This window comes from Arcticibacter svalbardensis MN12-7, assembly GCF_000403135.1.
GTDB lineage: Bacteria > Bacteroidota > Bacteroidia > Sphingobacteriales > Sphingobacteriaceae > Arcticibacter > Arcticibacter svalbardensis.
This window is the reverse complement of sequence record NZ_AQPN01000044.1, coordinates 1-57,671: the sequence shown is the minus strand read 5'-3', so window position 1 is coordinate 57,671 and position 57,671 is coordinate 1. Positions and strand designations below refer to the sequence as shown.

Sequence of the window (57,671 nt, the reverse complement as noted above, 5' to 3'; positions counted from 1 at the left end):
ATGGGTTGGAGGGATCAATCACCAGGTTTTCAAATATGATCATGTGCTTTCCCGGCGACAAGTAGGCTCTACCTTTAAGCCTATTTTATATGCGGCAGCAATAGAAAAAGGAATCAATCCCTGCACTTTATTTGACAATAAGCGGGTTACTTATCCTGAATTTGAGAACTGGTCACCACAAAATGCCGATGGTCAATATACAGGTCAGTATTCCATGAAAGGCGCTCTTGCTTTTTCGGTTAATACGGTTTCCGCACAACTGATTATGCAAACGGGGGTAAAAAGGACGATCGAAATGGCCAGACGTATGGGGATTACGAGTACCATTCCAGAGGTGCCATCCATATCGCTGGGCACAGCCAGCATTTCGTTAATGGAATTAGTGGGTGCTTATACAGTATTCGCAAACAGTGGTATTCTTGTTAAACCTGTGTATATCAGCACCATTAAAAATAGTTCAGGAGATGTCATTTTTAACAACAAAGCTTCTTCGGGAAAGCGAGTGCTATCTGAAGAAAATGCTTCCATTATGATTGAGTTAATGAAAGGTGTGGTGGAAGAAGGGAGTGCATCGAAGCTTAAAAGTGAATTTGGATTAAAAATGGACATTGCCGGAAAAACGGGTACGACACAAAACCAAGCTGATGGCTGGTTTGTAGGAATCACACCTAACCTGGTAACAGGAGTTTGGGTGGGTGCAGAGAATCCTTTGGTGAGCTTTAGATCCTTGCAACTAGGACAAGGAGCCCACACCGCTTTACCTATTTGGGGTACTTTTATGAACAGGTTAATAGAAAATCCGTCATTTGCGAGTTACCGAAGTAAGAAATTCAGGGTAGTGAGTGATGAAATAAAGTTGCGATTGAACTGCCCTTCATTTGTTGAAGAGATCCAGGTAGTGGAACCAGCACATAAGGAGAACTTTATTATAAAGCTGTTTAAAAAGGGCCTTAATATTTTCAAGAAGAAGAAAAAGAATAAAGAGAAAGATTAGTTTAGTAATTTTCTATATGTGATCAATAATTTTCAATCCTATCTTATTTAAGATTCATTCTAATTACGTAAATAGAACTGCCTAGTGTGTTGCATTCCTCCTCATTATCTTTTTGCTTTAAATGAGGTCAATAGAATAAGAGTAAAATTGATAACCTTTCATACCTGCTTTTCCGTCAAGTGTTTCCAGTATCGCTTCGGTACATGCCTTAAATGAAGGGCTGTATTCTTTCGGGAATCAATGGAAACATGCTTGAAATAATTCTTCCATAAAGTCTGATACTGCTCTTCGTTTTCGGCAAAGATGTTAGTATCCGTAGGTTTTTCTGGATTCTCTGCAAAGTCAAGTTGGATCTCTTCTGTGGTATGCAGGTCGTAGTAAACTCCATAACTTCGCTTGGTATCATAGATCAGCCATTTTTGATCGGCATATCTATTTTTAAAATGAGATACAATTAAGGGTAGTACGTTGAAATCAGGTTCTATAGTGGCATAGTAAATATCATCCTGAGTCAGGCGGAACCGAATAAAGGCCTTCATGCGGTGTCGCTCTCGACCCACCTTTTTAGCTACTTGAGCGATTTTAAGCACATCAGGGTTACCATACGCTTTTTCAGAGATTCCCGAAGAAAAAAGAAGGCGGGCATAACGAATAATAACCGAGGCCATTTCAGGGAGTTCGGAGAGATGACAAGAGTAAATAGAAGCCATTCCTGTAGGCGACAGTTTCTTCGAGAGGCCCTTTAGAACGCGTTCGGCATTTGCGGGGGAAGTAAATACCTCATGCGTTTTACTAAAGGCATCCGGTTGAAATAGCTCTTTTGTGGTAACTGAAATCTTTTTGAGTTTATATTCATAAACGTCGAAGATGCAGGAAAGTAAACCATACCAGGTTCCATCATAGATTAGGATGGTCATTGGATCAAACGGAGATGAAATCATTGGACCCAATTTAAAAAAGTTGCAGTTGCGCTACATTACTTTTCAAATACTTACTGCTTGATGAGGCTAAAATATACTGTTTGATCTGCATAGATGACAAATTGCGGCGTTCGAATTCTGTGCTGTTACAGGTAATGAAATATTTAGCCCGGTTTAAGGCAACACCAAGCTTTTTGAGGTTTTCCCAGTTGAGGCGCTGAAACCTTCTTGCGGATACAATCTTTTGCGCAGATTGAACGCCAATACCTGGAATCCGAAGGATCATCTGCAAGTCGGCTTTATTAATATCGATAGGAAACTGATTTGGGTTCCGTAGTGCCCAGCTTAGCTTAGGATCAATATCAAGGTCCAGATGAGGTGTTTCCGTATTTAAAAGTTCCTTTACATGGAAGCCGTAAAACCTCATCAGCCAATCTGCCTGATACAACCTGTTTTCCCGAAGCATGGGAACGGCACTGTCAAATGAGGGAAGACGGGAATCGTGACTTACCGGAACATACCCTGAGTAATACACCCTTTTAAGATTGAAGTTTTTATACAAACTATTAGCAGTATACATGATATCCTGGTCGGTTTCCTTGGTAGCACCAATAATCATCTGCGAACTTTGTCCCGCTGGAACAAACAATGGGGCTTTTTTGAACAGCTTAATTTCGTTCTTATTCTGAATGATTTCCTGCTTGATAAAATTCATTGGCTGGATCATATCCTTCCTGTCCTTATCCGGTGCTAATAATTTTAGTCCGCTCTCTGTAGGGATTTCAATATTGACACTAAGGCGGTCTGCATAAAGGCCTGCTTCTTTCATCAGTTCATCACTTGCTCCAGGGATCGTTTTTAGATGGATATAGCCATTGAATTTATGTTCGAGACGAAGCTCTTTGGCAACCCGCACCAGGCGTTCCATTGTATAATCGGCATTTTTAAAGATTCCGGAGCTCAGGAACAGTCCTTCGATATAATTACGCCTGTAAAAACTAATGGTTAGGTCCACTACTTCCTTGACTGTGAAAGCGGTGCGCTGGATATCATTACTTTTCCGGGTTACACAATAGGCACAATCATAGATACAAAAGTTAGTCAATAAGATCTTTAATAAGGATACACAGCGCCCATCGGAAGTATAGGTATGACAGATGCCATTACCAGTATTACCCAAACCTTTATTATCATTCTTTCGTTTACTTCCACTTGAGGCACAGGACACATCGTATTTCGCCGCATCCGCTAGTATCGCTAGCTTCTCTCTTATCCGTTCTGACATGTTATAAAAATACTAATTTATTTAGCATCACAAAAAAAGAATTACATTTTTATTCACACCTATTTATTAATTCTGAGTTTTTAATTTATTGACAATTGATAATTTTTATAACTTAGCTATAAGCACAGGTACTCCAATATGAAGCAAACACGTGAAATTAAAAATTTCATTTACAGTCAATATCTTGCAGATGGTCTTCGTATTACTTTTGGAGTGTTACTACCTCCTCTCCTGCTTTCGCAATCGGGACATTTAGAAGCGGGCATAGCGGTTTCTATGGGTGCAATAACTACCAGTATTCCCGACTACCCGGGGGCTGTTGTTCATAAAAGAAATGCCATGCTTTTCAGCATTTTATTTATGATGATTGTCTCGCTTTTAACCGGGCTAATTAACGACTATCCTTTATTGATCGTAGCAGAAATATTTTCACTCTGTTTCTTCTTTTCGATGTTTAACACCTTTGGCAACAGAGCAGCGTCTATCGGTACCGGTGTATTGATCATCATGATCATCAACATTGACCAGAATTTTACAGTCAAGTCTATTTTCGAATACACAGGACTTCTGGTAGTAGGTGGAATCTGGTATATGGGTCTCAGTCTGGCGGTATCTCAATTTCGGCCTTATCGGATTGCACAGCATGCTTTGGGCGATTGTATCCATCAGGTTGCCGTATATCTCAATCTGAAAGCGGTCTTTTATGAGGCTGATTTCCATTTCGATGATACCTATAAGAAACTGATTGACCAGCAGATAATTGTACATCAACAGCAGGACGTAGTAAGGGAAATTCTATTTAAGAATAGGTTAATCACGAAGTCACCATCCAATACGGCAAGACTACTGATTCTAATTTTCGTGGATGTGATTGACTTGTTTGAAAGGACCATGGCATCTCATTATGATTACCGTACGATACAAAAGAACTATGCAGCATCAGGAATTTTAAGTGAGTTCCATAAGATCCTATCCAATATCGGTAAAGAGCTGGAGAATTTGGGTTTTGATATCAATGCAAATGAAAGACCAAGGCCTACACAGGATTTCCAGGTGCAACTTGAAGATCTTAAATCTAAAATCGACTTGGTTGATAACAACTTGGTGCTTAAGAAGATCCTTGTCAATATTAGAAATATCGTCAACAGGATCAATACGATGTACGACTATTTTAGCGATAAAAAGCTGGAAAATGTGGACTTAAACGATGAAAAGGATTTAGGACGATTTGTATCTGCACAGGTTCTTGATCCGAAGCAGTTTATTGAAAACTTAAGTCTGAAGTCCGGGATCTTCAGACATGCGCTAAGGGTTGCTATCGTTGCGGTTATTGGTTACAGCGTATCCAAACTACTTCCTTTAGGCCATCATAGTTACTGGATCTTGCTTACCATTCTGGTTATCCTTAAACCGGGATTTAGCTTAACCAAGCAGCGGAATTACCAGCGGCTTATAGGTACCGTTGCAGGAGGAATTGCTGGAGCACTGATCGTTTATTATATTCATGACACGACTATTCGTTTTATGTTTTTGATGGTATTTATGATATTAGCCTATAGTTTCCAAAGGCTGAACTATGTGGTTAGCGTGTTATTTATGACACCTTACGTTTTGATCATGTTTAGTTTTATAGGATTGGGAAACCTGAGCCTGGTACAGGAACGCATATTGGACACTTTCATTGGATCTTTTATCGCACTAATTGCTAGTTATTTCCTTTTCCCATCTTGGGAGTATCCTCAATTAAAGAGCTTTATGAGGAAGTTGCTGATCGCCAATTATCAGTATTTAACTAAGGTAGCAGAGGGACTTGCCGGCAAAGAGTTAAATATCACCGAATATAAGTTGATCAGGAAAGAGTTGTATGTAAGTTCCGCCAATTTAGCATCCGCCTATCAACGCATGTTATCGGAGCCTAAGAGCAAACAGATTAAAGTAAGGGAGGCTAGTAAATTCATTGTTTTGAATCACATGTTATCTTCGTATAATGCTACATTGGTAGCAACTATGCGGAGTGATCGTCCGGTGAAGATTAATAATGGACATGTCAAGTTAATAAAACGGGCCTTGTATCAGTTATGCGAAGGGATTTCTCAACTGAAAGACAAGGAAGAGGATTTCATGGAAACGGATGTTTCTATCCAAGAGCCTACTATTCAGCCTGATGTGGAAAATAGGGATAGCAAATTGATTACGGAACAGCTTGGGTTTATTGAAAAGTCTGCGGGTGATATTCTAAAAACAACAAAACGCATTACAGAGGATCAGGCATTTTCAGAGAGAGGTTGATTTGTAAATTATATTCTATCTTTTTTTGACGACAACAGACTTATAAATCAACCTCTTATATGGTTTAAAAACGCTTATTTCAAAAATATGAAACGGTATTATTACCAAGCAATTATTTAGATCTTAACTAGTTTAAACATTTTTAATTTATACCTGATACACTAGAACTTCCTGGTAATCATTTTGTTCTGTAGGCGTTGAACCGATATGAGTACAACAGTAGTTTACGTAAATAATTTAATTGGAAACCATTTTTAATCTAAATGATTGGTGCTATAATTTCTTTTTGTTCAGTATTTGCAGGTCTTCCCTTTTTAAATGCCTCACGAGGTTTTAGTCCCAGTATTTCAAACATCTTCATGTCTTCGTTAAACTCAGGATTAGGGGTAGTCAACAATTTATCACCTGCAAAAATAGAATTGGCACCGGCCATAAAACACAATGCCTGATCAGTCATACTCATTTCATTTCTACCGGCTGACAAACGTACCACACTCTTAGGCATAATAATCCGCGCTGTTGCAATCATACGAACCATATCCCAGATAGGCACGGGCTTTTGATCTTCAAGCGGTGTGCCCTTGATTGCTACAAGTGCATTAATGGGAACAGATTCAGGATGTTTAGCCATATTGGAAAGTGTTTGAAGCATAGAGATCCGATCATTGTCTGTTTCACCTAAACCTATGATTCCACCACTGCAAACGGTAATTTTAGCCTTTCTTACGTTATCAATAGTTTTAAGACGATCGTCAAATGTACGTGTAGTGATGATGCGTTTGTAATCGTCTTCTGAAGTATCAATGTTATGATTATAAGCATAAAGCCCTGCATCGGCTAGTTTTTGAGCCTGACTTTCGGTTAACATGCCAAGGGTAGCGCATACTTCCATATCCAGTTCGTTCACGGCTTTAACCATCTCAATTACCCTGTCGAAGTCACGGTTATCACGTACTTCTCTCCAGGCGGCACCCATACATAAGCGCGATGCACCACCTTCTTTGGCTATGACTGCCGCATTAGTAACCTGGTCTACGGTAAGCATAGCATGAACCTGAACACCTGTTTGGTATCGGGCAGATTGTGGACAGTATGAGCAGTCTTCGGAACATCCTCCTGTTTTAATTGATATCAGACTACTGATTTGAACTTCAGCATAATCTTCATTCAAGCGATGTATAGTACCTGCACGGTATATTAAATCCAATAAAGGACTATGATATATGTCTGCAATTTCTTCCTTGGTCCAATCGTTTCTGATCTCAATCATAAAACAAAAGTATAATTAATTATAGAAATTAAAAGCCTTTAGAGAAGAAGTCTGGTTGCTAATCCTAATAATAATAAAAAGCCAAATACATCCGTAAACGTGGTAATGATGATCGAGGAGGCTATTGCAGGGTCAATTCCGATGCGCTTGAGCACTAGTGGAATCGACGCTCCAGCTATTCCTGCTAAAACCAGGTTACCTGTCATGGAGATAAAAATAACCAATCCCATTAATGGGTTTTTATCATAAAATATAGCAAAGAGTAATACGATTAATCCAATACATGCACCGTTAATTAATCCTACAGTAAATTCTTTTAATATAGTACGATAGGCTTGATTATCGGTCAGGTCAGTTAAAGAGATACGTCTGATAGTCACCGCAAGTGCCTGAGTAGCAGTATTACCACCCATACCAGCAATCATGGTCATATATCCGGAAAGCAATACTAGCTTACTGATTGTGGGTTCAAAATAACGAATTACAGAGGCGGCAAGAAAGGCAGTACCCAGGTTAATGACTAACCAGGGAAGGCGACTTTTAACAGCTTCTTTCCAATTACCAGAAAGCTCTTCATCTTCGGAAACCCCGGAGATCTTTAAGATATCTTCGGTGTTTTCTTCTTCCATTACGTCGATCACATCATCAAAAGTGATCCGCCCAAGAAGATGCATTTCGTCATCAACGACTGGAATACTGGTCAGATTATATTGGGAAATAAGTCTCGCTACCTCCTCCTGATCCGTATTGGCTTTCACATATACGAATTCCTCTTTTATAAGGTCATGAACAATTACGGTATTTTTTGATTTGATGATATCCTTGAGCGAAACGATTCCCTGAAGATGATTATGATCATCAACCACATTGATGGTATAGAATTCCTCCATCTCTTCAGATTGGCGGATTACCTCTTCTAATGCCTCTGTCTTTGCCAGTCTGCTATTAATCTTGAGCACCTGGGTATTCATCAGTCCCCCGGCAGTATCCTCATCATAAGTTAACAGATTACGGATATGCCTGGCATTTTCATCATCCAGATCACTCAGGATCTCATTCTGCCTGTCTTCTGAGAGCTGACTTAGAATATCAGTAGCATCATCATAATCAAGCTCTTCCATAATTTCAGAGAGCCGCTCAGGATGAAGATTCTCCAGAATACGTTCTGGATGGATCTCTGCATCCATTTCTGAAATAACTTCAGAGGCAAGCTCAGAAGGAAGCATACTGATAATACGATCACGCGATTCCTGAGACAGACTAGAAAAGAGGATGGCAATTTCTGTGGCATGATATTCCAAAAGCAAGGCCCTTAGGTCTTCATCATCACCCTCCAACGCTTGTTTCAGGCGTAGAATATCTGTTTTGTTCAGTTCAAATGATTGCATTGCCTGCTAAAATAACAAATGTATCGCTTAATGTATCCTTAAACTTAAAGATAAGAGGAACTTTGTGGTCCCTGATTAAACAACAGATCAACGACAGTTAAGTTGGGTATAAAACCATTTCTATCATCAAATACTTGAAAATAGGGTTTAAATGCACTTATCGGAGTTCTTTTAGGATGGATGGAATCTCTATAATCATCCAGATCCACGTATTGCTCTTCGTATGATGTGGAAAAGGTATAGGGTAAATCTAGCTTCAGGTTACGGATTAAAAAATCAAGTAATTCCATATTATAATCAAAGAGAAACTCCCATTTTTGGGTATAGAAAACTTTAAAGTCGTCTTCGTAATATTCGAAATAAGCGGAACGCCGATAGGCTGTCTGGATACTTTGCCAGTGAAGCCGTTGCCAATCAAAGTCGTAACTAATTTTTACGTCTTTGATATCCGTTTGAAGATTTGCACCCTTAAGTACAGGAATGATAAGATCAAGTTTGCCTTGGGGCGAATGAATAGTAGCCCGGCTACGAAAGGTTTGCTTTTTATAATGTTCGCATCCTTCCACTATGATTTGGTCATTATGGGCTTTCATCTGGGAAAAGTATTCTACTGGTGGAAGGTAAAATGAAGGAAATATTGCGCCTTTGTGCATGCTATATACTATGTTTGTACTCAATCGCACGAAATTAACTATAATTATACAGATGAAGAAGGGTCTTAAGAACCTTGCCAAATATCCTTTATATATTCTTTCTTTACTTCCTTTCAGGGTGTTGTATGTTATTGCTGACCTGCTTTATTTTGTATTGTATTACATTGTTAAATACAGAAGAAACGTAGTACATGATAATTTAAAGAATTCCTTTCCTGAAAAGAACGAACAGGAGCTGCTTGATATTACAAAAAAGTTTTACGTAAACCTGGTGGATACCATGGTGGAAAGTCTGAAAATGGCCTCCATGACAAGAGCCTGTGTTTTAAAGCGACTCGTGATCACAAACACCAGTGAAATCAGACAATTTTATGATCAGGGGCGCGCTGTGATTATTGTAACCGCACATTATGGCAATTGGGAATGGGGAACGCCTATAATTGCATCTGTATACCCTGAGCCGGTGATGGTGGTATATAAACCTGTAGCGAATAAAAACTTTGAGGCTATACTGAATGGCTGGCGCTCTCGTTTTGGTGGTATAATGGTACCCATGAAACAAACCTTACGCGCTATATTATCTTGTAAATCGAAAACATTTGCCATTGCTTTAGTGGGGGATCAAACTCCTGTGAGGCATGAAGCGCATTATTTTACCGATTTTCTGAATCAAAGAACAGCCATATTTTTAGGAGTGGAAAAAATTGCCGTAAAAACAAATATGCCGGTTATTTATGCTCATCTGAACCGTCTGAAAAGGGGTTATTACGATTGCACCCTCACCACTTTATTCGAGAACCCAAAGGATACCAAACTTTATGAAATCACAGAAGGTCATACCCAATTTCTGGAACAAATAATAAGGAAAAGACCGGAGATGTGGCTATGGTCGCACAGGCGTTGGAAATTTAAGGAGGAAGATGTATAATGTCTGATTTTCCAAGTGTAGCTGTTGTTATATTGAACTGGAATGGAAAAGATTACATGGAGAAATTTCTTCCTGAAGTAGTTCGTTCTTCTTACCCGAACTTAAGGGTTATCGTAGCCGATAATGCCTCTACTGATCAATCTGTACCGTTTTTAAGAACTTCTTTTCCAAACGTTGAAATCCTGATCAATAATAGCAACGAAGGCTTTGCCGCAGGGTACAATACAGCACTTGCTCAAATTCAATCTGATTATTTCGTACTCCTGAATTCTGATGTAGAAGTAACTTCCGGATGGATAGAGCCAGTTATTACATTGATGGAGCGTGATCCTATGGTTGCAGCAGCACAGCCTAAAATTAAATCTTATCTTAATAAAGACAGATTTGAACATGCCGGTGCGGCTGGTGGATATTTAGATAGGTTTGGATATACATTTTGTAGAGGCCGGATTTTTGACACCGTTGAAGACGACCAAGGTCAGTATGAAAGTGCATCAGAGATATTTTGGGCAAGTGGAGCTGCATTCTTTATTAAAAGCAGTTACTGGAACTTATTGGGAGGCTTTGATGCCGATTTTTATGCACACATGGAAGAAATTGATCTGTGCTGGAGATTAAAAAATAAGGGATATAAGATCATGTATTGTCCGCAATCTACCGTTTATCATATCGGGGGTGGAACTCTACAAACGGAAAGCCCATTTAAAACATACCTGAACTTTCGTAACAACCTGGTTTTACTAACCAAGAATCTGGATCCTCAGAAACGATTATATATCCTATTTATCCGTTTTGGGCTTGATTTTATCTCCTTATTAAAGTTTGTTGCTAATGGGAAGTTTCAACATGCACTGGCCATAAGCAAGGCACACCGCTCCTTTTTTAAAAACCTGCAAAGGAACTGGTCGAAAGGAACTCAGGATGTATCTTCTTTTAATAAAACCGGATTTTATACAGGAAGTATTGTCTGGCAGTACTTTGTTAAAGGTCGAAAATACTTTAAAGATTTAATGCAGTATCCTTAAGAGCAACCACACCTCCTATAATAATGATTGAGGGATGCGTAAGATGGTTCATCTCGGCAATAGCCGAAAGATCTTTCACTAGTCCACTTCCCGATTTTTGTTTGACATGAGTAGCATGCTGAATGATTGCAGCTGGGGTATCTCCTTTTCCTTCCTGAATATAGGTATCCGCTATCTCATGCACTTTTTTCATCCCCATATAGATCACTACGGTTGCATTGCTCCGCATGGCTAAACGAAGATCAGAAGATAGTCCGCCATCTTTTTTTGTTCCGGTAAGCACCCAGATACCTTCACTTATAGTGCGGTGTGTAAGTGGAATATGACTAAACCCAGAGGCCTGCATACTGGTGATCCCTGGTATATAAAAGGTTTTAATGCCTAATTTATTAGCAAAGAGTACTTCTTCAAAGCCTCGTCCAAATATAAAGGGGTCGCCTCCTTTTAACCGGACCACCATACCTTTTTCAAAAGCTTTCTCTTTGATCAATTCATGAATAGCTTCCTGAGAGGTGTATTCACCGTAAGGTGTTTTACCTACGTATATTTTTTCGCAGCTGTCCTGCGCATAATCAAGCAACTCTTTATTCGCTAAATTATCATACAGGATAATGGGTGTGCGCTGTAAAACTTTGAGCCCCTTAAGGGTAATAAGTTCCGGATCACCTGGCCCTGCTCCTACTACATACAATTCCGGTGTAAACTTCATCTCCCCCATAGTTATTCTTCAATATAGGGGAAAATTAGTAACACTTTTTGGAATTAACACATTAAATTCTCAATAGATAAAATAAACATTATTTTAGAGCATAGATTTAGAGCTAGAATGAAGTATAATCAAATCGGTCAATCGGATATTCAAGTAAGTGAAATAGGGTTCGGTTGTATGTCGTTAGGAATTGATGAACGAAACAACAAGTTTATCATTGATCAGGCACTGGAATATGGAATCAACTTTTTTGATACGGCTGATTTGTATGAAAAAGGATTGAATGAGGAGCAGGTTGGAAAAATACTAAAAGATAAAAGATCTGATTGTATACTGGCGACCAAAGTGGGGAACCAATGGAGAGCAGATGGAAGTGGATGGGACTGGAACCCGCGTAAAGAATATATTATGAAAGCGGTTGAAAGTAGTTTAAAGCGCTTAGGCACCGATTATATAGATCTCTACCAATTGCATGGGGGAACTCTCGAAGATCCCATTGATGAGGTTATAGAAGCATTCTCGACCTTAACAGACCAGGGAAAGATCAGACAATACGGCATTTCATCTATCCGTCCTGAAGTTATAAAAAAATATGTAGAACGTTCAGCCATTGTGAGTGTCATGATGCAATTTAGCTTACTCGATCGCAGGCCGGAAGAAAGCATGATGAAGCTGCTCGAAGAAAACGAGATACCAATTCTTGCCCGTGGAGGAATTGCTCAGGGATTATTAGTGAATAAACCAGCAAAAGAATACCTCAACTATACCGTTAAAGATGTAGAAGTGGCAGCAAAAGCGGTCAACTTTGTTGCAGGTACAAAAAGAAGTCCATCGCAAACTGCACTTCTTTATGTATTGAAAAAGCCACCGGTAGCATCTGCTATAGTAGGAATTCGCACCATTGAACAGTTAAATGATGTGGCTAAAATAGCAAGTGCTCCTGAGTTAACTGCTGCTGAATATGCTTTTTTAAGTGAATCTGTTAAGCCTAAACTTTACGAAAAATTCAGATAATCTTCAGTTAGTTAAAATACGTTTAATTCACAATGATTTAAGCGACATATACAGATTTGATATTTACAAACTCCTTAATTCCATAAACACCAAGCTCCCTTCCATATCCTGATTGTTTAATGCCACCGAATGGAAGATCAGGACTAGAGCGAACATAATCATTGATGAAACAGCAACCGGCCTCAATCTGCATGGAGGCTATACGGTTTGCCCGGTTTAAATCAGTTGTAAACAAGGCAGAGCCTAATCCAAAGGAAGAATCATTGGCTACACAAATAGCTTCATCCTCATCTTTCACCACAATAACAGAGGCTACCGGCCCAAAGAGTTCTTCATCATAAGCAGGCATTCCTTTGGTTACACCGGTTAGAATTGTAGGTGGATAAAAAGCATGTTCACCCGGTTCCACTGTACCACCGAGAATACATTTGGCCCCCATTTCGATACACTTCACTACTTGTTGATGAAGCTCATCACGAAGAGCAACTTTTGCCATAGGCCCCATTGTAGTATCCGGTTGCATTGGATCACCTGGGTGTTGACTTGCCATTTTATCTTTAAATAAAGCAATAAATTGTGCTGCAACTTCTTCCAATACGATAAAGCGCTTAGCAGCGATACAGCTTTGTCCGCTATTGATCAACCTGCTTTCTGCACATTTCGAAGCAGCTAATTCAAGATCCGCATCCTCAAATATGATATAAGGGTCACTCCCCCCTAATTCTAATACTGCTTTTTTAATTAGTGAAGCAGCTTGTCCTGCTACTTTCATCCCAGCCTCAGTACTTCCTGTTAAGGTTACGGCTTTGACTAATGGGTTTGCAATAATGGATTCAACAGAATCACTTGAAATGAGTAAAGTTTGAAATACATGCTCAGGAAAACCTGCTTGCTTAAGCAGTTCTTCAATAATTAAAGCACAACCTGGAACATTTGAAGCGTGCTTTAAAAGAGCAACATTTCCAGCCATTAGTCCGGGGCCTAAGAACCGGAACGTCTGCCAAAAGGGAAAATTCCAGGGCATCACAGCAAGTACAACTCCCAGAGGTTGAAAAGTAATATAGCTATTACTGGCATCCGTTGTCACTATTTCGTCTTTTAAGAATTCAGCTCCATGCTCAGCATAATAGATACAAACCTTTGCACATTTTTCAATCTCAGCACTACCTGCTGTTATTGGCTTCCCCATTTCTTCTGCCATCAAATGAGCGAGCTCTGTTTTTCTTGTTGTTAACACTTCTGCTAGCTTTTTCAGTAGATCTGCCCGTTGATTATAGCCTACTGTTCGCCATGTTTCAAAAGCCTGATGAGCTTTATGAATTTTATCACTGACTTCTTCAGCAGTATGCAGTTTATATTCTTTAACTAATTTTCCGTTATATGGATTCGTAGTGTGCATTCGTATTTAAATTAAAAAGAGGCTGATATCTTTTTCGATTCAGCCTCTTTAGATGTAATTTAATTTGCATAGCCAGCGTTTTTTATACCTTTAATCGTTTTACGATACAGTAAAGGTTGTGGGAGAGCTAATTAAAATAGTTTCGTTTTCTTCATCTATATCTTCTTCCAATGCTGCTTTTAAAGGACAGTAGCCTGTAAGCCCTCTTTGCATCAGAGATCCCCCTACAACTACTTTTCCTAAAGCAAATACAGGATGTGAAAAAATACTGGTTATACCACTAAATAAAATGAAAGCACCAGTAGCTAAAGAAATGATTCGCTCTGATTTACTTACGTTAGCATTTGGATTATCCTGTAGTAAGGGGCCTTTTAAAGAATCTTTTAAGTTGTCAATTATTTCGTTATTCATAACTGTTTATTTTATTTTTTCTAAGTCTTTATTCAATAACACGATTAATGAGACAGTGTTTCCACGAATATCAATTCATTTTAACGGCTCAATTATGCTTCTACACCCCGTATTTTATTAAAATATTTATAAAGCATTGAAAAAGGGGACCTAACACCTGTTTTCTTCAAAATTTAACACTTTATAATGATGACAAAGTATTAACCAAATTATCATTAATTCAACTGATAAATCATCGCTTTCCTTAAGGATATTGCAGACAATCAGCACTTCTATTGAAACTCTAAAATGCCTTAATTTGAGACTTATTTCTATTCAAAAATATATTTTCATTTTAGCACAATAAAGATTTATTGATATGAAATTTTACATATATTTGATGGAGCTCATCTGGCGAAATTATAAACCAAGCCCTTATCTTAACCAAGATAAGGGTTTTTCTTTTATCTCATTTCTTGGAAATTTACAAACTTAATTGTATCAGGATCAGGACATGAAATTTTTCCATTTACTCCATATCTTCCCTATTTAATGCCTTCTGGTTTTTGAGGATATAATACGTTAAACCCAGCTGTTCTGCATCTTTGGTCCATTGTTCAATTTTATAATTGGCATTCTTAGATCCAATGATCAGATAGTTGAATTTATAATTTTTCATTAATTCAGTCATCTCTACAGATGGATTATCATGCAGTAATATTGCATTTACAACCACCGGTAACTGCGATACTCCCTGTTGATAAGACCGATCATAAATAAGGAGCTTCCAACTTTTAAACTGACAGCAATGACCTCTAAAAAAAAGGTCAGCAGTTCTATAAGTTGTCGGGTAAGGAGTAAAACTTTCTAAATTCAGGTTTTGATTATTTATCAAGGGCATGATCGAATAGTTAGATATTGGATCATCCTTTTTGAGATCGCTTAGAACAGTCACCTGTCCCCTTCGTATAAAAGCTATCGCCATCTGGTTTTTAAGGGAGTAAAAAACAACACTTGTCTTTCCTCTAAGCAGCAAATTATTTATACTATTCACGCTTACAAGAACAAACACAATAAATACAAGCAACCAGGCAATATTTTTTGTTTTGCTTTTAAATGCGATATAGAAACCGATTATTAAACAATAAAGGAGCAGATAGTACCAGATCCCAAAGTGAAATCCATGAAAATTAGCAAAGGGAAAGTTTTCTATGATTCGAAGTCCCCCATTAAGAACCAGGATACTTTTTCCCAATACTGTACCTAAAATACGCAGTATAAAATCAAATGGAATCAACAGAAAACAAATTCCGCCGTACATAATGATCACAACAGGGATAAGGATAAACAGGTTACTGATCAGAAAAAACACCGGGAATTGATTGAAATAGTATAAACTCAAGGGGAAGGTGGCTATTTGAGCGGCGAGAGACACCGCTATGCATGACCATATTTTGTCTAACAACCAGTTCTTAACCTGTACTTTGATATATATTTCCGGGTAAAACAGGATAAGTCCCATTACTGCGAGATATGACAGTTGAAAGCCTACATCAAATAACAGCATAGGCTGAATCAACAATTGGAAAAATGCAGATGCAGCAATACAATTAAGCATCTTCTGATCTCTATTCATCGCTTTGCCTACAATGACAAAGCTGATCATAATGGCTGCCCTGCAAGCTGCTGCCGAAAATCCGGACAGCAAGGTATAGGACCAAACAATCAGGATAAATAATAAAGTTTGAACTATCTTTAGTTTACTGTGGTTCATGAACCCTAAAAGATAGCCTGCCAGAGTCATAATCAAGGCGACATGCATTCCCGAAACAGACAATACATGCATGGTGCCAGTCTTGCTATATGTATTAAGTACATCTTTACTTAAATCTGCTTTATACCCAAGCAATAGAGTCGAAACCAGAGCAGAGGCTTCTTTATCAGGTATATATTTATCCAGCTTTCTTACCATGTTTTTCCTTTGATCAATCAGGAATGAATTGAAGCTCCAATTTGTTCCCTCCAGTTTTACTTGAGATAAAGTCAAATATGCCTGGTGATATACCCCATGATTCGCCATATACGTTTTATAATCAAATTCATAGGGATTTCGAGGGCCTTCGATCAATTTGTATTTTGCCGGAATCAACAATAGATCTCCATCTTTATACTGAGCGGTATTTGTAGAGTCTATTTTTAGGGTGACCAGCATTTTACCGCTTGCAGCCTGTACTTTTTCCCCTTTGATACTTTGCTGAACAGATACTTCAAAACGCAACTGGCTATTCTTCAGTTGTGGTTCTGATCTAATTTCTACCAATAATGCATCTGAACGATGATGAGCAAAATAGTCCTTAGAATATGTCTGATAATTGAAAAGCGTATAGGTTGTAAAAAAACAGAGTATGAATAAAAAGACACTTAATCCAGGCATCCATGAGTATAAATACAGTTCATAGCGCTTATATTGAACCTGCATCACAAGCATAACGAGAAGCAATATCACAGTGATAGAGGGGAAAACAACATACAGCCATGCCGAAGTCTGCAAATTGAATGCAATGGAAATACCCATTATTAATGGAATAAGCAGCCTTACAAAAACGTGTGGAGTGCTATAATTCATTTTAAACTGTATCTAACCTGTATTTTGAAATCTGATTTATGTCGCCCTTCTATTAAATCCAGTCCGCTTCCTATATCCTCTCCAGAGGAGTATTGCGTAATGGCATACTTAAACCAGGCATCTATAGATCTACTTAAACGGTATCGGGTGTTCAGATAAAACCGGTATCCTTTATCCTGATAAGCAGGTATCGAGTAACTGTAAAGCACGTCATTTTCAAAAGCATAGATACGCGAATCGTAAGCATCACAATGAAAGAATGCTACTCTGAAATTGCCACTCAGCTTTGAACCCATCGGTTTGTATAAAACATCCTGATAGATCAATAAACCTAATTGACTGTTTAACGCCTTTTTATACTGCACAACTTCTACCCTATTTCTAAATTGAAAGTTTGCATTCAGTTTAGTTAAGAAATCCAGCCGATAGTTATCTTTATGTACAGGTACCAGGTAGTTTATGGTATTTTCACCCGCATCATTCTGCTCCTTGACATTAGATTTATACCTGAAACTCAATTTCGTGCCTTTTTTAAGTGACCAGCTGGCCTGGGCTAATAGCTCTCTCCCTGAAGATGGTGCATCCACACGATAACGGAGCCATGGAAACCTGAAGAAATCAGTGTAAAACGATATCTCCGTCTTGGGCGTAAGGGCAACAGTCAAACCAGAATAAAAACCACTTTCATTGGATGCGTTACTTCCTTCATTGATCGCCTTATTAAAGAAAGAGTAATAATTTTTCTGATAGTTCCTATAAAATAGCACAGCCGATACCTTATTGGAAAGACTTCCCATTAACCCACTTATTAAAGCAAAACCACTATTTACACTATGCGAAACCTCAGCAAAGGAATAAAGATTATTCCAGGTGTAATTGTAATATACGGAACTGTTAGTCAATGTTGAACCTGCAAATTCAAATTTATTGTATAAAGATTGTCCAGACTCCAGATTATAATTATATCGGGTTTGATAAACAATGACGCCTGAACGTAATGCTTTTCCAGAATACTGGATCACTGATCCGAATACGAGCTGACTTGCAGCACCTTTATTATCTAACTCTGTTGCGGTCCGATGCAATCCTGTAATGCTTAGGGAGCTGATCTGTGACTCGTTTATTAAGGTATCTGCAGTATTTACAGAGGCATCAACAGCATGATATGAAATAAAAGGAGTCAGTTCAAAGTGTTTGATGGCTATTGTAGCAGCCACTCCTCTAAAAAACTCGGTTTCGTTAGTAGAAGAATATGGTTTTAAACCGGATTGCAGCTTAGCAATGCCGGCAATATTTGCCCCTTTACCAAAACTTAGTCCGGACCATAGACTTAAACCTTGTCCAAATTGCAAAGAATAGTCTCCCAAAGCCAGTTTTTTAACATATCGCCCGTTACGAATAAACAGACTCGCCGAATAAAAATCAAATCCATAAGGTTTAGTAGATGCGCCGAAAGGTTCCCCTGCATCCTTTTCCATCGTAACTGCTCCGGAAACATTTTTACCATAATGATATCTGTACCGGTTTAAAAGCTTAAAAGGCGAACCTGTATAATGAGATACCGTATCAGGAACCAGATAACCTTTCTGTTTTTCTATCGTACGGGAGTAAGTAGTCATCAGCTCATGTGTACTTTTTGCCTGACTCTTTTTAATTTCCAACATTCCCGGTTTAGCAATCATTATAAAAGGAATCATATATTGTACGGTTTCCTCCGTAAATAAATCGATCAGCTGCAGCTCCTGAATTTCAACAAAAGGGCCATTATCACGCCGATAATCCAAAAAAGACGTTATTTGTAAAGGATTTAAAAATACCAGATCAGTCAATTGTTCCAGGTTAACTGTATTCAGATCATAAGGATGCTGCTTTATAAAATATAACCTTTCTGAGAGTTCCGAATAATCTGTTTCCGACTGATTATTTTCAGCAATAGATTCCAGCAAAGTTTCAATGAAGGGATCAGTTTCTGTTTGAGTAAAGCCTGACTGAAAGCTGATCACCAAAACCAGTAGCAGCAATTGGCGTTTAAAACTCATAAGCTAAGGAAATCTGTGGAGAATAACCCAAAGCAGGATGGCTACTTAATGCACCGTCAATACATAAATGATCAATAGCATAACCAAAACCTGCGTACTGCTTGAAGGGATGTGTGGAGACGCCCCCACGAAATGCAAGCTGAGGAATAACACTATATTCTAATCCCGTTCGAAAATCGGCAATTCGTTTAGAGGATACCACAAGAGCAGTGCTGAGGAGTACCTTATCCGAAAACAAGTAAGAAGAACCCGCTTCTGCAAAAACAGGCAATATAGCATCAACAGCTGCATCATATGAGCTAGCAGAAGGATTCACAACATGAGCACCAATAATCAGGCTTTCGGAAGGCTTATATTGTAGTCCCGCCTCTACAGAGTAGGTACCAGTATGGCCATATCCTGCAATACTCAGCTGATGATAGTTGAAATTTAAAGAGGCAAAAAGAACATCGTTAAAGTTACGGGCATATGCAAAACCATACCGTCGTTCTTTAAATGCAGAAAAGCCAAAACTTTGCATACTCCATCCGAAAGTTTGATGCCCGTAAGGATAGGCAAAAACAATAGACTGCGTATTAATTTCAGTACCTACAATAGTGTTTAAATAAGATATAGCAGCTATCGGTTTGTGCAACGAAGCAAGGCCGGCCTGGTTGGATTGAACAGACCATACCTCCTGAAGGGCCACTCCGGTTTGACCCATAGCGGTGATGCGTGCTCCGGCATTTATATTTTGAGCGAACAACCCTTTCGTACTGAGAATTACAATGACTGAAAGCCATAACATTTTCATACTTAAGAAATAAGAAAATAGGTTTATGCCGGAAATGTACTGTTTTTTTTGCTGCAGAAAAAAAATATTAATTTTTATGAAAAATATAATTTAATCTACTTTTGCAGCCTCCTCCCGAAGGGTTAAGGATAACTCTTTTCCTAAAAAACGATCTATGATTCCGTGAAACATATAAAGAATCGGGGTCATTCCTATTGCGACAATAAACTTATAGGAATAATTGACCAACCCAATTGCAGCAACCATCTTCCAGCTCCAGTGATATTGAGGATTCAAATAAAAAGCGATAAAAATCACCACGAAACTATCTATAAATTGAGAAACGACTGTAGATCCGGTTGCTCGTAGCCACAACCTTTTTTCCCCGGTTATTTTCTTTATCCGATGAAAAATCGCTACATCAACAAACTGTCCCAGTAAAAAAGCAGTAATAGAGCCTGCAATAATCCACATACCCTGACCAACAACGCCCACAAATGCACGGTTCATATCGATTACTTCACCCTGAACGGTTTGTTTAACCCAGAAATCTGCAGGACTTAATCCCATTGCAAAACCAATCACCAGGAAGGCATAGGCAATCAGAAAGGCGGTGATCAGAGATAAAAACCGGACTTGCTTCATCCCATAGTATTCATTAATGAGGTCTGTAGTAATAAATACAAGTGGCCATGTCAGCACACCTGCCGACATATTAAAAGATAATCCAGGGACACCAAATAAATCAATATCAAACTTAGGCAGCCCTAAAGAGGCCTCAACGCTAAAAATCTTTACCCCTATAATTTCCGCTAAAATGGTATTGGCAACCATAAATGTTCCCAGAATAAAAAAAAGTCTGCTTTCCTGGCTCTTTAATATCATATAAAAGTATTTTTAAACAGTAAAGCTATTATTTTTCATCATTTTTACACTTTGAAATTTAGATTAGACCAATTATTAGAATACAACGTTTGCATAGTTATTACTTTTACGATCTGATTAGAATTAATGAGTATTTTAAAAATCACTACATTCCAGGCATACTTATTCTGGGAGAACATAGAAAAGAATCTTAAGAACCTTTCTTTAAGGCTTTCTTCAATTCGCGAAAAGACTGATTTGATCATTCTCCCTGAGATGTTCAGCACAAGTTTCACCATGAATGCCGAAATATTGGCTGAAGAGATGAACGGAATTACCATGCAATGGATGCTTGAACAAGCGATTCGCTTCAATTGTGTCGTTACAGGGAGTCTTGCCATTAAAGAAGATGGTAAGTACTATAACCGCCTGATCTGGATGCGTCCCGATGGAACCTTCGAGAAATACGACAAAAGACATCTTTTTAGTCTGGGTAAAGAGGACACAGTGTATACTGCCGGTACCAAAAAACTTTTTGTCGAACTCAAGGGTTGGAAAATATGTCCTGTCATCTGTTATGACCTTCGCTTTCCTGTTTGGCTGCGTAATGTAAATGCAGAATACGACATTTTACTTGTGGTAGCCAACTGGCCCGATAAACGTGCTTCACATTGGAAAAGCCTCATCCCTGCCCGTGCAGTAGAAAACCAAGCCTTTGTTATTGGTGTTAACCGTGTTGGGCACGATGGAAATGAGGTTTATCATAATGGTGATTCAATGTGTATAGATCCCTATGGAAATACAGTGTATTATAAACCAAATGATGAAGACCTCTATACCTTTTCTATATCAGATGAGGACCTTCATAAAGCAAGAAGAACGCTACCTTTTCTTAAAGACGCAGATAATTTTAACTTTACAGACTAAATTGAACTGTTCATCATATTCATTATCATATTACCCTAATTTTTAAATAGAAAGGATAATATATTCCGACCACTATATGTTTAAAGAGATTAAAAATAAGCCACTACGTTACATTCTAATTTGCATCTATTTTTCTATTATTTTCTTTTGTGCCATTGAAATAAATTTCCTGGGGCTATTCGGTTACTCCCCTACTATCAAAGATATTGAAGCTCCGAATATGCGGATTGCTTCAGAACTATACACTGCCGATGGTAAATTAATTGGCCGTTATTACAAAGAAAACCGAAGTCCTGTGGAGTTCAACAAAATATCACAGGGAACCATTGACGCACTTGTTGCCACGGAAGATATCCGCTTTTTTAGCCATTCAGGTGTTGATATCAGATCATTATTCTCCAGTTTAGCTTCTACCGTATCCGGTGATAAAAGAGGAGCCAGTACCATCACACAACAGCTTGCCAAAAACCTCTATCGTACCCGAAATATTAAACAACAAGGTCTGATTAAACATGTCCCTATCTTAAGGACAGTGATTTATAAATTTAAAGAGTGGTTAACTGCTTTAAAGATTGAAGGGAAATATACGAAACAACAAATCCTTACTATGTACCTCAATACGGTTCCTTTTGGAAGTAATACGTATGGTATAAAAACTGCTTCAAAATTGTACTTCAATAAGGAACCTGAAAAATTGCAAGTTGAACAGTCCGCACTATTGATTGGTATGCTTAAGGCTACTACTACCTATAACCCGGAAAACCATCCCGATAAAGCATTTGAAAGACGAAATGTCGTGCTTTCACAGATGGAAAAGTATAAATATATCAGCCCACAAGAATTCAATACCCTTAGTCAGCGTCCTTTAAACATCCGAAAGGGACAAATTACAGAGGAAGAACGAGGCGATTCGTATCTGCGTTCTGCAGTAGAACGTTATTTAACTAAATGGTCAGAGGACAACGGATATGACCTATATGAATCCGGACTAAAAATCTATACTACGATTGACTCCAAGCTTCAGGGCTATGCCGAAGAGGCCGTTAATGAACAAATGAAGTCGTTACAAAGAAGATTTAAGAATGTATGGGGAAATGAAGATCCATGGCGAACTTCGGACGGTAAAGTAATCGAAAACTTTCCTGAAATAGCTTCTCAGCGCCTTCCCATATATGCCCTGCTGAAAAAGCAATATAATGGCAATCAGGATTCTATTGATGCCTACTTCAATAAACCCAAAAAGATGAAAGTATTCAGTTGGGATGGCGATAAAGAAGTAGAATTTTCAACCATGGATTCTATAAAGTACTATGCCAGCATCTTAAATACTGGAATGATGACTCTTGATCCTTTCAATGGACATATTAAAGTTTGGGTAGGTGGTATTGATTTTAAACACTTTAAATACGACCATGTAAACCAGGCTAAACGACAGGCAGGCTCCACGTTTAAACCATTCGCTTACCTTGCGGCATTGGAAAGTGGAATGTCTCCTTGCGACAAGTTCATCGACAAACCTGTTCGAATTAAGTATCAGGAAGACGATTCAACCAAATACTGGGAACCTAAAAACTCAGACTATTCTTTTTCCGGAAGAGAAATGAGTATGAGATGGGCAATGGGTAAATCAGTAAACTCAATCACTGCACAGATCACAGAAAAAGTAGGTTGGGACAATGTGGTAAAATATGCACATGAATGCGGTATTGAAAGTCATCTTAAATCTGTTCCCTCAGTAAGTTTAGGCTCCAATGATGTTTCCGTATTTGAAATGGTTAAAGCTTATGGCACCTTTTTAAATAAGGGAGTACGGACAGACCCTATTTTAGTGGAAAGGATTACAGATCATGAAGGAAAAATTATTGAGCAATTCAAAGCCGAACAAAAAAGGACACTGACAGAAGAAATTGCCTGGCTCATGTTATACATGTTTCGAGGAGGCATGGATGAACCCGGAGGTACTTCACAGTCTCTTTGGGAATGGGATCTTTGGAAAAAAGGAAACCAGATTGGTGGTAAAACAGGAACTTCATCCGATTTCGTTGATGGCTGGTACATGGGTATTACCAAAGATCTGGTAACAGGGATATGGGTAGGTTGCGATGAGCAAAGTGTCCATTTCAGGTCTTCAGGAACTGGCGAAGGTGCTCATACTGCTTTACCGATATTCGGAAAATTTATGGAAAAAGTGTATCATGACGCCTCTTCAGGTTATACTTACGGCCCTTTTCCTGGTCCCGGTGTGGAAATTACCCGTGATTACAACTGCCCGTCCCCACGATTTGTTATCGACACCACTAAAGTGGACTCTGTAGATACCGATTCGTTGTCTGTTCCTGATACCTTGCATATAAACGATACTAACCTCGACAATCCTCCCGTACTTGTTCCTGCAGATAGAGGTGCTGCCATTCTTCCCAAAAGCAACCAAAATATAGCTGAGGATAGCCGTTCAGAGAGAAAAAGAAAAAGACAGGAAAAACGAGAAGAGAAAAAACAAAACAAGGACCAAAACAATTAGATTTGAGTACAATAACTTTTCTGGATATCCGTATATAACCTACATATATGAAAAATTTCTATCTAAACTTGACCATGTTAAAAAAAGGAGTTTTTTATTCACTTCTTTCTTTAACCCTTATTCTTACAGCCAGTCCATCAAAGGCGCAATACTTCGGACAAAACAAAGTCCGTTATAAAAATCTTAAGTTTCAGGTTAACCAGTCTCCTCATTTTGAACTATATTCTTATTTGAAAAATGATTCACTGGTGAAGCGCTTTATGCAGGAAAGTGAGTTATGGTATGACCTTCATCAACAGGTATTCAGAGATACTTTTGCAAAAAAAAATCCAGTAATCTTATATAACAATCATTCCGATTTCCAACAAACAACCGCTATATCAGGGGAAATAGGCATCGGAACAGGAGGTGTAACGGAAGGTATGAAAAACAGGGTAATCATGCCTGTTATGCAGCTCAATCAGCAAACCCGTCATGTTCTTGGTCATGAGCTCGTGCATGCCTTTCAATATCACTCCTTAATTGAAGGAGACTCAACCAACCTGGAAAACATTGGAAATCTTCCCTTGTGGATGGTGGAAGGGATGGCCGAATACCTTTCCATAGGAAAGGTCGATCCTTTTACTGCCATGTGGATGCGTGACGCCTACTTAAATAAGGATATTCCGACACTAAGGGACCTAACGGAGACTAACAAATATTTTCCTTACCGTTATGGGCAGGCTTTCTGGGCATATGTAGGTTCAACCTATGGGGACACCATAATTGTCCCTTTCTTTAAAGCAACAGCGAAACTGGGCTATCAGAATGCAATCCAGGCTACATTTGGTTATGACGAGCGTACATTATCCAATTTATGGCGAACAAGCATAGAGAATACCTATAAACCTTTCTTAAAAGATACTTCACAGATTCCTGTAGGACATCGGTTGATAGACAATAAGAATGGAGGGGACATGAATGTAGCTCCTGCAATTTCACCTGATGGTAAATATGTCGCATTCCTGTCCGAGAAAGAACTTTTCAGTATCGATCTGTTTCTTGCAGATGCTCAAACAGGTAAAATAATCCGCAAATTAAGCAGTCGAACCAACAATACCCACATAGACGAATTCAGCTTTATAGAGTCTGCCGGTGCATGGTCCCCTGATAGCAAAAAATTCGCATTTACCATTTATAATCAAGGTCAGAATAAACTGATGGTGGTTAATATTGCAAATGGGAAAGTCCTGATGAGCGAAGGTATGGGTGATGTCAGGGAGTTTAGTAACCTGGCATGGGCTCCAAATGGTGATGATATCGCCTTTACTGGTTTAAAACAAGGATTTAGCGACCTCTATATCTACAATACAAAGACGAAAAACCTGACGCAGCTTTGCAACGATAAATATTCAGACTACCAACCGAACTTTTCTGCGGATGGGAAGTACCTGCTATTTACCAGTGACCGGACCACGCTGGATAAAAGTGCCCAGACCGCTAATATAACCTACAATCTGGCTATAATGGATCTGGCTACAAAAGCAATCACTAATATTGATGTCTTTAATGGTGCCGACAATCTGAATCCACAGTTTTCCTCCAATGGAGAACAGATCTATTTTCTATCAGATCGGGATGGGTTTAGAAACTTGTACCGATATACATTAAGGACAAAGGTAGTAGAGCAGATGACCGATTATTTCACCGGAATCAGCGGCATCACAGCGTACTCACCAGCCTTAAGTTTATCCCGCAACGACGATGTTTTATATTCCTATTACCGATCTCAAAAATATACTATCTACAATGCTAAAGCCAGCGAGTTTAAGCCAGTAGTTGTACAGAGAAATGCCATTAACTTTGATGCAGCTAATCTTCCACCACGAAAACAAACCGGCGTAGATCTTATCAATGCTAATTTAAGGAACTTCGAACGTTTTGAAACAATTAGTGGCAGTCAGATAGAGGCAGTCAAATACCGTCCTCAATTTAAACTTGACTACTTGTCAAGTAACGGTGTTGGCGCATCTGTTGGTCGCTTCGGTACAGGTCTTTCCAGTGGTGTTCAGGGAATTTTCAGTGATATCCTTGGTCGTAACCAAATCTTTGCCACTGCTGCAGTGAACGGTGAGATCTATGATTTTGGTGGTCAGGTAGCCTATATCAATCAACAAGGCCGAATCAATTACGGAACCTCTGTTTCTCATATCCCTTATTTATCAGGTTTTTATGTAAGTCAGCTTCAAGCAGGAGATAACCCGGGCGCAACGGGATATAATTATGTGGAAGGAACAGATTTGCTTCGTACGTTTGAGGATCAGGTTCAGCTCTTTGCATCTTATCCCTTTTCCCGAATCTTCCGTTTTGAAGCAGGTCTAGGTGCTGCTTATTACAGCTACAGGATTGACAGGATGGCTAATTATTACCAGGCTTATGTAACAGAATCCCCAACCGGAGAACTTACCTATACAGGAAGTGATTATTATCCTTTCGATTCGGATAAACGCCGACTTAAAGGAGATGAATTAGCTGCCGCCTATCCAGGAAGTACTTTCGATGCTTTTACTATTTACCAAACCAATGCTGCTTTTGTAGGCGATAATTCCTTTTCTGGAGTGACTTCTCCATTAAGCGGATTCAGGTTCAGAATAGGGATAGAAAATTATATCGGCGATTATAATTTCCAGGCATTTACTGCTGATCTGCGTAAATATGTACGACTAAAACCAGTTACTCTTGCTGGAAGGTTTTATAGCTATACCCGTTTCGGTGAAGACCAAAGTGCCTTATATCCTTTATATATTGGGTATCCTTATTTGATCCGCGGTTATGAATCTGCTTCCCTCTATTCCAATAACGGAATTAACAACACAGGGATCTCTATTGACCAACTATCAGGATCAAAAATTGCTGTTGCTAACTTTGAAGTCAGGTTGCCTTTTACCGGTCCCGAGAAACTCTCAGCAGTAGAATCTAAATTCTTATTTTCCGACCTGAACTTGTTTTTTGATATTGGTATAGCTTATAATTCAAATTCAAAACTAAGATGGAAAGCTTCTGACGATCAACAGGTAATTGATATTCCTTCTCCTACTCCCATTGGAAACAATGGAAATACGGGCGGCTTCATTGGAGGTACAAACAGTTCGTCCACTACAATAGAACGCATCCCAGCTATGAGTGCGGGTATTTCTCTCCGTGTCAATATGTTTGGCTATTTCGTTCTTGAACCCTACTATGCATTTCCTTTTCAACGAAAAGATATCAAAGCGGGCGTGTTTGGATTAACCTTCGCTCCCGGTTGGTAAACATGCTAGCTCTATTGTTTAGCTAAGAATTTTATCAAGGACTTTATATCAGGAAAAGCGGCAAGTTTTAAGCCGCTTTTCCTATTTTAACAGGTTCCAAAAGCTCAGCCTGCAGCATCATTTCCTCGTAGCTTAATCCAATAGCAAGATCTAGCCAATCCGGATTCACATCCCGGATCAACTTCTCCTTTTGTGCCCTGGTATACTTACAGATCAGGTTAAACCGATGTAAAGCAACCTCTTCGGTGCGAAGTTCCTCAAAATAAATTAACCTGCTCAGCTGACTTGCACTGTCAAAAAACAGGTTTGGCATTTCCTTGTAAAAATTAATTGTTTTTAATAAATCAGAGCTCATGCCCACATGCAATGAAGTCCGGTTTCTGTCTGTAATTACATAAACAAATCTTTTCATGACTTTAATGTTTTATATGTTAAAATTATTTGCTAATTTTATTGGCATAAAGATACTAATAATATTAGCAAAACAAAATATATTTTTAATATGCGCAACATTTCTAATAATTTAAGATATTTAAGGAAAAATAAGAAGCTCACGCAACAGCAATTCGCTGATACTATGGAGATTAAAAGATCCCTTGTTGGAGCGTATGAAGAAGACAGAGCGGAACCAAGATATGATTTGCTAAAAAAATTCGCAGAGTTCTATGAATTAACCATGGATGAATTGATCAATGAAACGATTAATGAAAAGTGGAATCCTAAACCCAAACTAGATGCTTCAGGAATTCGTGTACTGAGTATTTCTGTTGATTCAGAAGACAGGGAAAATATAGAACTTGTACCTGTAAAAGCCAGTGCAGGGTATTTAAATGGCTATTCTGATCCCGAATTCATAAGTGAATTGCCCAAATTTCGGCTTCCATTTCTATCACAAGGCACTACTTACCGCGCGTTTGAACTAAAAGGAGACTCTATGCTTCCTCTACAGCCCGGCTCATTAATCATTGGGGAGTATATTGAAAACTGGACCGATGTAAAAATTGGCGATACCTATGTGTTTATTACTAAATCTGATGGTATTGTATATAAAAGAGCAGGGAATAAGTACAAAGAGAACAAGTCAATCAAACTGATCTCCGACAACCAGGTCTATGAACCCTATCCGGTGCAAGCTGAAGATATCCTTGAAATCTGGAAAGCAAAGGCCTATATTTCCACCTCATTTCCAGATCCTTCGCCAGAACCTACCATGGAAAGTCTAACCGCAATGATGGCCCAAATGCAAAAATCTATTGCACAGATTAACAAACCAAAAAATTAATTAATCGCCTCATTAAACCTGTTGATCTTTCTTGAGTCTTATAAAGAAAAACGAACAAAATGAAAAAGAATTTATTGCTTATCGCACTATTAGCCGGAGCTGTTTCTTTTAGTCAGGCCCAACAAAGACCTCAAAGAAGCCCTGAAGAAATGGCAAAGAGAAATTTGGAAATGCTTGACAAACAACTTTCTCTAACTGCTGAACAAAAAACACAGGTTTCAGCAATTATGACAACAGAGACCAAACAAATGGATAGTCTCAAAAATGCAGGTGGAGCACAAGCAGACCGTAAGGTTATGCGTACCCAAATGCAGGAGTTTCAAAAGGAACATCAAAAAAAGATTATGGACATCTTAACAGACGACCAGAAGAAATCTTATGAGAAGTATATTGCTGACCGTCAAAGCAAAATGGGAAACGGACGTAAAGCTAACGGACAAAAACCAAATCCTGACAATTAAAAAAACATTTTCTTATTCCATTAAAAAAGCGACTTTATTCAGTCGCTTTTTTAATTTTGGGACGGGGAAAAGAAGTGAATAACATAACAACATTTTTAGAACAGAAACTTGAGTTTAGAAAACATGCTAATGCTTTCAGGAAACTTACCATTAATGAAGGTCTGATTGACTTTTGTTCAAACGATTATCTTGGTTTTGCATCCTCTGCAGACCTTCGAGAACTCATCAGCTCAAAAGAAAAAGCCCAAGCCCCTCAACCAACAGGCTCTACAGGGTCCCGACTTATTTCAGGAAACAATACAATAGCCGAACAACTGGAAACAGACCTCGCGCTGTTCCATTCAGCAGAAAGCGCATTGCTTTTCAATTCAGGATATGACGCTAACATAGGTCTTTTTTCATCCCTTGCCCAAAGAGGCGATACGATTATAACCGATGAGTTAGCACACGCATCCATTATTGATGGAGCAAGATTAAGTAATGGCACCCGCTATTCCTTTAGACACAACGACCTCAAAAGCCTCGAAGCCAAAATCAAAGTTTCCAAAGGAAACATTTATATTGCTGTGGAGAGCATCTATTCCATGGATGGAGATGAAGCTCCTCTCAAAGCATTAGTGGAATTAGCTGAACAATATGGTGCCGCCCTTATTGTGGATGAGGCACATGCAACGGGAATTTATGGACCACACGGTAGCGGTCTTATAACCCATTACGACTTAGAAAAGCGCATTTTCGCCAGGGTAATCACATTCGGAAAAGCTTTAGGCTGCCATGGTGCCGCGGTAGTGGGATCCTCTCTGCTAAGAAATTACCTGATCAATTTTGCCCGCTCCTTCATATACAGTACAGCTGCACCCTCCCACTCGCATCTATCAGTGAGTATGGCCTATCAGTTACTTCAAAAAGAAGATTTTCAAACTAAGATTCACGAAAAGATTCAGTTCTTTAAAAAAGAGTCAGCAGCAATTGCCAAAAGATTTATACCATCCAACTCTCCGATTCAATCTTTTTTGATCCCAGGCAATAATGAAGCTAAGCAGATGGCACTCTTATTAAAAGAACATCGATTTGATATCAGGCCAATCCTTAGTCCTACTGTTCAGGAAGGCAAAGAACGTCTACGGATTTGTCTGCATACCTTCAATTCCGTTCAGGACATTAAACAACTCCTCTCTTTATTAATAAAAACAGCATGAAACCATTGTTCATCACAAGCATTGACACCGGCATAGGGAAAACCGTGGTGTCCGCTATATTAACCGAAAAGCTTCAGGCGGACTATTGGAAACCCATCCAATCCGGTGATTTGCATGACTCTGACACCCTTAAAGTACAGTCACTGGTCTCAAATAGTAAAACGGTCTTTCATCCGGAGGCCTACCGTTTAACGCAACCTTTTTCTCCTCATAAATCCGCAGACCTTGATGGGGTACAGATTTCCCTTGATCAGATCAATTTACCGGATACCCTTAACCGGCTGGTTATAGAGGGTGCAGGGGGACTTATGGTTCCCTTAAATCAAAACCAATACATGGTTGACCTGATCAAAAAGTTTGATGCCGAAGTGATTCTTGTTGTCAGACATTACCTGGGCAGCATCAATCATACCCTGCTCAGTTTGTCGCTGCTGAACAGTCTAAACATCCCTGTAACCAGAATAATTGTAAATGGACCAAATGATGAGTATGCAGAAAAGGCCATACGGAGCTACGCCAACAACATCGAAATCAATACGATAGCAAAGACCGAAGTCCTCGATAAAGACTTTATAATCAGTCAGGCCAAACACATTTCCATTTAATTAGCTTACACTTTAGCTTTAAACCACTTTTAATATATATTTGTACTATGAGTATTTTATCTAACCGCATAAACAATCTCGACGAGTCGGCTACTTTAAAGATGTCAAAACTCGGTCGGGAGTTGTCAGCAAAAGGCATTGATGTGATCAGCCTTAGTCTTGGAGAAACAGACTTTTACACGCCCGATTTTGTAAAGGATGCAGCGAAAAAGGCAATTGACGGAAACTTTTCTTACTACACACCCGTACCGGGATATCCTGAATTGAGAAAAGCGATTGCTGAAAAGTTAAAGCGTGAAAATAATCTGGATTATACTTTCGATCAGATTGTCGTATCAACAGGTGCGAAACAATCGCTAACCAACATCATACTTAGTCTGGTAAACCCTGGAGATGAAGTTATCATTCCAACTCCATACTGGGTATCTTACTCCGAACTGGTTAAGTTAGCAGAGGGAGTATCTGTATTTATCGATACTACTTTAGAATCTGATTTCAAAATCACTCCTGAAGAACTTGAAGCTGCCATTACACCACAAACTAAGCTCTTCATGTTCTCCTCTCCAAATAACCCTACAGGAACGGTTTATACCAAAGACGAACTTGCAGGTCTGGCTAAAGTATTTGAAAAATACCCCAATATTTATATTATTTCCGATGAGATTTATGAGCACATCAATTTCCTTGGTGAACATGCTTCTATTGCTCAGTTTGCTGAAATTAAAGATCGTGTCATTATTATTAACGGTTTATCTAAAGCCTATGCAATGACAGGCTGGAGATTAGGTTTCTCCGCCAGCAACAAAACTATTGCCGTAGCAAACGAGAAACTTCAAGGCCAAACCACTTCCGGAACCTGTTCCATCAGCCAAAAAGCAGGAGTTGCTGCCTATAACGGTAACCTGGACAGTGTAAACGCAATGAGGGCTGTATTTGAAAAACGCCGTAATCTTGTTTATAGTTTATTAAAAGATATTCCCGGAATGAAGGTAAACCTTCCTGGTGGTGCGTTTTATTTCTTCCCTGATGTGAGTTCGTTCTTTGGAAAAACTTCAGAAAGTGGTGAAGTAATTAACACTTCGGATGAACTGGCCTTATATATATTGAATACAGGACATGTGGCTGTTGTGAGTGGCGATGGATTTGGAGATAAAAATTCAATCCGCATATCATACGCTGCTTCAGAAGAGAAACTAATCGAAGCCGCATCACGTATTAAGAGCGCATTAGCAAAATTAAAATGATAGACCTGTTCAGAAAGTTCAGTGAATTGAACATTCTAATCATAGGAGACGTCATGATGGATTCATACCTTTGGGGAAATGTAGACCGCATTTCCCCAGAGGCTCCTGTCCCTGTAGTTTCTGTACATAAACGCGAAAATCGCCTTGGCGGTGCAGCTAACGTGGCACTAAACATCCAATCCCTTGGTGCTACCCCATTAATCTGTTCGGTAATCGGGAATGATATCGAAGGTGCAGCCTTTCTGCATTTACTGGAAGATCATGAACTATCTGCTGAAGGAATAATCAGCCTGAACGACCGCCCTACCACTGTTAAAACCAGGGTGATTGGTCAGAACCAACAGATGCTCCGGATCGATGAAGAAACTGATGCCCTACTGAGTCAGGAACACTCCGGCCAGCTCATCGATAAAATTAAAACCCTCATCAACAGCAAGGAGATTCACGCAATCATATTTCAGGATTACGACAAGGGAGTGATCAGTCAGCAGTTGATAACCGAAATCGTATCCGAATCTAAGAAGAAGAATATCATTACCGTTGTTGACCCTAAAAAAAGGAATTTTCTTAAATACGCGAATGTAACTCTATTTAAACCCAACCTGAAAGAACTCCGCGAGGGACTAAAAGTGGAGATCGATATGCGCCAGATGAAAGATCTGGAGTCTGCTGTAAAACAAATTAAGACGCACTTGAACGCTGATTACATTATGGTTACTTTGTCAGAGTTAGGCGTATTTATGCAGTCAAATGATCAGAAAAGACTTATCCCAGCGCATATCAGAAAGATAGCCGATGTTTCAGGTGCCGGCGATACGGTGATTGCTACAGCAGCGGTATGTTTGGCTAGTGGACTGGATGTATTTACAACTGCCGCCGTTTCAAATCTGGCTGGTGGACTGGTTTGCGAACATGTAGGCGTCGTGTCCATCGACAAAGCGCATTTACTAAAGGAATCGATAGCACTTAAATAAGGCCATTATTCTACAAGAAAACTTCAGTTAATTTTCAGGAAACCCTTACTTATTTGCTTCTTATAGCTTCAACAGGATCAAGTCGCGATGCCATAAAAGCCGGAATAATCCCTGAAATAAGTCCTATTGCAGTTGAAAGAATAAACATTAAAACCACTTTACTCATATCCACTATAATATCAACATCTGTTACGATATTCAAAATAAAGGCCAGCAGGTAGACAATCCCCAATCCAATCAGTCCTCCCATTAAACAAAGGGCAACAGCTTCGATGAGGAATTGAAGCAAAATAAAGTAGTTTTTAGCACCCAAAGACTTTTGAATTCCGATAATATTAGTACGTTCTTTTACAGATACGAACATGATATTGGCAATCCCAAATCCACCAACCAGGATCGAGAAGATCCCGATTACACCACCAGCAAGGTTGACCACGGCAAACATGCTATCCAGTTGAGCCGTAAGAATAGTTGATTTGTTCAAGGCAAAATTATCATCCATTTTTGGACTCAAACGATGAACCGAGCGCATGATTCCTTTAAGTTCGCTTTCCAGTTCCTCCACTGGTACACCAGGTTTGCCACGAACAGAAATCTGAGGACCATATTGTTCATTCTGAATGTCAATCACGTTCCTGGCAAAGTTTAAAGGAAGCAATATTGTTTTATCAGCAGAAGTTCCAAGCATATCCTCTCCCTCCTCTTTAAAAACACCAATAATTTTGATATTCCTTCCCATCACCTTAATATCTTTTCCTACCGCCCTCTGATTTGGAAACAAACCCTGCGCTAATGAAAAGCCTATAAGAGCAATAGGGCTCCCTACCTTAGATTCAGCTTCCGAAAAATAGCGTCCATCTTCCAGATCAAAGCTCCATGTCTTGTAATAATCATGTGTAACCGCTGAAATCTCAGCACCTTCCACACTATTACTTCTATATTTTACAGTACGATTACCCGCCCAAACACTATAAGAAACCGCTTCCGCATTGGTAGCCCGTTCCTTCACTTTTTCAAAATCTCGTAAGGTTGGAGTAGGTCGGTTCATGTATTTCCACCATTGATAATCGCCACCAAATTCCCATGGCCATTTTTGAACATAAACGGTGTTACTTCCTAATTTATCCACACTGCTCTGCAGATTATTGCGTAGCGTATCAACAGCCGAAAAGACACCTATAATAGTCATGATACCAATAGTAATGCCTATCAGGGACAAAAATGTCCGTAACTTGTTCTCCTTCAAAGAAGAAAACGCAAAGTTAAAACTCTCCAGAATTAGTTTTAATACGATCATATTGCAGGTTAGATGAAATTACAAATTAAAAGTTACAAAGGGTGATAAATATAGCATCATCAAACCAAGTTGGTATCGTGTAGGAGTCAGCTTCGATGTAGCACCCTTGCTTGTTCGTTGCAGCTGGCTGAAAACAGCTGTTTTCAGGGTGAACCAAGCTGCAAGGGTCGAGTGTAAAGCGAACTAGCCCGCTCTTATGTATCCAGCGGGTTCCAACATATGACGCACGCTATTAGTTCATTATGAAAAGATTAAATAATAGAAATATTTTTTAGTAACTTTGCGCCCTGAAATTAGTATTACTCTTATATGAAATTATCCCAGTTTAAATTCGATCTACCTGATTCATTAATAGCAACTACTCCTTCGGATCAGCGGGATGAAGCACGTTTAATGGTACTTGACCGCAATACTGGAGCGATAGAGCACAAAATATTTAAAGACGTCATCAATTATTTTGATGAAAAAGACGTTATGATTTTAAATAACACCAAGGTTTTTCCTGCCCGTATGTACGGCAATAAAGAAAAAACAGGTGCAACTATTGAAGTATTCCTACTACGTGAGCTAAATAAGGAGTTACGTTTATGGGATGTTTTAGTAGATCCGGCACGTAAAATACGTGTAGGTAATAAACTTTATTTTGGAGACAATGATCTGTTAGTTGCCGAAGTTGTAGATAACACTACATCCCGCGGACGTACGATCCGATTCCTTTTTGACGGAACAAATGAAGAGTTCAGAAGGAATATTGAAATCCTTGGAGAAACACCTCTTCCAAAATATATAAAGCGTAAGGCGACCGCAGAAGATAAAGAACGTTACCAAACTATATTTGCAAAAAATGAAGGAGCTGTTGCAGCCCCTACTGCAGGTATGCATTTTAGTCGCGAACTGATGAAACGTCTGGAATTAAAAGGCGTTGAATTTGCAGAGGTAACTTTACACGTAGGTCTTGGTACCTTCCGTGCTGTTGAAGTAGAGGATCTGACAAAACATAAGATGGATTCGGAGCAATTTATTATCGATCAGCCAACTGCTGATATGGTTAATAACGCTTTAGATGAAAAACGTAAGATTTGTGCCGTTGGTACAACCAGTATGCGTGCCGTTGAATCAGCAGTATCTGCAGGAAAGAAACTTAAACCAGCAAATGACTGGACCAGTAAGTTTATTTTCCCTCCATACGAATTTAGTATTGCCAACAGTATGATCACTAACTTTCACACACCTGAATCCACTTTATTAATGATGATCTCCGCTTTTGGAGGTTACGAAAGTGTGATGAACGCATATGAAGTTGCGGTAAAAGAGAAATACCGTTTCTACAGCTATGGTGATGCCATGCTGATTATCTAAATGCACTATTATGCAATAATTGTTGCCGGTGGATCAGGAAAGCGAATGCAAGCTGACCTTCCCAAGCAATTTCACTTATTGCTCGGAAAGCCTGTCATGATGCATACCATTGAGGCTTTCTATCATTCATCCTATCAGCCTGAAATTTTAATTGTGCTGAACACCGATTATATTTCCTATTGGAAAGATCTTTGTGTTCAGCACAATTTTTTTATTCCCCATACCATTATACCGGGAGGTGCCCAACGATTTGACTCCGTCAAAAATGCAGTTCAGGCCATTACCAACGAAGATTCAATTATTGCAGTTCACGATGCAGTACGACCTGTAATTCACGAAGAGCTGATTGCCCGCTGTTTTGATGAGGCTACAGTGAAAGAAGCGGTAATACCTGTAATTCCAAGCAAGGATTCTTTAAGGAAAATAAACGGCTCAACGACGGTGTCTATTTCAAGAGATGACATATTGATTGTGCAAACCCCACAGGTATTCAAATATAAGGTACTTAAGAAGGCCTACAATCAATTATATTCACAACTCTTTACAGATGACGCATCTGTTGTTGAACATGCGGGATATACGATATTTACCACCCAGGGTCATGCTTCTAATATAAAAATAACTTACATCGAAGATTTAGCCGTTGCCTCCTTGTTTCTAAGTTCTAAGGCATAAAAAAAGACCCGCTTATTCAGCAGGTCTTAAAGCATTATTTTTAAGCAAATTTATTAAGCAGCACCTCTGATGACCCGTAGTAATATTGCAATAATTGCAATTACTATTAAAACATGAATGATACCGCCAGTATAGAATCCTCCAAAAAAACTTATTGCCCAGATAATTATCAAGACAACTGCAATCAAATAAAGTAAATTTCCCATAGTACTAATTTTTTCGTGATAGATTAAGAATTTATACCATAAGAATGTAAAAAGAGCTTCTTTGTTTATTTTTTTTTAAAATTCTTTATTCAAATAAAAAAGGGCAAAAAAAAAGCCCTGCTTAAGGGCAAGGCTAATTTTTAATACTCATCTTCGTTAAAGAAGAAATCATCTTTAGTCGGATAATCCGGCCAGATCTCTTCAATGTTCTCATATGGCTCGCCGTCATCTTCCAGCGCCTGCAAATTTTCTATCACTTCAACTGGAGCTCCAGAACGGATTCCGTAGTCTATTAGTTCATCCTTAGTTGCTGGCCAGGGAGCGTCTTCCAAGTGGGATGCCAATTCTAATGTCCAATACATATTTCTTAGAATTTTAGTTTTTATTATTTTCGCAAAAGTATAATAAAATTTATTATTTTTTCAAGTATTTTTTTTTGACCAGTAATTACCTTGGGAACCACTTATTTTCGGGTATTTGGTTATCCATAGCTACTTTCCTTGCTAAGACGAACAAATAGTCGCTTAAACGGTTCAAATAAATCATGATAAGATCTTCTACAGCACTATCTTGTGACAAATGAACGATAATTCGTTCGGCACGCCGACACACACATCGGGCTATATGGCAAAATGAAATCAGTGTAGAACCGCCTGGCAGTATAAAGTTTTTTAAAGGTGCTAATTCCTGTTGCATGGCATCAATTCCATGCTCCAACTGTTCAATATCAGCGGGATAAAGTCCGGGAAGTTTCATTCTCGATTTTTCATTATCAGCAGCCAGTAGCGCCCCCATAATAAACAAATGCTCCTGCACTTGCATTAAAGCATCTTTTTGGGCTGAAGTAATTTCCTGATCGCGAATTAATCCAATGTATGAATTTAATTCATCTACCGTGCCATAGGCATCGAGACGTATATCTGCTTTAGAAACACGTACTCCACCAATAAGCGAAGTTAGTCCTGCATCTCCGGTCTTGGTATAAATCTTCATTTTAGTTGATTTGTTCAAAGTCTACGCCATTATCTTCCAGGTCTTGCAAACGTGGAGATACTTTTTTAATATGTTCATTAGGATAATCGCTTTCAATTAAACCATCTCTCATCCGAACAATACGATGCGCATGCTGTGCGATATCTTCCTCATGAGTAACCAGAATGATGGTATTCCCCTTAAGATGGATCTCTTCCAGAAGTCCCATTATTTCTACCGATGTACGGGTATCGAGGTTACCGGTAGGCTCATCAGCTAAAATAATAGATGGATTATTAATCAATGCACGTGCAACCGCTACACGCTGGCGCTGACCCCCCGAAAGCTCATTAGGCTTATGATCGACCCTATTTCCTAACCCAACGTTCTCCAGGGCCTTATATGCCCTTTCATTCCGCTCAGTCTTTGATACTCCTGCATACACTAATGGTAAGGACACATTATCCAGTGAACTCGCTCTGGGCAAAAGATTAAAGGTTTGAAAGACAAATCCAATTTCTTTATTACGAACTTCAGCAAGTTCGTTTTCGGTCATTTCACTTACATGAATCCCATTTAATATATATTCGCCTTTGCTGGGGGTGTCCAGACAGCCTAATATGTTCATCAATGTGGATTTCCCGGAACCAGAGGGTCCCATTAATGCCACAAATTCACCTTTGTTGATATTCAGTGTTACTGATTTCAAAGCATGAATAATTTCGGAACCAATGACATACTTTCTTCCAACTTCTTTGATGATGATTAGCGGCTCATTTTGCATACAGGTTAGATTCTTTAAATTAAGATATGTTACATATCAATTTCTCTCAATTACTTTAGCTACTTTAAAGTATACATCGTCATGAAGAGGAGCATTTTTCAAAGCTTCAGCGGGACAAATATCATTCTTCTCCACATCGTCCCTTAAAACATTCACTTCATCATTCAGATAAATAAGCGGCTCTACTCCACTAGTGTCCAACTCGTTAAGCTTTTCCATAAAGCTCAGGATGTTTTCCATATCTTTCAATAAAGATACCTTTTCAACTTCACTTACTTCTAGTCTGGCCAGGTGGGCCATACGTTCGATAGTTTGATAGTCTAATTTCATGTATATTCTATTTTTCCTGTATCATTTGAACAGGTCTTGTAATTTATAATAATCCGCTGTTTATTAAATTAAATACTTTCACTTTCAAATCATCTGCATCCAGAGAAGTTAAGCCTTGAGTTAAAACAGGAGCGTGAACACAAATATGGCAAATTCCCGGTCTACTTCCATATTTTGATCCATCATCCCACATATTTTTATAATTATCCGGGATACTCACCGGGATAATAGCCAGGTTATATTCAATAGCTAACCGAAAAGGTCCATTTTTAAATTCGCCAAGCTGAGGAGGATAATGTTCAGAAATACCTCCCTCGGGAAAAACAATGACTGAAATATTTGATTTCAGGTAAGTTTCCGCACGTTTAAATGCCCTGAAGGATGACATTTTGCTATTGCGGTTCAAGGGGATATCGATCGTTTCAAGAAATAACCCGGTGACCGGGTTATGCAGCAGTTCCTCCTTGGCCATAAAAGCGTAATTACCTTTTACCAGGATGGCCATTGCCGGGATATCCAGGTTGGAGCTATGGTTGGCGCAGATGATATAGGATTGGGACCAATCGATAGGCGTCTCAAAATGATATTTATATCTGAATCCGGAAGAAAGGGTTGCCAGGTAAGAAAACAGTCGCCTCCATTTATTCAATGTAGGGTACCGCTCCCGCTTTCTGGAGAAATAATATAAAAAGGGATAGAGCAGTGTAAAATAGAAGAATACGTTGATAAAATATAAATATCGGTGTGACCGCTTTAATAATCGTTTCATTTCGGGTCAAAATTATAAAAAATACTTACTTTCGCCCAGTTATGGAAACAGTTGTAAGCGGTATTCGCAGCACAGGTAAACTTCATTTAGGCAATTATTACGGAGCAGTGCAGAATTTTATAAAAATGCAGCATGAGTATAATTGCTTTTTCTTTATTGCAGATTTTCACTCATTGACCACACATCCTATTCCCAAGGATCTGCATGGAAATGTAAAACAGGTACTTGTGGAGTATCTTGCTTGTGGGATAGATCCTGAAAAAGCGACGATCTATGTGCAGTCTGACGTTCCTGAGGTGACCGAATTATATCTTTACCTCAACATGAACGCCTATATGGGCGAATTGGAAAGAAGCACTTCGTTTAAAGATAAGATAAGAGATCAACCGGATAATGTAAACGCAGGTTTGCTTACTTACCCGGTTTTAATGGCTGCGGATATCATTATTCATAAAGCAACCAAGGTACCAGTTGGAAAGGATCAGGAGCAACATCTTGAAATGTCCCGTACTTTTGGAAACCGTTTTAACCGGTTGTACCAGGTAGATTATTTTCCTGAAGCTTATGCTTTCAATTATTCGACTAACCTGGTTAAGATCCCCGGACTTACAGGAAAAGGAAAGATGGGAAAGTCCGAAGGAGAAGGTAATGCCATCTTTCTTTCTGATTCACCGGAAGAAATCAGAAGAAAAGTGATGCGTGCAGTAACAGATGGAGGTCCGTTGGAAATGAATCAGGCAAAACCTGATGTGATTCAAAATCTGTTTAGCTTACTCTCAGCGGTATCATCAGCAGATACTTATACTCATTTTGATGATTTGTATAATAACTGTCAAATCCGGTACGGAGACCTGAAGAAACAGCTTGCAGAGGACATGATCATCTTTACCGCCCCTATTTTGGAAAGGATTAATGATATTTCATCCAATTCAGAATACCTGAGAAAGGTATCTAAGATGGGCGCCGAAAAAGCACGTGAAAGTGCCAGTAAAACAATTAAAGAAGTCCGGGAGATTATTGGGTTTAAATCATTTTAACCCCCATTTACTCATTAATCGTATATATGCATATAGCAATAGTTGGAAATATTGGTGCGGGAAAAACCACACTAACCGAATTACTATCAAAACATCTGGGCTGGGAAGCGCAGTATGAGGCAGTAGATCATAACCCTTACCTGGAAGACTTTTATAACGATATGAAACGCTGGAGTTTCAATCTGCAGATCTATTTCCTGAATAGCCGCTTTAACCAGATTAAAGAGATTCAAGGACTAGACCACCATGTTATTCAGGATCGTACGATCTATGAGGATGCGTACATCTTTGCGGAGAACCTGAATGAAATGGGATTAATGACGGAAAGGGATTATGAAAACTACCGGTCCATATTCGACAATATGACTTCTTTCATTAGACCACCAGATTTATTGATCTATCTGAAGGCTTCCATTCCAACGCTTGTGAGTAATATTCAAAAACGGGGAAGAGATTATGAAGCAGGGATCCGTTTGGACTATTTATCAAAATTGAATGATAAATACAAGAAGTGGATTGACAATTACAAAGAAGGAAAGCTGTTGGTACTAGATAAAGATAATCTTGATTTTTCAAACAACCCTGAAGATCTTGGTTTTATTATTGAAAGCATTGAAAGAGAAATTCATGGCCTTTTTTAATTTCAGTTTAAAATAAAGAGGATATGTCAGAACCAGTTCAGAATAATCCAATACGCATATTAGGCCTTATTCCGGCTCGATATGCCTCTAAGCGTTTTCCAGGAAAGCCGCTTATTGATATTCATGGAAAAAGTATGATCCAGCGGGTATATGAGCAGGCCTTGAAATCTGCCACTTTAAGTGATGTTGCAATAGCCACGGATGATGACCGGATTTTAGAACATGTAAGAAGTTTTGGCGGACAAGTGATCATGACCTCATCCAACCATCAAAGTGGAACAGACCGATGTGCTGAAGCAGCAGAAAAGCTACCTGGTTTTGATGTAATCATCAACATTCAGGGGGATGAGCCATATATCGACAGCAGGCAAATAGATCTATTGGGACATTGTTTTGCTGATCCGCAAACTGAGTTAGCTACTCTGGTTAAAATTATTACATCAACAGAAGAACTCCACAATATAAATTCTCCGAAAGTTATTTTAAATAAAAATTCGGAAGCATTGTATTTTAGTCGCACACCTATTCCTTATTTAAGGGATAAAAATAAGGACACCTGGCTATTGTATCATACGTATTACAAGCATATTGGGGTATATGGCTATCGTTCAGATGTATTAAAAAAGATTACTGCATTACCGGTATCTCTCCTTGAAAAAGCGGAGTCGTTAGAACAGTTACGCTGGCTGGAAAATGGATACAAAATCAAAGTAGCCATTACCGACATTGAAACAAAAGCCATTGACACGCCTGAGGATTTAAAGAATATTTTAAAAGAAAAGAGAATAATTTAGCTTTATAAAACAAAACAGTATAAAGAGCGTTAAATTCAAACCAAGTTTTTAAATCATCGCTCTCAGAAGTCCTGAAATGTATTGCATTTCAGGACTTTTTTTTGATAATGAACTTCATGAGTATAGCGGGTTACCCTGATTTCGGGACATATTGCAGGTCAAAGAAAGCATAGATGGCTGGATAAAAAAAAGCCGTAAACGAATTACGGCTTTTTAATTGTTGTTGAATTTTTATTATAGAATAAGAATCAAAAGAAGAATGATGATAATGATTGCACCTACAGAAAGGTAAACACCACCAGCGCCAACAGCGTTAGCTTGTTTTTTCATTTCTTTAAGTTCTTTTTTCAGCTCTTTGCGATCTTGTTTAGTCAATTTGGATTTATCCATTGATTTGATCTCTTCAACGCGTCGCTGAATGTCTTTCACTTTTGCGTCACGCTGATCTGCAGTCATTGTATTTTCCATTTTTGCTGGATTTTTACTTGATTCTGTAGCAGCATTAGCTGAAGAAGAAAACATAGCAAGTGACATTGCAACTGCCAGAGAAAGAGAGTAGACTAACTTTTTCATACTTTATTGTGTTAATTATGTATACCTGTAACACTCATTTGGATAGAAGTGTTTGTGTTTTATACATATTTTGATCCTTTTACATAAATAAAAGGTTTTATTATATTAGGCCATGAATAAAACGTTAGTCCTCATCCAATGCAGGGATGAAATGGGATTAGTAGCAATTATCTCTAAAGTACTTGTTAATCACCAATTAAACATTACGGCTATGCGTGAATTCGTTGACGAAATAGCCAATCAGTTCTTTGCCAGGATTGAATGTGATGGCTCTTCTTTTGACGAAAAGAATTTAGTTTTGGAATTAAGGTCAGTGTTGCCAGCGTATTCTGAGGTGATTATTAATCCAAAAGTCGAGAAACGCATCGTTATCATGGTGACTAAAGAATATCATTGCCTTGGTGATGCATTAATTCGAAATTACTTCAATACGCTCAATGCAAACGTCTGCTGTGTGATTGGCAATTATGATACCTTAAGGGAATTGACTAAAAAGTACGAGGTCCCCTTTTATCATGTTTCGCATGAGAATAAAACAAAATTGGTTTTCGAAGAGGAGCTTAAGACGATCATCAATGAATATGAACCGGATTATATTGTATTAGCTAAATTCATGCGGATTCTTTCTCCTGAATTCGTATCACATTATGAAGGAAAGCTCATTAATATACATCATTCCTTCCTGCCAGCATTCATTGGCGCAAGTCCTTATCGTAAAGCATTTGAACGCGGGGTAAAACTAATTGGGGCAACTGCGCATTATGTAACCAATGATCTGGATGAGGGACCTATAATTGTTCAGCAAACCATTCCCGTAAACCATACCTTTACCGTTTCCGATATGGTTATTTCAGGAAAAGAAATAGAAAAGTCGGTTTTGAATAAAGCGATGCAGCTTGTATTTCAAGACCGCGTTTTTAGAAGTGGAAACAAAACAATAATTTTTGAATAAACAGAACAAATGACTCCTAATTTTCCCTATATAAAATCCTTGCTGGATAATGACTTTTATAAGTTCACAATGCAGCAAGGGGTAATAAAGCTTTTCCCGCATTCCATGGCTCGCTATGAATTCATAAACCGTGGGAAACATATTTTTCCTGCAGGATTTGCAGATTTGCTTAGAAAAGCGGTAGACAACATGGCTAACTTTTGTCTGACTCTTGAAGAGAAGAACTATCTGGCAGAAATTTGTCCCTATTTTGAACCCACCTATCTGGATTTTCTTCAGGGATACACCTACAATCCTGCAGAAGTGATCATTGAACAGCATGGCAATGATCTATCCGTAATAATTGAGGGATACTGGTACCGTACCATATTATGGGAGGTACCAATAATGGCCCTTATTTCTGAATTATTTTATTATATGAATGATTCGGAGGCTGCAACTTCAGATGAAATTAGCACAATCAACAAAGAAAAGATTGAAAAATATGCAAAACTAGGAGTAACGATCGCTGAATTTGGCACGCGAAGGAGGCATTCTTATCTGGTACACCGGATGGTAGTGAAAGCGCTCGAGGAATATGGCTCAGGAACGTTTGTAGGGACAAGCAATGTTCATTTTGCAATGCGTTACAACACGAAACCTATTGGAACCCATGCACATGAATGGTTTATGTTCCATGCAGCTAAATATGGATTTAAGATGTCGAATTCTTTAGGTCTGGAACATTGGACAGCTGTTTACCGTGGAGATCTTGGTATTGCCCTTACCGATACCTACACGACAGATATCTTTTTCGAACAGTTTGATAAAAAGTTTTCCAAGCTATTTGACGGAGTGCGGCATGATAGTGGCGATGCCATTGAATTTGCAGAGAAAACCATCAGCCATTATAAGCAGATGGGCATTGATCCTTTATCGAAAACAATCATTTTCTCGGATGCCTTAAATTATGATAAGGTGGAAAGGATTGCTAACTTTTGCAAAGGTAAAATAGGGATGTCATTTGGTATAGGTACCGACTTCACTAATGATGTTGGGTTAGTGCCCCTCAATATTGTCATAAAGATGACTGCAGCGCTGCCAGAGAACCAATCGTGGATCCCTGTAGTGAAACTATCAGACGAAAAAGGGAAGTATACAGGCGATCCTAAAATGATCAGACTAGCCAAGGAAATCCTGGGCATCGAGGAATCACTGAAACTTATTTGATATACAGAACGATTACTTGAAATAATGTAATATGTTACTTCTTTTAAATTTAAAGTATAGCTATAAATTTTGTGCCGGGTATTTCATTCTCCTGTTTTTGTTTACTATTCAGTCTTTTGGACAAACGGCTGCATCCTCTTTGCCAGACTCCATTCAGCAGATTCCGGATACACTTTTAATCCGTATTGAGCAGGCACAATCTGCAATAAATCAGATTAATACTGCAATCGAGGGAAGCTTTCAAATAGGAACAATAAAAAAGGATCTGCCCGAAATACAGCAGAACATAGATGAGATCAGACAGGATATTCTCCATTCAGGTAAGATACCTGATGCCAGAACATTGCTGAGCTATCAGGTGCTGTTAAAAGATCATCAAGCTCTTTTAGGAAACTGGAAAAAGACACTGACCACTTATAATGCTACTTTACAAAAGTATTCATCGCAATTAGTTGTGTTCGGTAGTGATTCGCTTTTATCAAACACCACCAGTGATACAACACAAAAGAGACTTTATGGACCGGAGCTCAGTAACCTGCGGTTAAGACTTCAGGAATCGGGTGTTAAAACTACTGCAAACCTGGATAGTATAGGTACCCTCCTGGCATCTGTATCGGGTTTATTCTTTTCAACAAATGAACTTCAAAGTGTCATTATAGACCGGCTGCGTCAATCGGGAAAGACTTCCTTTGGCAGAGAATCTCCCTATATATGGTCTGCATCCAAACAAGCTGGAAAGGAAAGCTTAAGGACCATGTTATCAGATGCCTGGTCAGGACAAAACAGGGCACTTCGTTATTTCCTTTCCAGCTCATGGGATAACCGGACACTGCTGCTTTTATTAGGATTAATATTCTTTATATGGGTATACAGGAACTATAAAAAAGCATTACAGCCACCAATAAGCGAACAGCTCACCGATCTAAGACTTGATTTCATCAATCCGGTGCCACTGCTTTCAAGCGTTATATTTTTACTTAACCTCGCTCCCCTATTTGATCCCGATTCGCCATCGCTCTACTTTGAGATCATTGAGTTTTTACTCCTGATCACTTTGACCATATTCTTTAGGAAACACTGGAAAAAGGAACAATATTACATCTGGCTCGTGATCGTGCTGATCTATATTACCACTGTTCTGACTAATGCGGTAATGAATCAGGGACTTCTGTTGCGTTTATGGCTCATCGCACTTAATATCGTTTCTATTTATTTCGGCTTGCATTTTTATCGGGAAATCAGGAATGTGCTTTTGCTAAAAAGCTTTATAAAACCGGTATCCATACTCTACATAGGACTTCATATTCTGTCTATTGTATTTAATGTATTTGGCAGAATAAGTATTTCAACCACTTTCAGCCTTACGGCAATTGTTGGCTTAACACAAATTATAGCACTTTCAGCATTTGTTCAAATCCTGACGGAAGCCACAGATCTTCAAATTAAAATTACATCCTGTTCCAATAGTTTATTTTCCAGGATCAATTTACAGCGCGTAAGGTCAACAGTTAAGGAAGGACTAACTGTGATTGCAGTGCTGATATGGAGTATTGTATTTGTGATTAACCTAAATATCTCCGGGATATTATATGAGTTCATCTCCGGTTTACTAACGCAAACCAGAACCTTTGGAAGCGTTAAATTTACGATAGGAAATATTTTGCTATTTGGGCTGATTCTTTACCTGGCCAACCTGTTCCAAAAGTATACAGGCATTCTTTTTGGGGATGAAAATGCCACGTTTGGTAATCAGACCCAGCGTAAGAGCTCCAAGCTACTGCTTATCAGACTGGTTATCTTTATTGTCGGATTCCTATTAGCTATCACAGCTTCCGGCTTTTCGTTGGATAAACTTACGGTCATCATTGGAGCTTTAGGAGTAGGTATTGGTTTGGGGATGCAGAATATTGTCAACAACTTTGTTTCGGGAATCATATTGATCTTTGAAAAGCCTTTTCAGATTGGTGACTTTATCGAGCTTGCCGATAAAAAAGGAAGGGTAAAAGATATTGGAATCCGCTCAAGTAAATTGCTAACGCCACAGGGTTCCATAATTATTGTTCCCAACGGAGATTTACTCTCAGGAAGGTTGGTTAACTGGACATTGAGCAATAGTTTTGTTAAAACTGAAATTACATTTAAGATCGCTTCAGAGTCTGACCTCGAACTAGTACAAACTATTATTAAGGAAGAAGCACAAAAAGCAGAGTTTATTTTGCCTAATAGCACACCTGAAACATTCTTTAAATCATTTGCTGGCGATACGGTAGAACTAAAGTTAGAGTTGTGGATCAACAGTATATATAACGAGAGCAGCTTCAAGAGCAATTTACTTCATGCTATCTATAAACGACTAAAAGAAAACGAGATAAAAATGTTGTAAAAACTACATCCAACGTGATAGCAGTTGAGCAAAGGCATCCTTGTATTGATCGCCAACAGGTATGGAAATATCACCAATCTGAACAGTATTTCTTGTGATGGACTTAATCTTATCCGGTGCAATGATAAAAGAACGTTGGATACGCAGAAAAAGATCAGAAGGAAGCTTCATCTCCATACTTTTCAAGGTCATCTGAGTTAACAAAGGTTTCTCTGTATTTTCGAGGAATATCTTTAAATAATCTTTAAGACCTTCAATGTAAATAATATCCTGCAGAGCCACTTTCACAAGCTGGTATTCAGATTTAATGAGAATAAAGGGTTCTAAAAGATCTTTAGAGGATACAGGTGCAGTTGCTAAAAATGCTTCTGTAAGAGCCAACGCTTTTTGAGCAGCCTCTAAAAACTCCTCATAGCTATAAGGTTTTAACAGGTAATCGATGGCATTTACTTTGTAGCCTTCAAGTGCATACTGATTGAAGGCAGTAGTAAAAATGATTCGTGGAGAATGACCTATAGGCGTTCTGTTGATTACTCTGGCCAGCTCCATACCATTCAGGTCAGGCATTTGAATATCAAGAAAAACAAGATCAACCGCTTTGTTATGCAAAGATCCTAACGCTTCTACGGCACTGGAGAAGCTCCCTTCTAATTGTAAAAAAGGAGTTTGGGCAATAAAGGAACTGATTAATCCAAGAGCCAAGGGCTCATCATCAACTGCGATACATTTTAAAATCATGACAGATTAAGTATTAATTCTACTTCAAATTTATTACTATTTACAGCATTGTTAATGGTAATTTTATGCTTGCCGGGATAGACTAACTTGAGTCTGCGTTCTGTATTTGCAAGACCGATACCACTGTTTTCATCCAAAACTTTTGCCTGATCAATAAATATTAAATTACTAGTTTTCATGACGATAGTACCGTTGTCCTCTTTAAGTGATATAGATATCTCAGCAGGCTGGGTTACACTCACTCCATGCTTAAATGCATTTTCAATAAAGGGTAGAAATAGCATTGGGGCGATGGGCATATCTTTTGCGGGAACAGGTATATCGATATGAAGCGTAACTTTATCTGTAAACCTCAGCCGCATTAATTCAATATAATCCTGTATGAAAGAAATTTCCTTTGTAAGAGAAGTCATGTTCTGACTGGTATCATAAAGCACATAGCGCATCATCCGGGATAACTTTAACAGGGCTTTTCTGGAAGCATCAATATCGATGTGAGTCAGTGCATAAATATTGTTGAGGGTATTGAAGAAAAAATGCGGGTTAATCTGTGCCTTCAGAAACGACAGTTCGGAGCTTACCCTTTCTTTTTCCTGCAGTTGATAGGTTTCAGAATCCAGCTGCCATTTTTTAATAGAGGTGATACTGGTGCTAATTCCCTGAACCAGACAAATTATAGTCAGGGTAAACATATCAATGCCATGACGGGCCGGACGAGGCTGGGTAAGCTTAGATTCCCTTGACATTAATTCGCGAATATTCAACAAACTATCAGCAAGTTGATTTAGCGATACCGCAACAATGATTGCAGCGATTAGTAAAGTAACATAAAGATACGTTTGCCTCTTTAACAGAAATCGGGGTACGAGAAAGTTTGCATTTAAATAATATGATCCGGCTAAGATGGCAAGCACAAAAAGCTGCTTCATCCAAAACTGTACAGGCAAGCTAAAACCCCAGGTTAAAGGGTGGTAAAACAGTAAACTAAAGCCAAACAAGATCCATAATAATACATGAACCAGGATTGGAATTATTGAACGTGTAGAAGATCTCATAATTTAAAATTCATCTGATACAAGTATAAAGAGGAAAAAATAGAAGACCATCAACAATCGACAGAAAGGCCTAATTTGCCGATTTAAACTAAAATCAGATTGAAAGACACAGGTTACTAAGCTTTTACTCAAAAAAAGCTCTATTTAGCCTTTCTGTCGGTGTTCTCTTTCGGCTAGTCTATTCTATTTTTTTAAATCCTTGAATAGCCCTTTATTTGATTCTGTCAAATCAAGAATGATAAAGAATATGTCGCAATTAATAAAAATAGTACTTAGTCTGCTTATCGTCTTTCATAGCGGTATAAGCCTTGCACAAGACACCACGGTGATTAAACAACCCGCAATATGGAATTTACAAACCTGTCTGGCTTATGCAAAACAAAACAACATACAGATCATTTCCCTAAAACTAGGAACGAAAACTACCGAACAAGCTTTGCTACTTTCAAAAGCAGCGCAACTGCCGGATCTATATGGATCAGCATCACAAAGTTTAAATCATGGACAAGGTAGTAGTGTTACTTCCTCTGGATCCATCGGTATAAATTCCGCTCTAATTGTTTATAATGGGGGATATCTTAAGACGGATATTAAGCAAAAATCACTGTCTGTGAAATCAGCAGACCTCAGCGTAGAGGAACAGGAAAACACGCTTGTTATACAGATTACCCAAGCCTACCTGAATATTTTGCTGGATAAAGAAAGTATCATATACTCGAATGACTTGGTTAAGACTTCAAAAGCACAGTTGATACAAGCACAGCAGCGATTTTCGGCAGGAAGTATTGCCCGCCGGGATGTGGTTCAGTTTGAAGCACAGTTAGCTAGCGACACCTACACCCTTACCACAGCTGAAAATGCACAAAGACAGGATGTCCTAAGTTTAAAACAGCTACTTCAGATTTCGCATGAAACAGCTTTCGAAGTCGCTTCTCCTGATACGATCAAATCAAGGGTGCTGATACCTGCACTAAACGAAGTAAGGAAGTTTGCTCTTGAAAATCGTCCGGAAATTAAAAACAGCGAATATGGTGTTCAAATTGCCAGGCTGGATTTAGATAAAGCAAAATCAGGTTACCTCCCTACCCTAAGTCTTTCAGGTAGCACAGGTACTAACTACGCAAGCAATTCTTCTTACAGTTACACGGGAGCGCAGTTTAATAATAACTTCAATCAACAAATTGGACTGACGCTGTCTGTACCCATATTCACCAAGCGGGCCAACAAAACAAATACAGAGCTTGCCAAAATTGCAATTGATCAAGCTGAATTAAGCCTTAAGAATACCAAATTGCTGTTATCGCAAGACATCGAGCAATATTATATCAGTGCGCTCAACGCACAGGGACAATTCAATGCTGCAGAAAAGCAATATGAATATAATGAAGAAATCTATCGGATTGCCACTGAAGAACTTCGGTTGGGAGCAGCCAATGTGTTTGACTTTTACCAACAGCGTAATCTATTTGTTCAGGCACAGCAAGCGTACGTACAGGCCAAATACAATGCAGCCCTCTCCGCGAGTACTTACAATTTCTATTTAGGAATCCCAGTCAACTTATAAGATTAGAACTATAATATAATGAAGCGAAATAAAATAATCATCAGCATTGCCGTAATAGCTGCTATAGCACTGGCCCTCTTTTTTCTGTTCTTTAACAAGAAACAGGATGGGGTACAGTTAGAAACAGAGAAACCCAAAATTGGATACATTTCCGAAACCGTTACTGCTACTGGTACTGTACAACCTGTCGATACGACAACAGTGGGAAGCCGGATTTCAGCCACCATAGAAGAAGTTTATGTGGATTTCAATTCCAAAGTTAAAAAAGGACAGCTTCTCGCTGTGCTGGATAAATCACTCCTTCAGGCCACTGTTGATCAGGTCAAAGCAAACCTAGCTGAAGCAGAAAGTAATGCGATCTATCAAAAGAGCAATTTCAACCGTCAGGATCAATTGTATAAAACAGGATCAGTGAGTCGTGCCGAATATGAAATTGCACTTAACACCTATAACACATCTAAAGCCGCTGTAAACAGTATAAAAGCGCAGTTGTATTCTGCGGAAAGAAACGTTTCCTTTACCAGGATCTACTCTCCGGTGGATGGCGTAATATTAAGTAGAAGCGTGAGTCCCGGTCAAACTGTGGCAGCAAGTTTCAATACGCCTACCCTGTTCTCCATTGCTAAAGACATCACCAAAATGCAGGTAGAGGCAGCAGTAGATGAAGCCGATATTGGCGATGTTTCTAATGGTCAGCGTACCACATTTACGGTAGACGCTTATCTGAACGACGTGTTTAAAGGAACCGTGAAAAGTATTCGCTTACGCCCTACTACGACTTCGAATGTAGTCACTTATACCACCATTTTAGATGCACCGAATGACGCACTGAAGCTAAAACCAGGCATGACTGCCAGCATCACTATTTATACAAAAGAAGTGAATAAAGCGCTGTTAATTCCTGCAAAAGCTTTGAAATATAGTCCCGATTCTACACTTTCAAAGAAATACACCATAGAGCAGGGAGGTGAAAATACCAGCAAGTCAAAAGATGCAACTCAGGTGTATATATGGGTGCTAAATGGAAATACTATTGTCCGCAAACAAATTCGCACTGGCATTAATAACAATACACAGGTGGAAGTATTAACTGGATTGGACGCAAATGACCACGTAATTATTGGAACATCTACTGTAGCGTCCAACACCGGTACAGCTGCAGCTTCAAGTCCATTTTTACCACAAAGACCAAAAAGATAATGGACACGAAAATATTAGATATATATGATCTGAAACGCGAGTTCAAGATGGGAACAGAGACCGTACGTGCACTCAAAGGAATCACCTTTGATGTGAGCACAGGAGAGTTCCTGACCATCATGGGGAGCAGTGGATCAGGGAAAACCACCATGCTAAATATACTTGGTTGTCTGGATAAACCCACTGACGGCATCTACAAGTTAGACGGTGTGGACATCACCACACTTTCAAAAGACGAACTGGCACGGTTTAGAAACACCAAGATAGGTTTTGTGTTCCAGGCTTACAACCTATTACCCCGTACTTCGGCATTAGAAAATGTAGAACTTCCTCTTTTATATAATAACACAATTGGGGCCAAAGAAAGAAGAGAAAGAGCTTTACATGCACTGGAATCAGTAAAACTAGCCGACAGGATGGATCATACCCCCAACCAACTTTCAGGGGGACAACAGCAACGTGTTGCTATTGCAAGAGCTCTGGTAAATGAACCCGTAATGATCCTTGCTGATGAGGCCACCGGTAATCTGGATACGCGTACCTCTTATGAAATTATGTCTCTGATGCAGGAACTCAACCAGAAAGATGGCAAAACAATTGTATTTGTTACGCACGAGCCTGACATTGCTGCCTTTAGCAGTAGAACGATTACCCTACGAGATGGGCGATTGCAGCGGGATACCATTAATTCAAATCCCCGTTCAGCTCGTGAAGCTCTTGCTACGTTTCCAGAAACAGATGATTATTAAACAAAGAACATGAATTTAGTTAATCTTATACGACTTGCCTGGCGGGCTTTGCATCGAAATAAACTCCGTGCTTTTTTAACCATGCTCGGCATTATCATTGGGGTAGCATCAGTTATTACGATGATGTCTATTGGAGAAGGTTCCAAGCAAAGTATTCAAACTTCAATTTCAAGCATGGGTTCCAATATGATTACCATCATGCCCAGCAGCAATACCCCTGGAGTACAAATGGCAGGCTCTAATATTCACAGTCTTACATTAGCTGATGTTAAAGCGTTGAAAAAAGATGCCAACTATATAACCACGATCTCTCCCCTGGCCTCTTCTAATGGTCAGGTAATCAAGGGCGCTTTAAACTGGTCCACTACCATTCAGGGCGCCAGTCCGGAATATCTGGAAATTAGAAAGCTCAGCCTGAAAGATGGAATTGTATTCTCAGAAAACGATGTGCGGTCATCAGCGAAAGTTTGTTTACTAGGACAAACGGTGGTCGATAATCTTTTTGCAAAGGGAGAGGATCCTATCGGAAAAATCATTCGTTTTAAGAAGATCCCCTTACAGGTGATTGGCATCCTGGTATCAAAGGGACAAAGCAACTTTGGACAGGATCAGGATGACATCATCATTGCACCCTATACCACGGTAATGAAGCGAATTCTTGCGACTACCTATATTCAGGACATCTATGCATCAGCCACATCAGAAGCAGAAACAGATAAAGCAACGGATGAAATTAAAACTATTTTACGCGAGACACATAAAATCCGCGCAGATCAGGACGATGACTTTACGATCAGAACCATGGCTGAACTTATTAAAATGCTGAGTTCTACAACCGGTATGATGACTACCCTGCTTACTGCAGTAGCTGGCATCTCTCTTGTTATTGGAGGTATAGGGATTATGAACATCATGTATGTATCCGTCACTGAGAGAACCCGTGAAATAGGTCTTAGAATGTCTATTGGAGCAAGAGGTGTAGATATACTCATGCAGTTTCTTATAGAAGCGATTCTGATTAGTATTACAGGAGGAGTTATAGGCGTAGTTTTGGGGGTATCCTCATCTCTCATCGTTGCCTCTGTGTTGAACTGGCCGACTGTTATATCTGAGTCTTCTATAATTTTGTCGTTTATTGTTTGTGCGTTTACTGGCGTGTTTTTTGGGTATTATCCAGCTCAAAAGGCATCGTTGCTTGATCCGATAGAAGCGTTGCGATATGAGTAAAGAGGAAGAGTAATGATTTAAAACTCTATACACATAGGATATTGTTTTTAGTTGAGGTGATTAGTAAAATGTTTCGAATTATATTTATCGTTTATATTGGAAAATTGCATTAATATTCTATATTTGCAGCCCAATATGGGGGATTAGCTCAGCTGGCTAGAGCGTTTGCATGGCATGCAAGAGGTCATCGGTTCGACTCCGATATTCTCCACCACTTAAAATATAAAATGGCCTTCTACATAGATTAGAGGGCTTTTTTAATGTCGGCATAAACATAATCTATGAAAAGTACTGGTTTGTGGATAGTAACCTTCTTGATTGTATAACAGTATAATTAATATTAAAGGTCTTGTTTCCTTTCTATCGGTCGAAAAATGAAATAAAATGGTTTAAAACATCCGATATTGGGTTTCTCTGATTGATGTTGAAAACCCCGCACTTTGAATTAAATTCTTTATCAAAAACTGGGAGGTACATTCTAATCAATGCAAATGGGTTTGATAATTTTTTACTCCACTTTAATAAAAATAAGCTAAATAATTCCCAGTGAAGTTCGTGATTCAGCAAAATTTAAGCAACAGATTTTTAATTAAAATTAAAGACAATAAGACCTCAGTATATGACGTTTGTGAACTTGTAAAGGAGCCGTAAAATAATTACTATTTGGGAAGTAATTAAGGTGTTTGGCAAAATCATTTAGTGTTTTTCTTAGTTATCTACCAAACAAAGAAATATGGATTGTACTCGTATCTTGTTTATAATTATTCCGTTCGTCAGACAAAACAAACCGATCTTTAAAATGATAGGTCGTACATTTCATAATAGCAAACATCCGCTCAGTATTCATGACTTAAAGGAAGGTGAAAAAGCTTCCGACATTGTTCCTGAAGCGGTTAAAGGCAAAGTTGATCTAATCCCCATTAACGATGATAACGTAAACGAAACTGCTGAGTTGAACGGTACACGTACACCACTAGCCAAAATACGAACGAAAGAGCTTGATTATAATAGAATTCATTCAAACAGCCTATTGCCAGAGTATAAAGCTGATCCCTACATCATAGACTATAATTTGCACTCAAAGGAATTTCAAGAAACAATGACCTGTCCTAAAGAGATCGCAGAAACTTCCAATCAATGTTTCGATAGGGAAGTATACAATTTTTTATGTAAGTGGGTCCAGAGCCATGAGGACAATACGCTGCTTCGTTTTGATCAGTCATTGGATGAATACATCGCAAATGACGCTTTACGCGATTTTTTTCTAAACACACAACATCCGGTGCAGCAATTGTTGAAAAATCGTATCATAGCCTGCCATTTAGGGCGACGCGCAATAGGGGTATATTTTGATCCAATTAGCGGAGATCCCTTATTGGCTCCCACAGAGCAGCGGATCTATAATCTTGCCCGCCGGATGGATAGTGAACAAATGCATATTCCATTCCGTTCTGATCATCCCAACAAGCAGACAGAAGCAGGCGATACCGCTGCTATCAGCACCTACCCCATTGGATCAGAACAAATTCGTTACAACAGCGGAAATCATTTCATCAGCCGTCCTGCAAATGGGAATGTATTTGACGAAAATAGTAAGCGCTGCACGGCAAAGTCAGCAGGTAATTTACATGTGTTAGTCAAACGCGGATTTCTAGAAGATCGCTTACAGGAAATTAAAGAGCTGACTGTGGAAACACATTCCACAGGTGAAACCCAGCTGCAATACTTTGTAATCTACAGTAGACATTCGCTGAAGGAAGGGCATTTTGGGGCTTCTCTTGTGATCATGGATCCTGTGAATCCCTACTTTCCCAAGCGCGTAATGGTCTGCGATACCCTTCTCAAAGAACTGCCTCAGCATCCGCGTTGGTGGAATCATTTTATTGCGGAATATTCGAATGTATTTGGCGATGCCATAGTGGAAATAATAGAGGATCTTTCACATCCTTTGCAAAAAGTAAATATCAAAGGTGATGAACCTTACCGGCATGATTGGGACTGTCCATACTACGTGGCCAGCATGACAGATGCATTGGCAATGCTGGTGAAAAATGACCCGAAGCTTTTACTAGAAGCGAGCGTACAGGACATCCATAGCGCTATGAAAGAAACTATGCACGATTATTATCAACCTGATCGTAAAATTAAAGACCGCACAGAGATTAAACAGGTCAACAAGTTAAAGAGATGGAATAGCGGACGGGAAGTGATTAAAGATTTTGTGGTCGAGATTAGTAGGAAATCATCGTACGAAATTTAGACTTACGTTCAAACAAGGCAATAAAATAAATATATTAACATTCCATTTATATAACACCTTTAGTTTATTTCCTGCGATTGTACATTTTTCTTGATCAAGAAAAACGTACACACAATGCCCAGAAAGCATAGAAATGCAGAAATCAACATCATCTTGCGGTAAACTGTAATAAAACTTTTTTGATATACTTTGGAGACTTTTCCTGAAACTTTTAAACTGATGCAGGAAGGGACCCTCGCATTACCTAAATTAACAGCCTGTGCCATCACAGTCTGCTTTTGAGCTGGTACAATTGGCAAATTTATCAATTGAGATTCAAGCACCCCAAAAAAGAAAACCACAGCCAATGCTCCCAAAACACCGTTTGTTAACACCCCAGAGATCCGAAGTAGCGCATTATTTATGCCCGACGCTATTCCTGAAAACTGATCACCAGCAGAGACCATTAATGTTGTAGTTAAAGGTGCAACTGTAAATCCCATCCCTATTCCGAGAATTAAAGTACCTGGGAAAAATGTAATCAAATAGTCAGATGGCCCAGACGTTTGGCCAACTAAAGAAAGCACCAAAAAATGAAACTGTTGCCATATATTCATGTATTAGTATTTGAAATCTAATCGTAAATCATCTTCTTAAATTTAATAAAAAAAACCGCTCATAAATCGAATATGAAGCGGTTCTTTTATTTAAAAAAACTTGAAATGAACAGGAATTACCCTCTTTAATGCGTCCTCATTTCATCAAAGAAAGGCGTTTTTCCATCTTCCACACACTTTACAGCATACAAATAAAGTGCAGCAGACCAAGTTTGCCAATCCTGCCCATGTGTTGTCCCATCCTGAGCCTTGTGCCATTCATTAAAACCGAACTCAAGATCTTCATTCTGAGAAAGAGTGATTAAATCAGTAAGCACAAATAATTTTTTACGGGCAAGATCCAACCTGCCGGCTGCTACTAAAGCACTGATATAAAACCCCTCAATAAATGGCCAGATCCCACCGTTATGGTAATCACCGGGTTTATTAAACTCTTCATATCTCGGCATCCAATCCGGATCTTCAGGATGGGTAAAAGGAAAGAAATTTGGTGGTAAATCAACAGCAAGATCACCGCTTTTCTTCATTGCGGCGCATTCCTCCTCTATCCATGTAATCATTTCATTTGCACGGGTAACCGGTGCCAGTCCCGATAAGATCGCAATACTATTACCCAACAGATCAAAGCTTTCACTATTGTACACCTTATATGCCCAGAATGCAAAATAAGGTTTATGTTTCACTACAAAACCTTCCAAGGCATGGTGTTTTTGTGTACTACTAGAAATAGTAAAACGCTTCATGTCATGCCTCACCCTATCTGCACGATCATGATTTCCAAACATCCGCAGATAACTATATACCAGTGTATTTACATATAAACCATACCCTAACACCCATTGTTCATCGCGCCAGTCGCTGGTAGGCAATTGCGCAACCAAAAAACGATCCGAAGGACTCTGGTATTCCATCCATGTCATTGCACGCTGAACTGATTCTTCCAAAAAGTCCTGCTCTCCGGTAACCTTTCTGAAGATCCCAATAGCCAATAAAAACAAAGGTGTGGTATCACTGGCCCCCCGATCTTCACGGTCATGCACCAACGATGTTATATGACCCTTTTCTGTTTGGTTTTTTGCCAGTACTTTCAATGTCTTGCGCATGCTATCCATGAGCGGCTGACTTCCAGAAGTGGCAATACCCAAAATAGAGAGCATCAAATCCCTGGTATACGGTTCCGGATATCCCCATCCGGCAGTGCGTGGCAATCCATGAAAGGGACCATGGGAATTG

General features: G+C 39.0%; 52 protein-coding genes and 1 tRNA gene (1 of these 53 running past the window's edge). 28 read left to right on the top strand and 25 right to left on the bottom strand.

The window, feature by feature from the left end:
• Positions 1–994 carry the 3' portion of a penicillin-binding transpeptidase domain-containing protein gene (locus tag ADIARSV_RS20440; RefSeq protein ID WP_152439782.1) on the top strand. The gene continues 266 nt to the left of window position 1, outside the view, so 994 of the gene's 1,260 nt are visible here — the last part of the coding sequence; the start codon falls outside the window, past its left edge; the stop codon is at positions 992–994.
• A 158-nt stretch (positions 995–1,152) separates the two neighbouring features.
• Here the strand turns inward: ADIARSV_RS20440 and ADIARSV_RS05525 are convergent, their stop codons facing one another.
• Both ADIARSV_RS05525 and ADIARSV_RS05520 read right to left on the bottom strand, forming a co-directional pair.
• Positions 1,153–1,935 carry a TIGR03915 family putative DNA repair protein gene (locus ADIARSV_RS05525; RefSeq protein ID WP_016194431.1) on the bottom strand — a complete coding sequence of 261 codons (783 nt, stop codon included), beginning with the start codon at positions 1,933–1,935 and terminating at the stop codon, positions 1,153–1,155.
• 10 nt (positions 1,936–1,945) lie between these two features.
• Positions 1,946–3,199, bottom strand: a complete 1,254-nt coding sequence (locus ADIARSV_RS05520; RefSeq protein ID WP_016194430.1) for a putative DNA modification/repair radical SAM protein — start codon at positions 3,197–3,199, stop codon at positions 1,946–1,948.
• Positions 3,200–3,337: 138 nt separating this feature from the next.
• Between ADIARSV_RS05520 and ADIARSV_RS05515 the strand changes: the two genes are divergently transcribed.
• Positions 3,338–5,488, top strand: a complete 2,151-nt coding sequence (locus ADIARSV_RS05515; RefSeq protein ID WP_016194429.1) for an FUSC family protein — start codon at positions 3,338–3,340, stop codon at positions 5,486–5,488.
• A 259-nt stretch (positions 5,489–5,747) separates the two neighbouring features.
• On the opposite strand, the gene bioB is transcribed toward ADIARSV_RS05515, so the two are convergent.
• The 3 genes from bioB to ADIARSV_RS05500 are packed head-to-tail and all read right to left on the bottom strand — an operon-like array spanning position 5,748 to position 8,829.
• Positions 5,748–6,758, bottom strand: a complete 1,011-nt coding sequence (bioB, locus tag ADIARSV_RS05510) for a biotin synthase BioB (protein WP_016194428.1) — start codon at positions 6,756–6,758, stop codon at positions 5,748–5,750.
• 38 nt (positions 6,759–6,796) lie between these two features.
• Positions 6,797–8,146 carry a magnesium transporter gene (gene mgtE / locus ADIARSV_RS05505; protein ID WP_016194427.1) on the bottom strand — a complete coding sequence of 450 codons (1,350 nt, stop codon included), beginning with the start codon at positions 8,144–8,146 and terminating at the stop codon, positions 6,797–6,799.
• A gap of 44 nt (positions 8,147–8,190) precedes the next feature.
• The gene (locus ADIARSV_RS05500) at positions 8,191–8,829 is read right to left on the bottom strand and encodes a WbqC family protein (RefSeq protein ID WP_016194426.1); all 639 of its coding nucleotides are present in this window, start codon (positions 8,827–8,829) and stop codon (positions 8,191–8,193) included.
• Between the two features lie 22 nt (positions 8,830–8,851).
• On the opposite strand from ADIARSV_RS05500, the gene ADIARSV_RS05495 reads away from it, so the two are divergent.
• Positions 8,852–9,727, top strand: coding sequence for a lysophospholipid acyltransferase family protein (locus ADIARSV_RS05495; protein WP_152439781.1), 876 nt, complete (start codon positions 8,852–8,854; stop codon positions 9,725–9,727).
• Positions 9,727–10,752: a glycosyltransferase family 2 protein gene (locus tag ADIARSV_RS05490; protein WP_016194424.1), complete on the top strand. Its 1,026-nt coding sequence runs from the start codon at positions 9,727–9,729 to the stop codon at positions 10,750–10,752. Before ADIARSV_RS05495 ends, ADIARSV_RS05490 begins: the two co-directional genes overlap by 1 nt.
• On the opposite strand, the gene cobA is transcribed toward ADIARSV_RS05490, so the two are convergent.
• The gene (cobA, locus tag ADIARSV_RS05485; protein WP_152439780.1) at positions 10,727–11,461 is read right to left on the bottom strand and encodes a uroporphyrinogen-III C-methyltransferase; all 735 of its coding nucleotides are present in this window, start codon (positions 11,459–11,461) and stop codon (positions 10,727–10,729) included. The genes ADIARSV_RS05490 and cobA overlap by 26 nt on opposite strands.
• Positions 11,462–11,578: 117 nt before the next feature.
• On the opposite strand from cobA, the gene ADIARSV_RS05480 reads away from it, so the two are divergent.
• Positions 11,579–12,475: an aldo/keto reductase gene (locus ADIARSV_RS05480; RefSeq protein ID WP_016194422.1), complete on the top strand. Its 897-nt coding sequence runs from the start codon at positions 11,579–11,581 to the stop codon at positions 12,473–12,475.
• A gap of 37 nt (positions 12,476–12,512) precedes the next feature.
• On the opposite strand, the gene ADIARSV_RS05475 is transcribed toward ADIARSV_RS05480, so the two are convergent.
• The 6 genes from ADIARSV_RS05475 to ADIARSV_RS05450 all read right to left on the bottom strand — a co-directional run bounded on the left by ADIARSV_RS05475 (position 12,513) and on the right by ADIARSV_RS05450 (position 20,586).
• Positions 12,513–13,874 carry an NAD-dependent succinate-semialdehyde dehydrogenase gene (locus ADIARSV_RS05475; RefSeq protein WP_016194421.1) on the bottom strand — a complete coding sequence of 454 codons (1,362 nt, stop codon included), beginning with the start codon at positions 13,872–13,874 and terminating at the stop codon, positions 12,513–12,515.
• A 99-nt stretch (positions 13,875–13,973) separates the two neighbouring features.
• Positions 13,974–14,285 carry a YgaP family membrane protein gene (locus tag ADIARSV_RS05470; RefSeq protein WP_016194420.1) on the bottom strand — a complete coding sequence of 104 codons (312 nt, stop codon included), beginning with the start codon at positions 14,283–14,285 and terminating at the stop codon, positions 13,974–13,976.
• Positions 14,286–14,793: 508 nt separating this feature from the next.
• Complete coding sequence (locus tag ADIARSV_RS05465; protein WP_016194419.1) at positions 14,794–16,890, bottom strand: ComEC/Rec2 family competence protein; 2,097 nt, start codon at positions 16,888–16,890, stop codon at positions 14,794–14,796.
• Positions 16,887–18,929, bottom strand: coding sequence for a helix-hairpin-helix domain-containing protein (locus ADIARSV_RS05460; RefSeq protein ID WP_040299186.1), 2,043 nt, complete (start codon positions 18,927–18,929; stop codon positions 16,887–16,889). The genes ADIARSV_RS05465 and ADIARSV_RS05460 overlap by 4 nt, the downstream gene beginning before the upstream one ends.
• On the bottom strand, positions 18,919–19,716 hold the full coding sequence (locus ADIARSV_RS05455) for a PorV/PorQ family protein (RefSeq protein WP_160166641.1): 798 nt from the start codon (positions 19,714–19,716) through the stop codon (positions 18,919–18,921). The genes ADIARSV_RS05460 and ADIARSV_RS05455 overlap by 11 nt, the downstream gene beginning before the upstream one ends.
• Positions 19,717–19,812: 96 nt before the next feature.
• Complete coding sequence (locus ADIARSV_RS05450) at positions 19,813–20,586, bottom strand: queuosine precursor transporter (RefSeq protein WP_016194416.1); 774 nt, start codon at positions 20,584–20,586, stop codon at positions 19,813–19,815.
• A gap of 126 nt (positions 20,587–20,712) precedes the next feature.
• Here ADIARSV_RS05450 and ADIARSV_RS05445 point away from each other — a divergent pair, with 126 nt between their 5' ends.
• The 3 genes from ADIARSV_RS05445 to ADIARSV_RS05435 all read left to right on the top strand — a co-directional run bounded on the left by ADIARSV_RS05445 (position 20,713) and on the right by ADIARSV_RS05435 (position 27,303).
• Positions 20,713–21,492: an amidohydrolase gene (locus tag ADIARSV_RS05445; RefSeq protein ID WP_016194415.1), complete on the top strand. Its 780-nt coding sequence runs from the start codon at positions 20,713–20,715 to the stop codon at positions 21,490–21,492.
• Between the two features lie 76 nt (positions 21,493–21,568).
• Positions 21,569–24,013, top strand: coding sequence for a penicillin-binding protein 1A (locus ADIARSV_RS05440; RefSeq protein ID WP_040299180.1), 2,445 nt, complete (start codon positions 21,569–21,571; stop codon positions 24,011–24,013).
• 47 nt (positions 24,014–24,060) lie between these two features.
• Positions 24,061–27,303: a DPP IV N-terminal domain-containing protein gene (locus ADIARSV_RS05435; RefSeq protein ID WP_235048365.1), complete on the top strand. Its 3,243-nt coding sequence runs from the start codon at positions 24,061–24,063 to the stop codon at positions 27,301–27,303.
• Between the two features lie 67 nt (positions 27,304–27,370).
• On the opposite strand, the gene ADIARSV_RS05430 is transcribed toward ADIARSV_RS05435, so the two are convergent.
• A complete protein-coding gene (locus tag ADIARSV_RS05430) occupies positions 27,371–27,715 on the bottom strand; it encodes a GIY-YIG nuclease family protein (protein ID WP_016194412.1) in 345 nt (114 codons plus the stop codon).
• A gap of 90 nt (positions 27,716–27,805) precedes the next feature.
• Between ADIARSV_RS05430 and ADIARSV_RS05425 the strand changes: the two genes are divergently transcribed.
• From ADIARSV_RS05425 to ADIARSV_RS05400, 6 genes are read left to right on the top strand one after another with little or no spacing between them, the layout of a single operon-like run.
• Positions 27,806–28,585, top strand: coding sequence for an XRE family transcriptional regulator (locus ADIARSV_RS05425; protein ID WP_040299178.1), 780 nt, complete (start codon positions 27,806–27,808; stop codon positions 28,583–28,585).
• Positions 28,586–28,644: 59 nt separating this feature from the next.
• Entirely contained in the window at positions 28,645–29,046 is a 402-nt protein-coding gene (locus ADIARSV_RS05420) for a hypothetical protein (protein ID WP_016194410.1), read from the top strand.
• A gap of 56 nt (positions 29,047–29,102) precedes the next feature.
• Positions 29,103–30,245: an aminotransferase class I/II-fold pyridoxal phosphate-dependent enzyme gene (locus ADIARSV_RS05415; RefSeq protein WP_016194409.1), complete on the top strand. Its 1,143-nt coding sequence runs from the start codon at positions 29,103–29,105 to the stop codon at positions 30,243–30,245.
• Positions 30,242–30,850, top strand: a complete 609-nt coding sequence (gene bioD, locus ADIARSV_RS05410; protein ID WP_016194408.1) for a dethiobiotin synthase — start codon at positions 30,242–30,244, stop codon at positions 30,848–30,850. The genes ADIARSV_RS05415 and bioD overlap by 4 nt, the downstream gene beginning before the upstream one ends.
• Before the next feature lie 47 nt (positions 30,851–30,897).
• Positions 30,898–32,094, top strand: a complete 1,197-nt coding sequence (locus tag ADIARSV_RS05405; protein WP_016194407.1) for a pyridoxal phosphate-dependent aminotransferase — start codon at positions 30,898–30,900, stop codon at positions 32,092–32,094.
• A complete protein-coding gene (locus ADIARSV_RS05400; protein WP_016194406.1) occupies positions 32,091–33,068 on the top strand; it encodes a bifunctional heptose 7-phosphate kinase/heptose 1-phosphate adenyltransferase in 978 nt (325 codons plus the stop codon). The genes ADIARSV_RS05405 and ADIARSV_RS05400 overlap by 4 nt, the downstream gene beginning before the upstream one ends.
• Before the next feature lie 49 nt (positions 33,069–33,117).
• Here ADIARSV_RS05400 and ADIARSV_RS05395 read toward each other — a convergent pair whose 3' ends face one another.
• Entirely contained in the window at positions 33,118–34,365 is a 1,248-nt protein-coding gene (locus ADIARSV_RS05395) for an ABC transporter permease (RefSeq protein ID WP_016194405.1), read from the bottom strand.
• Positions 34,366–34,674: 309 nt separating this feature from the next.
• Between ADIARSV_RS05395 and queA the strand changes: the two genes are divergently transcribed.
• Positions 34,675–35,724, top strand: coding sequence for a tRNA preQ1(34) S-adenosylmethionine ribosyltransferase-isomerase QueA (gene queA, locus ADIARSV_RS05390; RefSeq protein WP_016194404.1), 1,050 nt, complete (start codon positions 34,675–34,677; stop codon positions 35,722–35,724).
• Positions 35,725–36,399 carry a 2-C-methyl-D-erythritol 4-phosphate cytidylyltransferase gene (locus ADIARSV_RS05385; RefSeq protein ID WP_016194403.1) on the top strand — a complete coding sequence of 225 codons (675 nt, stop codon included), beginning with the start codon at positions 35,725–35,727 and terminating at the stop codon, positions 36,397–36,399.
• A 53-nt stretch (positions 36,400–36,452) separates the two neighbouring features.
• On the opposite strand, the gene ADIARSV_RS21450 is transcribed toward ADIARSV_RS05385, so the two are convergent.
• The 6 genes from ADIARSV_RS21450 to ADIARSV_RS05360 form a co-directional block, all read right to left on the bottom strand.
• Entirely contained in the window at positions 36,453–36,605 is a 153-nt protein-coding gene (locus ADIARSV_RS21450) for a lmo0937 family membrane protein (RefSeq protein ID WP_152439779.1), read from the bottom strand.
• 140 nt (positions 36,606–36,745) lie between these two features.
• On the bottom strand, positions 36,746–36,967 hold the full coding sequence (locus ADIARSV_RS05380; RefSeq protein ID WP_017258669.1) for a DUF2795 domain-containing protein: 222 nt from the start codon (positions 36,965–36,967) through the stop codon (positions 36,746–36,748).
• Between the two features lie 85 nt (positions 36,968–37,052).
• Positions 37,053–37,598 (bottom strand): cob(I)yrinic acid a,c-diamide adenosyltransferase, encoded by a 546-nt coding sequence (locus ADIARSV_RS05375; protein ID WP_016194400.1) that lies wholly within the window; start codon positions 37,596–37,598, stop codon positions 37,053–37,055.
• 1 nt (position 37,599) lies between these two features.
• Positions 37,600–38,361, bottom strand: coding sequence for an ABC transporter ATP-binding protein (locus tag ADIARSV_RS05370; protein WP_016194399.1), 762 nt, complete (start codon positions 38,359–38,361; stop codon positions 37,600–37,602).
• Positions 38,362–38,397: 36 nt separating this feature from the next.
• The gene (gatC, locus tag ADIARSV_RS05365; RefSeq protein WP_016194398.1) at positions 38,398–38,691 is read right to left on the bottom strand and encodes an Asp-tRNA(Asn)/Glu-tRNA(Gln) amidotransferase subunit GatC; all 294 of its coding nucleotides are present in this window, start codon (positions 38,689–38,691) and stop codon (positions 38,398–38,400) included.
• 43 nt (positions 38,692–38,734) lie between these two features.
• On the bottom strand, positions 38,735–39,460 hold the full coding sequence (locus ADIARSV_RS05360; RefSeq protein ID WP_016194397.1) for a lysophospholipid acyltransferase family protein: 726 nt from the start codon (positions 39,458–39,460) through the stop codon (positions 38,735–38,737).
• Between the two features lie 41 nt (positions 39,461–39,501).
• Here ADIARSV_RS05360 and trpS point away from each other — a divergent pair, with 41 nt between their 5' ends.
• Genes trpS through kdsB form a run of 3 tightly spaced genes read left to right on the top strand, consistent with a single transcriptional unit; the run spans position 39,502 to position 41,932 of the window.
• On the top strand, positions 39,502–40,497 hold the full coding sequence (gene trpS, locus ADIARSV_RS05355) for a tryptophan--tRNA ligase (protein WP_016194396.1): 996 nt from the start codon (positions 39,502–39,504) through the stop codon (positions 40,495–40,497).
• A gap of 26 nt (positions 40,498–40,523) precedes the next feature.
• The gene (locus ADIARSV_RS05350; RefSeq protein ID WP_016194395.1) at positions 40,524–41,138 is read left to right on the top strand and encodes a deoxynucleoside kinase; all 615 of its coding nucleotides are present in this window, start codon (positions 40,524–40,526) and stop codon (positions 41,136–41,138) included.
• A gap of 23 nt (positions 41,139–41,161) precedes the next feature.
• Positions 41,162–41,932, top strand: coding sequence for a 3-deoxy-manno-octulosonate cytidylyltransferase (kdsB, locus tag ADIARSV_RS05345; RefSeq protein ID WP_016194394.1), 771 nt, complete (start codon positions 41,162–41,164; stop codon positions 41,930–41,932).
• 234 nt (positions 41,933–42,166) lie between these two features.
• On the opposite strand, the gene ADIARSV_RS05340 is transcribed toward kdsB, so the two are convergent.
• Complete coding sequence (locus ADIARSV_RS05340; RefSeq protein ID WP_040299172.1) at positions 42,167–42,505, bottom strand: hypothetical protein; 339 nt, start codon at positions 42,503–42,505, stop codon at positions 42,167–42,169.
• Between the two features lie 112 nt (positions 42,506–42,617).
• On the opposite strand from ADIARSV_RS05340, the gene purU reads away from it, so the two are divergent.
• Genes purU through ADIARSV_RS05325 form a run of 3 tightly spaced genes read left to right on the top strand, consistent with a single transcriptional unit; the run spans position 42,618 to position 47,049 of the window.
• A complete protein-coding gene (gene purU, locus ADIARSV_RS05335; RefSeq protein WP_040299171.1) occupies positions 42,618–43,457 on the top strand; it encodes a formyltetrahydrofolate deformylase in 840 nt (279 codons plus the stop codon).
• A 9-nt stretch (positions 43,458–43,466) separates the two neighbouring features.
• A complete protein-coding gene (gene pncB / locus ADIARSV_RS05330) occupies positions 43,467–44,666 on the top strand; it encodes a nicotinate phosphoribosyltransferase (RefSeq protein WP_040299163.1) in 1,200 nt (399 codons plus the stop codon).
• A gap of 31 nt (positions 44,667–44,697) precedes the next feature.
• On the top strand, positions 44,698–47,049 hold the full coding sequence (locus ADIARSV_RS05325; protein WP_016194390.1) for a mechanosensitive ion channel family protein: 2,352 nt from the start codon (positions 44,698–44,700) through the stop codon (positions 47,047–47,049).
• Positions 47,050–47,052: 3 nt separating this feature from the next.
• On the opposite strand, the gene ADIARSV_RS05320 is transcribed toward ADIARSV_RS05325, so the two are convergent.
• The gene (locus ADIARSV_RS05320; protein ID WP_016194389.1) at positions 47,053–47,787 is read right to left on the bottom strand and encodes a LytR/AlgR family response regulator transcription factor; all 735 of its coding nucleotides are present in this window, start codon (positions 47,785–47,787) and stop codon (positions 47,053–47,055) included.
• On the bottom strand, positions 47,784–48,842 hold the full coding sequence (locus ADIARSV_RS05315; RefSeq protein WP_016194388.1) for a sensor histidine kinase: 1,059 nt from the start codon (positions 48,840–48,842) through the stop codon (positions 47,784–47,786). Before ADIARSV_RS05315 ends, ADIARSV_RS05320 begins: the two co-directional genes overlap by 4 nt.
• A gap of 247 nt (positions 48,843–49,089) precedes the next feature.
• On the opposite strand from ADIARSV_RS05315, the gene ADIARSV_RS05310 reads away from it, so the two are divergent.
• From ADIARSV_RS05310 to ADIARSV_RS05285, 6 genes are all read left to right on the top strand, one after another.
• A complete protein-coding gene (locus tag ADIARSV_RS05310) occupies positions 49,090–50,406 on the top strand; it encodes a TolC family protein (RefSeq protein WP_040299161.1) in 1,317 nt (438 codons plus the stop codon).
• A gap of 18 nt (positions 50,407–50,424) precedes the next feature.
• Positions 50,425–51,606, top strand: a complete 1,182-nt coding sequence (locus tag ADIARSV_RS05305; RefSeq protein ID WP_016194386.1) for an efflux RND transporter periplasmic adaptor subunit — start codon at positions 50,425–50,427, stop codon at positions 51,604–51,606.
• A complete protein-coding gene (locus ADIARSV_RS05300) occupies positions 51,606–52,355 on the top strand; it encodes an ABC transporter ATP-binding protein (protein ID WP_040299159.1) in 750 nt (249 codons plus the stop codon). The genes ADIARSV_RS05305 and ADIARSV_RS05300 overlap by 1 nt, the downstream gene beginning before the upstream one ends.
• A gap of 9 nt (positions 52,356–52,364) precedes the next feature.
• Positions 52,365–53,582, top strand: coding sequence for an ABC transporter permease (locus ADIARSV_RS05295; protein WP_016194384.1), 1,218 nt, complete (start codon positions 52,365–52,367; stop codon positions 53,580–53,582).
• A gap of 137 nt (positions 53,583–53,719) precedes the next feature.
• A tRNA-Ala gene (locus ADIARSV_RS05290) sits at positions 53,720–53,796 on the top strand.
• A gap of 585 nt (positions 53,797–54,381) precedes the next feature.
• Positions 54,382–55,842: a hypothetical protein gene (locus ADIARSV_RS05285; protein ID WP_235048364.1), complete on the top strand. Its 1,461-nt coding sequence runs from the start codon at positions 54,382–54,384 to the stop codon at positions 55,840–55,842.
• A 59-nt stretch (positions 55,843–55,901) separates the two neighbouring features.
• On the opposite strand, the gene ADIARSV_RS05280 is transcribed toward ADIARSV_RS05285, so the two are convergent.
• Positions 55,902–56,438, bottom strand: a complete 537-nt coding sequence (locus ADIARSV_RS05280; RefSeq protein ID WP_016194382.1) for an MFS transporter — start codon at positions 56,436–56,438, stop codon at positions 55,902–55,904.
• Between the two features lie 125 nt (positions 56,439–56,563).
• A partial coding sequence (locus ADIARSV_RS05275; protein WP_040299157.1) for a glycoside hydrolase 100 family protein occupies positions 56,564–57,671 on the bottom strand: 1,108 nt, incomplete at its 5' end.

Bases quoted from the DNA above. Each gene is read 5' to 3' on its own strand.
- ADIARSV_RS05525 (WP_016194431.1), bottom strand. From the start codon at position 1,935: ATGATTTCATCTCCGTTTGATCCAATGACCATCCTAATCTATGATGGA.
- ADIARSV_RS05520 (WP_016194430.1), bottom strand. From the start codon at position 3,199: ATGTCAGAACGGATAAGAGAGAAGCTAGCGATACTAGCGGATGCGGCG.
- ADIARSV_RS05515 (WP_016194429.1), top strand. From the start codon at position 3,338: ATGAAGCAAACACGTGAAATTAAAAATTTCATTTACAGTCAATATCTT.
- bioB (WP_016194428.1), bottom strand. From the start codon at position 6,758: ATGATTGAGATCAGAAACGATTGGACCAAGGAAGAAATTGCAGACATA.
- mgtE (WP_016194427.1), bottom strand. From the start codon at position 8,146: ATGCAATCATTTGAACTGAACAAAACAGATATTCTACGCCTGAAACAA.
- ADIARSV_RS05495 (WP_152439781.1), top strand. From the start codon at position 8,852: ATGAAGAAGGGTCTTAAGAACCTTGCCAAATATCCTTTATATATTCTT.
- ADIARSV_RS05490 (WP_016194424.1), top strand. From the start codon at position 9,727: ATGTCTGATTTTCCAAGTGTAGCTGTTGTTATATTGAACTGGAATGGA.
- cobA (WP_152439780.1), bottom strand. From the start codon at position 11,461: ATGAAGTTTACACCGGAATTGTATGTAGTAGGAGCAGGGCCAGGTGAT.
- ADIARSV_RS05480 (WP_016194422.1), top strand. From the start codon at position 11,579: ATGAAGTATAATCAAATCGGTCAATCGGATATTCAAGTAAGTGAAATA.
- ADIARSV_RS05475 (WP_016194421.1), bottom strand. From the start codon at position 13,874: ATGCACACTACGAATCCATATAACGGAAAATTAGTTAAAGAATATAAA.
- ADIARSV_RS05470 (WP_016194420.1), bottom strand. From the start codon at position 14,285: ATGAATAACGAAATAATTGACAACTTAAAAGATTCTTTAAAAGGCCCC.
- ADIARSV_RS05465 (WP_016194419.1), bottom strand. From the start codon at position 16,890: ATGAATTATAGCACTCCACACGTTTTTGTAAGGCTGCTTATTCCATTA.
- ADIARSV_RS05460 (WP_040299186.1), bottom strand. From the start codon at position 18,929: ATGAGTTTTAAACGCCAATTGCTGCTACTGGTTTTGGTGATCAGCTTT.
- ADIARSV_RS05455 (WP_160166641.1), bottom strand. From the start codon at position 19,716: ATGTTATGGCTTTCAGTCATTGTAATTCTCAGTACGAAAGGGTTGTTC.
- ADIARSV_RS05450 (WP_016194416.1), bottom strand. From the start codon at position 20,586: ATGATATTAAAGAGCCAGGAAAGCAGACTTTTTTTTATTCTGGGAACA.
- ADIARSV_RS05445 (WP_016194415.1), top strand. From the start codon at position 20,713: ATGAGTATTTTAAAAATCACTACATTCCAGGCATACTTATTCTGGGAG.
- ADIARSV_RS05440 (WP_040299180.1), top strand. From the start codon at position 21,569: ATGTTTAAAGAGATTAAAAATAAGCCACTACGTTACATTCTAATTTGC.
- ADIARSV_RS05435 (WP_235048365.1), top strand. From the start codon at position 24,061: ATGAAAAATTTCTATCTAAACTTGACCATGTTAAAAAAAGGAGTTTTT.
- ADIARSV_RS05430 (WP_016194412.1), bottom strand. From the start codon at position 27,715: ATGAAAAGATTTGTTTATGTAATTACAGACAGAAACCGGACTTCATTG.
- ADIARSV_RS05425 (WP_040299178.1), top strand. From the start codon at position 27,806: ATGCGCAACATTTCTAATAATTTAAGATATTTAAGGAAAAATAAGAAG.
- ADIARSV_RS05420 (WP_016194410.1), top strand. From the start codon at position 28,645: ATGAAAAAGAATTTATTGCTTATCGCACTATTAGCCGGAGCTGTTTCT.
- bioD (WP_016194408.1), top strand. From the start codon at position 30,242: ATGAAACCATTGTTCATCACAAGCATTGACACCGGCATAGGGAAAACC.
- ADIARSV_RS05405 (WP_016194407.1), top strand. From the start codon at position 30,898: ATGAGTATTTTATCTAACCGCATAAACAATCTCGACGAGTCGGCTACT.
- ADIARSV_RS05400 (WP_016194406.1), top strand. From the start codon at position 32,091: ATGATAGACCTGTTCAGAAAGTTCAGTGAATTGAACATTCTAATCATA.
- ADIARSV_RS05395 (WP_016194405.1), bottom strand. From the start codon at position 34,365: ATGATCGTATTAAAACTAATTCTGGAGAGTTTTAACTTTGCGTTTTCT.
- queA (WP_016194404.1), top strand. From the start codon at position 34,675: ATGAAATTATCCCAGTTTAAATTCGATCTACCTGATTCATTAATAGCA.
- ADIARSV_RS05385 (WP_016194403.1), top strand. From the start codon at position 35,725: ATGCACTATTATGCAATAATTGTTGCCGGTGGATCAGGAAAGCGAATG.
- ADIARSV_RS21450 (WP_152439779.1), bottom strand. From the start codon at position 36,605: ATGGGAAATTTACTTTATTTGATTGCAGTTGTCTTGATAATTATCTGG.
- ADIARSV_RS05380 (WP_017258669.1), bottom strand. From the start codon at position 36,967: ATGTATTGGACATTAGAATTGGCATCCCACTTGGAAGACGCTCCCTGG.
- ADIARSV_RS05375 (WP_016194400.1), bottom strand. From the start codon at position 37,598: ATGAAGATTTATACCAAGACCGGAGATGCAGGACTAACTTCGCTTATT.
- ADIARSV_RS05370 (WP_016194399.1), bottom strand. From the start codon at position 38,361: ATGCAAAATGAGCCGCTAATCATCATCAAAGAAGTTGGAAGAAAGTAT.
- gatC (WP_016194398.1), bottom strand. From the start codon at position 38,691: ATGAAATTAGACTATCAAACTATCGAACGTATGGCCCACCTGGCCAGA.
- ADIARSV_RS05360 (WP_016194397.1), bottom strand. From the start codon at position 39,460: ATGAAACGATTATTAAAGCGGTCACACCGATATTTATATTTTATCAAC.
- trpS (WP_016194396.1), top strand. From the start codon at position 39,502: ATGGAAACAGTTGTAAGCGGTATTCGCAGCACAGGTAAACTTCATTTA.
- ADIARSV_RS05350 (WP_016194395.1), top strand. From the start codon at position 40,524: ATGCATATAGCAATAGTTGGAAATATTGGTGCGGGAAAAACCACACTA.
- kdsB (WP_016194394.1), top strand. From the start codon at position 41,162: ATGTCAGAACCAGTTCAGAATAATCCAATACGCATATTAGGCCTTATT.
- ADIARSV_RS05340 (WP_040299172.1), bottom strand. From the start codon at position 42,505: ATGAAAAAGTTAGTCTACTCTCTTTCTCTGGCAGTTGCAATGTCACTT.
- purU (WP_040299171.1), top strand. From the start codon at position 42,618: ATGAATAAAACGTTAGTCCTCATCCAATGCAGGGATGAAATGGGATTA.
- pncB (WP_040299163.1), top strand. From the start codon at position 43,467: ATGACTCCTAATTTTCCCTATATAAAATCCTTGCTGGATAATGACTTT.
- ADIARSV_RS05325 (WP_016194390.1), top strand. From the start codon at position 44,698: ATGTTACTTCTTTTAAATTTAAAGTATAGCTATAAATTTTGTGCCGGG.
- ADIARSV_RS05320 (WP_016194389.1), bottom strand. From the start codon at position 47,787: ATGATTTTAAAATGTATCGCAGTTGATGATGAGCCCTTGGCTCTTGGA.
- ADIARSV_RS05315 (WP_016194388.1), bottom strand. From the start codon at position 48,842: ATGAGATCTTCTACACGTTCAATAATTCCAATCCTGGTTCATGTATTA.
- ADIARSV_RS05310 (WP_040299161.1), top strand. From the start codon at position 49,090: ATGTCGCAATTAATAAAAATAGTACTTAGTCTGCTTATCGTCTTTCAT.
- ADIARSV_RS05305 (WP_016194386.1), top strand. From the start codon at position 50,425: ATGAAGCGAAATAAAATAATCATCAGCATTGCCGTAATAGCTGCTATA.
- ADIARSV_RS05300 (WP_040299159.1), top strand. From the start codon at position 51,606: ATGGACACGAAAATATTAGATATATATGATCTGAAACGCGAGTTCAAG.
- ADIARSV_RS05295 (WP_016194384.1), top strand. From the start codon at position 52,365: ATGAATTTAGTTAATCTTATACGACTTGCCTGGCGGGCTTTGCATCGA.
- ADIARSV_RS05285 (WP_235048364.1), top strand. From the start codon at position 54,382: ATGATAGGTCGTACATTTCATAATAGCAAACATCCGCTCAGTATTCAT.
- ADIARSV_RS05280 (WP_016194382.1), bottom strand. From the start codon at position 56,438: ATGAATATATGGCAACAGTTTCATTTTTTGGTGCTTTCTTTAGTTGGC.